The sequence below is a fragment of the Labrenzia sp. OB1 genome, assembly GCF_001624695.1.
Taxonomy (GTDB): Bacteria; Pseudomonadota; Alphaproteobacteria; order Rhizobiales; family Stappiaceae; genus Roseibium.
The window spans coordinates 55854-112583 of sequence record NZ_JSEP01000018.1 but is presented as its reverse complement, the minus strand read 5'-3'; the positions used below and the strand labels follow the sequence as shown (position 1 = coordinate 112583).

Genomic DNA, 56730 nt, shown 5'->3' with positions numbered 1-56730 from the left:
GCATCAGCCCCAGAGTCAAAACATATTAGGTACGTCGTTGATTGTATTTTTTTACTTTAGCTCATACGCAGTTGTCCGTTGCGTTGATCGCACCTTCGCATTCGAGGGACGTAAAATTGACGATGGTGCACAATTAGACTTTCAATGTAATTTTGTCAACGAGTCTATTTGTACAAGTGTCTAATTTTTTGACACAGCGACCGACTTCACAAGGCGAAATTGTTTTCGAAAGCCATCCGGAAACATGTCCGGTCGTATTGCTCTGCGGCCCCGCCACCACCGGAAAACCGCCAATTCCTGCGGTTTTTGCGGACTACTTGCAATGAGCGCCAACAAACAACGTCATTGCCGCGGTCGCTCTCCAGAGCCTGCGATTCGGTTTCGCGTCAAACGTGCCGACGGGCTTTGGTACGCGTGCGATCTCAGGAAACACGCCATGTGCAAATGCGCAAAGGCAGGTCGCGCAACCGCAATCTTTGCGGCAACATCGCAACTCATGCACTCAATAGATGTCCAGAAAATGTCCTGGCGTAAAAATACAGGATCGCCAGGCGCTATTCACCGAAAGAGTCCGCGATTGCCTGAATGCGGATCTTCGCCACGCTGATTCGGGGAAGGCTCCGGGAGGGAATGGACAGGCATAGAACTTTTCCCGGCTAGATTGGGTCATTCTGCTCAACCGCCGATATGGCCTTGCGCGCCTGCTTGTCTTTCCACTCCGCCAGATCGACCTCCACCGGGCGATAGTCGACGCGGGTGAGATACAGCCCGTCGGACGGAGCAACCGGGCCGCAGGCGGTGCGATCGCGGGCCTGCAAGGCATCGGTAATGTCGCCAGGGCCCCATTTACCCTCGCCTACCAGGCGCAGGGATCCCACCATGGAGCGGACCTGATTGTGCAGGAACGAGCGGGAAGAACATTCGGCAAGGACAAATTCGCCGTCCCTTCGAACGGAAAAATGCTCCAGCGTCTTTTCAGGGCTTTTGGCCTGGCAGCGGGTGTGCCGGAAGGTGGTGAAATCGTGATGGCCGACGAATTCCTGCGCCGCTTCGTGCATGGCTTGAGCATCGAGATCCGCTTTCACATGCCAGGCCAGACCCCGTTGATGGGTCAGCGACGCGAGACGATTGTGAATGCGGTAGCGGTATGACCGGCGAATCGCGGAAAAACGGGCGTCAAACCCATCATGCATTTCCTCAGCATCCAGGATGACGACCGGATCGGGCAGGCAATAAAAGTTCACCGCACCCATGACCGTTCTGGCCGGCCAGGATTTCGACAGATCCGCATGGCAGACCTGACCGGTCGCATGAACACCGGTGTCCGTGCGGCCGGCCCCGCCTATCGTCACGTCTTCCCCGGAAAAGGATTTCAGGGCGCGCTCGATCACAGCTTGAACGGACGGTCCGTTGCTCTGGCGCTGCCAGCCGCAGAACGGCCGGCCGTCATATTCCACCGTCAGCTTGTATCGCGGCATTATTCGAATTCTTCAAACGGCGTGGCGAAGGCCACCTCTATCGGCAGGTCGCGGCTCCCCGCTTCCGTCAATGCAAGCGCCATGAAAGCGTCTCCCGCATAGGGCCCCTGAACCTTGCGCGCCAGAACAGGATCGAAACCGAACCGCGGATAATAGCCCGGATAACCGAGTACCAGCACCAGATCCTCGCCCATGCCCTTCAGCTTTTCCAGCGAGGCCGTGATCAGGGCCGAGCCGATGCCGGTGCGCTGCCGGTCCGGCCAGACGGCGACCGGAGCAAGGCATGCGACCTGCAGGCCCTGCGCGCGGCCAATGGCGGCCGGCGTCACACGGCTATAGGCAACGTGGCCCTGCACATTGTCCTTGCCGTCCGCGGCCACCTGCTCAAGTACAAGCGCACCACAATGGCGCAGCTTGTGGACGAGACGGGCCTCCATGTCGGACGGAAACGCCGCTTCCAGAAGGTCCTTCACAACGGATTCGTCCGCGGGTGTGACATCCCTGAATGTCAGATTGGAAGTGCCGGCAGCATTGGTCATCGATCTCTCCTGCATCGATCCTATTCCAGAACCGTGCCGTCAGGAAGGGAAGTCCCGCGCAGGAAATCCTTGCCGCTCACCGGTTTCTTGCCTGCCCTCTGGACCTGATCCAGACGCACGGCACCGGTGGCGCAGGCAATGACCGGGCCATCGGCCGTTTCCAAAACCGTTCCCTGAGCGCCTTGCCCATCGGCCAGGGTGCTGCGCAGGATTTTCACACGCTCCGGCTTTCCCCCGAGCGTCATCTCGCACCAGGCGCCGAGAAACGGTGAAAGGCCGCGGATATGGTTGTGAACCTCCTGCGCCGGTTTGCTCCAGTCGATGCGGGTCTCCTGCTTGGACAGCTTTGCCGCATAGGTCGCTCCTTCCTCGGCCTGCGGCTGCTCGCCGAGGCCGCCGCGGGAAAGAGCCGCCAGGGCGCGGACCATCAGGTCACCACCGAGTGCGGAGAGCCGGTCGTGAAGCTCTCCGGCGGTCATATCCTCACCGATGGCGACGGTTTCCGACATGCAGACCGGCCCGGTATCCAGCCCCTCCTCCATGCGCATGACCTGTACCGCCGTTTCCCTGTCGCCGGCCATGATCGCCCTGTTGATCGGCGCCGCCCCGCGCCAGCGGGGAAGAATGGAGGCATGAAGATTGAGGCAACCTTCGCGGGGAGCGTCCAGAATGGCCTGGGGCAGCAGAAGGCCATAGGCGACCACCACCGCGACATCCGCGTCCAGTTCCGCGAATTCGGACTGTTCCGCCACACCTTTGAGGCTCTTTGGTGTGAATACCGGAATGCCAAAGGATTCAGCGGCCTCGTGGACCGATGACTTCCTGAGATCCATGCCGCGTCCCGCCGGACGCGGCGGCTGACAATAACAGGCGACGACGTCGTGCCCGTGCCCGACGATTTCCATCAGGGTCGGCACCGAGAAATCCGGGGTGCCCATAAAAACGACGCGAAGGGACATGACGCTCCTGAGCGGTTTGTGGAATTTGCCCCCTTATTGCGCCTCGGGCCATGGCTTGCAAGGGTGCTGGCCGGCTTGATCCGGAGATTGCGACCCATTGGCCACCGCAGTACTCAGCATGCTCCCGGGATGAGGGCCGGTCTCACATCAGATCGCCGTTCAGGCCAGTCCCGGCAGCAGCACCTTCAGGCTGCTGACCATCATTTCCATGGCAATGGCCGCCAGGATCATGCCCATCAGACGGCTCATCACGCTGGTCGATGTCTGACCGAGAAACCGCGACAGGAAAGGAGCGGCGAAAAAGGTGGCGACCAGGACGGCGATCGCGGCGGCGACGGCGGCGACATAAGCGATCTCCTGCGGGGTGTCGGTCACCCGCCCCCGGTAGATGATCATGGTGGAGATCGTTCCGGGCCCCAGGAGAATTGGAACCGTCAGCGGGTAGATCGCAGGATTGTCCTGTTGGTCGGCATTCTCGCGTTCTTCGGTACTACCGTGATGGGCCTTGCTCTTTTCCCCGGAAATGAGGTTCAGGGCGATCAGGAGGATCAGAAACCCGCCGGCGAGGCGAAAGGCATCGAGGCTGATGCCGAAGACCTGCAGGATCGCATCCCCCGTCACGCCGATAAAGACCGCGCCGATACTTAAGCTGATCAGCAGGGTGAAGGCGACCTTGCGTTCATATCCCGCCCCCCGGTCCGCCGTCAGAGACAGGAACACCGGCAGGTTGGCGATCGGGTTCATGATCGCAAAGAGCGCAGCGAAGATTTTCAGGAACAAGGCCTGATCCATGAATGCCACCCCTTCAGCAATTCAACAACTTCAAGTCACAGACCCCGGGTCTTCTGACCCGGACTGCGGACCCTAGAGCTTGCCGGCCAGTTTGGCCTGTTTGGTAAATTTCTTGACTACCCTGTCGCGCTTCAGCTTCGACAGGTAGTCAATGAACAGTTTCCCGTTGAGATGGTCAAGCTCATGCTGGATGCAGGTCGCCAGAAGCCCTTCGGCCTTGATTTCCTGTTCCGCGCCCTCCCGGTTCAGAAACTGAACGGTGACCTCGGCCGGGCGCTCCACATCCTCGAAATATTCCGGGATCGACAGACAGCCTTCCTGATAAATGGAGGTGTCTTCGCTCGACCAGACGATCTGCGGGTTGATGAAGACCATCGGCGCCTTCGGCTCTTCGTCCTTGGAAACATCCAGAACGAACATGCGCTTCAGGACACCGATCTGGCTGGCGGCCAGGCCGATGCCGGGCGCTTCATACATGGAATCCAGCATATCGTCCGCCAGCGCGCGTATCCCGTCGTCGATTGTTTCGACTGGGGCACAGACCTCGCGCAGGACCGGATCGGGAATTGTGATGATCGGGCGTGTTGTCATTCGCCTCACATAGGCAATCATTTCGTACGGGTCAACGCGGAAAACGCAGGTATGCCCTACGTTTTCAACGGCCATGAACGGACCGCCGGATGCGCGCACGGACCGAATCGTTCTATGTTTGTTTCATGAATGAGATCCTGTTTGAATTGAGTGGCCGCCCCGTGACGGCCCTGGAAACCGCAATTGTCGGCGGATTGGTGCTGCTTGCCCTGATTTTCTGGCTGGGCCTGAAGACCATTCGCGAGATCCGGCTGCGCGCGGAGGCCGATACGGCCGCGACCGAGCGCATTCACGAGCTGGAGAGCCATCTGTCGCAGCTTCTGAAATCGCAGGGCGAGATGACAGGACGCATGCAGACCATGGCCGAAGTCTTCGGCTCGCGGCATTCCGACATGATGCGTTCCGTCAACGAGCGCCTGGACGGCATGGGCCACAAGCTCGGCCTGTCCATGGCCGATACCAGCAAACGCACACAGGATGGGCTGCGGCACCTGCATGAGCGACTCGCCGTCATCGACCGGGCGCAGCGCACGATCACCGACCTGTCCGGTCAGGTCGGTCAGTTGCAGGCGATCCTGTCCAACAAGCAGACGCGGGGTGCCTTCGGGCAGGGACGGATGGAGGCGATTGTCCAGGACCAGATGGCGCCGAGCACCTATTCCTTCCAGGCGGTGCTGTCCAACAACAGCCGCCCGGACTGCCTCATCCACATGCCGAACGGCGCACCTTCTCTCTCCATCGACGCCAAGTTTCCGCTTGAAGCTTTCAATCTGCTGCGCGAAGCGGAAAGCGACGACCAGCTGAAATACGCCCAGGCCCAGTTCCGCAAGGATTTCACGAAACACATTCAGGACATCAGCGAAAAATACCTGCTTCCCGGAGAAACCCAGGATACCGCCTTCCTCTTTGTGCCGTCGGAAAGCGTCTTCGCGGAACTCAATGAAAGCTTCGAGGATCTGGTGCAGAAATCCCATCGCGCGCGGGTGGTGATCGTCTCCCCTTCTCTGCTGATGCTCTCCATTCAGGTCATCCAGTCCGTTCTGCGCGATGCCAAGATGCGCGAACAGGCGCATTTGATCCGGGCCGAGGTCGGACATCTGATCGTCGATGTCAGCCGCCTGAACGACAGGGTCGGCAAGCTGCAGTCGCATTTTACCCAGGTGAACAAGGATATCGACCAGATCCTGATTTCCACCGACAAGATCAGCAAACGCAGCCGCAGGATCGAGGATCTGGAACTGGGCGATATCCAGGGGGAAAAGGACGACGCCTCCCCTGCGGAGCCATCGCTCGCCATTTCGCCGGAAACGTAGTATTTTTGTGTTCTCACCCATGCATCCGGCGCAGCTACAAGCCTGATGACTTGACGGCATCGGACAGATTTGCCCTTGCACCGGTTTTCAGCACTGACACAGGAGCGTTTCATGTCCAGTCAGACACCGATGGATTTTTCTCCGGCTGAACCACCTGCCAGTTTCTCCCCTCCCCGGCAGGCATTGTGGTGGCTGAAAAAGGGCGGTTTGGAACTCGGTCCCGAATGGGAAAAAGCGCACGAGATTTGCCAGAGCCGCGAAGGCGACACGGAGCATGACTGGATCCACGCCCTGTGCCACCTGATCGAGAACGATCCGGGCAACGCGGCCTACTGGTTCCGGCGCGCCGGAAAACCTGCAGCGACCCGGGACGCCGACGCCCTGTGGCAGGACATCGCCGCGTCGGTCTGAATGTCGGGGCCGTTTGGCTGCAGGAGGTGGCCGTTTCAGGTGTTGCCCCCCAACCAGCTACAGAGCCTGGGTGATCTGGTCCGAGAAGCAAGGTTCTGTCCAGGTCGATGCTTCGCGCAGAGTGGTTGAAAAAACCAATTCGCAGATAGCTAACTTCGTGACAGCTCCCGAACCAGTTGATTGGCTTCGGGTCTTGACGCCTGATGCCGGAATCTGAGGGCGACGACCTCGCGGGAGATTTCGATCCCCTCGACTGGCCGCGACTCAAGCGCGGGATCGGCCGGGATTGCAGTTGCCGGAAGGATCACGACGCCGGACCCCTGGCGTGCGAGCTCCAGCAACCAGTCGACCCGATTCGAGCGATAAGCCGCATAAAGGACGTGCCCGAGGTCCGAGCAAGTGGCATGGAGCGTGTCACGCATTTCGCAGTTCGGGCGGTCCAGCATGTTCGTGTTGGCGAGTGTTTCAAGCGTCACGGCCTGCAGCTCGCAGAATGGATGATCCCTCGCGACCACCACACGATACTCTTCTCGATAGAGTGGATCTATTCGATAGAGCTCGGGGCTGACCTGCCCAGCGGTCAGAACGATGTCGTAGTCACCTTCACGAAGCCCTGCGAGCAAATCGTCCGTCGTAGCGACAATCAGCTCGATTTCAGCTTGCGGAAGGCGTGTTCGAAACCGCTCCACCGCTGCGGAAATCCTGTTATGTCCGATGGTCTCACCGACACCAATGCGGATCGGGACACGCTCCAACCGCGCATGCCGTACGGCTTCGGCCTTTGCCTGCCGTGTTTCCTGCTGAACCCTTTCAAGCCTTGGGCGCAGAAGTTTTCCGAGAGGTGTCAGCCGACACCCCGCGCGATCCCTGATGAACAGGGGGCCACCCATTTCATTTTCCAGTTTCTTGATGGCTGCGGTCAGGGAGGGCTGCGAAACATTCGCCGCGCTTGCCGCATGGGTGAAATTCCGATGTTCGCAGACGGCAAGAAAGTAGCGAACCTGATTCATTTCCATTGACGTTTCCCGCTGACCTGGCGCTTCGGAACCTTCAGATTGTCGGATCTGCTTCCATAGTCAATGCCCATCGTAAAATAGAAATCCGGGATTGGAGTCGGAGTGGCCCGTCGTGGGACAAGAGCGCATCGGAACTCAAACGATGAAACGCGAAGGAGAAGCGACCATGAAAACCCGGATCCTGCAGATACTCGCCGCACTGTCCTTGTTCGCCGGTACCGCAAACGCACAGGAAAACGCCATGAAAGATCACACCGCAAGCTACATCACCATGCCTGCTGCCGATGGCCAGACTGACGCCTTCGCCGAGTTCCTGGCCGGCGCCGCCCCCCTGGTGAAGGAGACCGAACCTGGAACCGCGCTCTGGTTTGCCCTTCAAGCCAATGACACGCTGGCCATTTTCGATATCTTCGTCGACGATGACGCGAGAAACGCGCATTTTTCGGGTGTTGTCGCCGCCGCGCTGAACGAGAACGCAGACACACTGGTCAAGGGTGGCTGGGATGCGGGCGTTGTCGCCAATATCAACAATTCAGACGTGCTGTCGGCAAAGGCACCTGCAGATCTCTATAGCGCAACGACAGCCACTTATATCAAGCTCGAAGCCGCGCCGGGACAGAGTGAGCAACTGGCGGCATTGCTGGGCGCGGCCGGGCCCATCGTCGCCGAAACAGAGCCGAAGACGCTGTTCTGGGCCGCACTGCAGATCGACGAAAACAATTTTGCGATCTTCGACATCTTTGCCGACGACTCCGGTCGCGAAGCCCATTTTGCGGGTAAAGTGGCAGGCCTGCTAAAGGAACAAGCTTCGGCCCTTGTCGCGGGCGGGTGGGACGACGGTGTTGTCGCGAATGTCAGCAATTTCGATATTCTCGCGATCAAGTAAGTCCGGCACCCAAAGAATGCGCCCGGCGTTTTCCACACCGGGCGCGTCTCTGTTTCGCAAGACCTATTGCCTCGCAGCCGCGTGGCGCGGTCCCTCAGGACTTGCCTGGCACCGGCAGGCGGCGGGCCCGCGTGATCTCGCCCCATTCCGTAGCCGCAATCCGTTCGATTGCCTCGCCTAGCGGCTCAAAGGCCACCGTCATGGTGTAGCCGTTGGCATGAAGCAACCTTCCCGAACCTGCGATAATGCCGACATGACCTTTCCAGAATAGCAGGTCGCCGCGTTGCAGTGCCGCCGGATCGCCGTGCGGGATTTCCTCCCCGGCTTCGGCTTCCAGCATGTCGCTGTCGCGCGGCAGGTCATAACCGCCGGTCTGCGCGGCGAGTTGCACCAGCGCGGAGCAATCCAGACCAAGACTTGAACGCCCGCCCCACAGATAGGGCGTGCCGAGCAGTTCCTCCGCAGCACACACCCAATCCTCTTCCCGATCGTCCAGCGGCACGAGATGATTCGCGACCACAGCCGAACCGTCACCGAGCAGCGCATAGGTCAATCCGCGGGTTTCCACCTCCCCGGTCACCGTCACCAACGATCCGAGCGACAGGAGACCAAGAGGCGGGTATTTCAGATCCGGCGCCGGGTAGCGATAGGTGCGCAGTGCCCTGACCCGGTGCGTTGCCGCCGCCACGGTGCCCAGGGCATCGGAGGAAAACCAGCCGACATAGCCGTCCGTGTCGAGCTGGCCCCAGGCCCAGCCTTCCGGCGTCTGCTCATAGACGGTCAGCCATTCGCCGCACAGGGCTTCGGTATCGATCGGGCGGTCCGAGCGCGGTTCCGGCCGGATCGCGAGACGGTCGGCTTTCACCTGAAAGACTTCGCCCTCGACGAAGCGCCCGGCATCCGCCAGTCCCTCATAGTCGCTGGCGGCAAGATCCGGGCGAACCGGATGGCGGCGTCGGTCGAAATTCTGGGCCATGGTCGTCAATCGTTTCCCGATGATGCAATAAACAGAAACGGCCTTGAGTCAGCGCGGCAGCTCCGCAGCTTTTTCAACCACGAGGTCGCCAAGGTGCTCCAGATGGAGAGCCCCTTCAACCGTGCGGGTGATAATCACGTTGCGTTTGTCGGCTTCGTCGCGTTTGCGGGACAGCAACCGCAGGCCGCCGAGCGTATCGAGCGCGCGGGTGATGGCGGGTTTGGTGACGTTCAGCTTTGCGGCAAGACCGCGAACCGTGTGCGGTGGCGGTTCGAGATAGACGGTGAGAAGGATTGTCAGCTGGCGGGCGGACAGATCCTGTTCACTGTCGCGCACCAGCGCCAGGTTCACCTCGTGCAGCAATTTCAACGCCTGGGAGGCGCGTATTTCGACAGCCATCGATTGTCAGGTTCCCATCCAACTTGTGGCTATCGAAACACAAAAACATTTCGGAGCCGTTATTATGCGCCTGCAAAACGCTCCGAAATCAGGTCGAACAGGCAGCGGATCCCCTGCGCCTCGCCACCGGCCGGTTTCCCCGGCTTGTCCATGGGCGTCCAGCCGTAAATGTCGAAGTGGACCCAACTGCCGGTATTTTCGACAAAGCGGGACAGGAACAGCGCCGCCGTCACCGCACCGGCAAATCCCGCTCCGGAGGTGTTGATATGGTTGATATCCGCCACCTTGCTGTCGAGATATTTCATATAGGGCTGCCAGAGGGGCATACGCCACAGCGGATCGTTGGCCGCTTCGGCCATCACGGCGATATCTTCGGCCAGTTCATCGTCATGGGTAAAATACGGCGGCAGATCGGGGCCGAGTGCAACACGAGCCGCACCGGTCAGGGTCGCCATATCGACCAGCAGATCCGGATTTTCGTCATCCGCCAGCGCAAGCGCGTCGGCCAGAACCAGACGGCCCTCCGCGTCCGTGTTGCCGATTTCGACCGTGAGGCCCTTGCGGCTGGGGAGGATGTCCCCCGGCCGGAAGGCATTTCCGGAAATCGAATTTTCGACGCAGGGCACGATCACCCGCAGACGCACGCCAAGGTTGGCCGCCATGATCATCGAGGCAAGGCCCAGAACGTTGGCCGCGCCGCCCATGTCCTTTTTCATGAGGGCCATGGAAGAACCCGGTTTGATGTTCAGGCCGCCGGTATCGAAGATGACGCCCTTGCCGACCAGCGTCACCTTCGGATCCCCTTCCCGGCCCCAGGAGAAATCCGCAAGGCGCGGCGCGCGCGAACTCGCCCGTCCGACCGCGTGAACCATCGGGAAATTTTCGTCCAGCAGGTCGTCGCCGGCAATGATCCTGCCGCTGCCGCCATGGCTTTCGAACAGGGTTTCGATGGCTGCCGCCAGTTCCTCCGGGCCCAGATCGTTCGCAGGCGTGTTGATCAGGTCCCGGGCGAGCTGAACGCCATCCAGAATGATGTGCAGCCGGCCGAGATCCACGTCGTCATCGACAGCGAGGCGGCGCTTCTTGCCGGGCGACGCTAGGTAACGACCGAACGCATAGGCGGAGAGCGCAAAGCCGAGCGCGGCCTGCTCCTGATCCGGAAAGCCCTCGGCGAGATGGTAATCGCCCTCGGGAAGGGCATTCGCGAGCCCGCCAAGCGCGAAAGGATGCGGCAAACCGGTTTCCGCGACAGAAAACAGGACCGCCGCTCCGGCACCGCTCAAGCCCGGCACAAGCTGAAAGGTCGAGGCTTTGGCGGTGAAGTCGTTCACCCCGCACCAGTTTTTCGCCGCGTCTCCGAGTTCGTCCAGAACCTGCGGGAGACCGGCTTCGGTCACGGCAATGATGGGGGTCGACCGGGAAACGTCGCTTTTACGCACAAGGCAGTCACGCACGGGAGATACTCCGAAATTTCAAGAATCGCTGTCACCCAGATTAGAGCATGTCGCGCCAAATTGAATTCAGGAAATCGCCCGAACGCATCTGCAATGCAAACGCTGCCTCGAGCATTTTCCTGAACCCATGTTTCCGCCTGAACGCGGCACGTTCTTGCCGCACGACAGCAGGACGCAACCTGCCCGCAGACGGCAGGAGGGCGCCGAAATTGGCTGCCGCGTTGCAATTCGCGAAGCCGTTTAACCAAGCATTAGGGTTAATTATCTATTTCTATTGGGAACCCAGTATTGCTGCAGACCCCAGGATGTTGAAGATGCATGCGCCAGTGACCCGTCCGTTTCCAAGCCGCGCCCGTCTCGCCTCGACGCTGATGGCAATGACCGCGCTTGTCCTGGTGGCCGGCTGCGCTTCGAACAAATCCAACACCGGAACGCACTCTCCGGGCTACGGTGCCCACTATACGACACCCGGCTCGCGCGAAGCCATTTCGTCGGTGTCCAAATGGTCGAAGGCCTACCAGAAGGACCGGAAGAACCGCGCGGCCATTCTGGGCTATTCCAACGCACTGAGTCAGAACGGTCAGACGCCGCAAGCCATGGCGGTTCTGCGATCGGGCGTGATCAACTATCCGAAGGACCGGGAAGTCGCGTCGGCCTACGGCAAGGTCCTGGCGATGAACGGCCGTTTCGAGGAAGCTCTCAACGTCCTGAAACGCGCCCAGCAGGCAGACATGCCGGACTGGAAGCTGATGTCCGCCGAGGCTGCCATCTATGACCAGATGGGTGAACACTCGACGGCCAGGGGCCTTTACAAGCAGGCCCTGAAAATCGCTCCGGACGATCCGAGCCTGCTCAACAATCTCGGCCTGTCCTATCTCCTGTCCAACGAGCTTCCCGATGCGGAATACACGCTGCGGCGCGCGGCTACCCTGCCCGGCGCGGACAGCCGCGTGCGCCAGAACCTTGCCCTGGTTCTCGGCATTCAGGGCAAATATGACGAAGCCATCCAGGTCGCTCAGGCTGAACTCGATCCCCAGCAGGCGAAGGCCAATATCGCCTATCTGCGATCCATGATGCAGAACCGCCAAGGCTGATACGACAACGTCAGGGATTTATCGAACCGGCTGAAATCGAAATCCGCTTGAGCGGACACGCTGCGGGCGCGTGCGGAATTTCCTTCAGGGTCTTCCACCAGAAACATTGCATCTTTCTGAAACGAACCTGCTGTTGAGTTCGCAATCGATTCCGTTCGATGCGCCGTCTGTCCGGCGCAAATGGAAACCCCAAATCCTCACAGGCCCTAGAAAGCATCCATATCCATGACCTGCATCACTGCGGGAGACATGATGATGAAGAACAGCACAGGCAGGAAGAACAGGATCATCGGAACGGTCAGTTTCGGCGGCAGCGATGCGGCCTTCTGCTCGGCCATGAGCATGCGCTGGTCGCGGGTGTCATCCGCCATCGTGCGAATGGCCGAGCCCACCGGCGTCCCGTAACGTTCGGCCTGAATGAGCGCCATCATGACGTTCTTGACACCGTCCACACCGGTGCGCCTGGAAAGGTTCTCATAGGCCTGCCGCCGTTCGCTCAGATAGGAGAGTTCTGCGGTGGTCAGAGACATTTCCTCCGCCAGGTCGATGGACTGAATGCCCACCTCTTCCGCGACCCGCTGGAACGCACCCTCGATAGACATTCCCGATTCAACGCAGATCAGCATGAGATCGAGGGCATCCGGCCAGGCTCTTTGAATCGAGCGCTTGCGTTTGTCGATCTTGTTTTTCAGGTAGACGTTCGGCACGAAGGCGCCGAGCCCGGCAATCGCGATGCAGAAACAGACTTTCGTGACAGCCGGAAGCGTTGCCGGCAACACCAGAAACGCATAGGTGATCGCAAAGACGAAAAGGACCCCGGGCAATGCGATGCGCGCGGTCAGGAAATAGTAAAGCGGCGCGGAACCGCGAAACCCGGCCATACGCAACCGTTCAACCGTGCTTTCGTCCGACAGCATTTCCCTCAGGTTCAGCCGGTCGACAAAATTCTTCATTTTCTCCTTCGGCTGGTTGCGCAGCGACGCCCTTGCATTGGTCTGGCTTTCCAGAAGGCGGGCTCTTTCCTTGGCGCGCAGCTGGTCGCGCTCAAGGGCAACCGACTTCATGCGCGTTTTCAGCGCATCGCGTGAAATCATCGGCCAGACCAGGGAGAAGATCGTCCCCGTAACGGCGACCATCGCAAGCATTGCCGCCAGGAACTGGGTTGAGGCGATCGTATCGAGATTCATGCCGTCCCTCGTCAGAAGTCGAAATTGATCATGGCGCGCATGACCATGATGCCGATGAACATCCAGAACAGGCAGCCCGCGATAATGATGTTGCCGGTGGTCGTTGTGAACAGCAGCATGATGTAGGAAGGGGAGATCAGGAAAATGATCCCGCCAACGAAAAACGGCAACGAGCCGATGATCGCCGCGGACGATTTGGCTTCCGAACTCAGGGCCTTGATCTTGCCCTTCATGGCCTTGCGGCCACGCAGCACCCTGGAGAGGTTGTTGAGCGCTTCCGCAAGACCGCCGCCCGCTTTTTGCTGAATGGCGACGACGATCGCGAAAAAATTCGCCTCGGCGACAGGAACCCGTTCCGGCAGCTTCGAAACCGCTTCGGCCAGCGAGATGCCCATTACCTGAGTTTCCGAGATCTTGCGGAATTCGCCGGCAACCGGTTCCCGGGCTTCCCGCCCGACCACCTTGATACAATCACCGATAGGCAGGCCGGCTTTCACGCCTCGCACGATGATGTCCACACCGTTGGGCAGCTCGTTCAAAAAGGCTTCGAACCTGCGTTTGCGCTTGCGGGACACATACCAGCGCGGAAACCCCAGACCGCCTGCAAATGTCAGCGCAGCAATGATCAGCAGGTTACCGCTGATAAAAAAGCCGATCACCATAAAGACGAGCGCGCAAACCACGCTGAAGATGATGAAGTGCTTGAGTTCCCAGCTCAGTCCCGCCTGTTCCATACGGACCTTCAGGGAAATTTTCTGCTGCTTGTGCTGCTTGGCTTTCTGCCGGTCGTCAAATTCCTTCAATTGATCCTGAATGGAACGCCGACGGCGGTCATTGTCACGCAAATGCTTGCGCTGCTTTTCACTCTGGGGGCGTTCCGCCACCGCCTGCAGTCTCTGGTCGCGCCGTTTGCTGCCTGAGAGCTGCGGCTGGAACAGGCTGAAAATGACGCCCCCGACCGCAAGCATCACCAGAAGCGCGATGGCAAGGCCGGTGACCTGTGGAGTAAGCAGTTCTTCAAGTCCGGACATTTGTGCCTCAATCCGCTACATATTCGGGCATCTCTGACGCATCCAGAGCCTGAGCCAGACGGGCTTCCTCGCCGAAGTAACGAGCGCGTTCCCAGAATCTCGGCCGGCCGATGCCGGTGGAGCGGTGCCGTCCGATGATCCGGCCGTTCGCGTCTTCGCCGACCATGTCGTAAAGAAAGACGTCCTGTGTGGTGATGATGTCGCCTTCCATGCCCATGACCTCGGTCACATGGGTGATCCGCCGGGAGCCGTCGCGCAGGCGGGCGGCCTGCACCACCACGTCGATCGATGAGACGATCATTTCCCGGAGGGTTCTGGAGGGCAAAGAGAAGCCGCCCATGGTGATCATCGATTCAAGCCTGGACAGAGCCTCGCGGGGCGAGTTGGCGTGCAGCGTGCCCATGGAACCGTCATGGCCCGTGTTCATCGCCTGCAGCAGATCGAAGGCCTCCGGTCCGCGCACCTCGCCGACGATAATCCGCTCGGGGCGCATACGCAGGCAGTTCTTCACCAGGTCACGCATGGTGATCTCGCCCTCGCCTTCAAGGTTCGGCGGGCGTGTCTCGAGCCGGACCACATGCGGCTGCTGGAGCTGAAGCTCCGCGGAATCCTCGCAGGTGATGACGCGCTCGGTATGGTCGATATAGGCTGTCAGGCAATTCAGCAGCGTCGTCTTGCCCGAGCCGGTACCACCGGAAATCAGAACGTTGCAGCGCGAGCGCCCGATGATCTGCAGGATCGTCGAACCTTCCGGCGTGATAGATCCGAATCTCACCAACTGGTCGAGGGTCAGCTTATCGCGTTTGAATTTCCGGATGGTGAGTGCCGGCCCGTCGATCGACAGGGGCGGCGCGATGACGTTGACGCGCGAGCCGTCGGGCAGACGCGCATCACAGATCGGGCTGGATTCATCGACCCGCCGGCCAACCTGGCTCACGATGCGCTGGCAGATGTTCATCAGCTGGGCGTTGTCGCGGAAGGACACGGCGGTCTGTTCGACCTTGCCCTCGGTCTCGATATAGACCGTGTGAGCGCCATTCACCATGATGTCGGCGATGTCGTCGCGGGCCAGCAGTGGCTCCAGAGGACCATAGCCGAGCACGTCGTTGCAGATGTCCTCAAGCAGATCTTCCTGCTCGGAAATCGACATGACGACATTTTTGAGGGCGATGATGTCATTGACGACATCGCGGATTTCGTCGCGGGCATCTTCCGCGTCGAGACGGGCGAGCTGCGACAGGTCGATCGCTTCCACCAGCGCGTTGAAGATCTGCGCCTTGGTCTCGTAATATTCGTTGTTCTTCTTGCGGGGCGAAGGAGCCGGTTGCACGACATCCTGCGCCTGTCCCGGTGCCGGCGACGCTGCGGACGGCGACGGAGCGGAAGCCGGTGGTTTTTCAGGCTCGGTCTGCACGGACGGCGGCGATACGGGAGCTTCCGCATGGCTGTTGTCTTCGTCCGGCGCAAGCGCCTCCTGCAGCCCCGGCACGTCTGCCGGTCTGACTGTCCCCACTCCGGACGATGAACTGCCACGTCTTCCAAACATAACGAACTATCTGCTCCGTTAAAGAACCGGTCAGCCGGCCTTACGTTTCAGCTTCAACAACAAACCGCCAAGGCTCGACCTGGAGGGCCTGCTCGGCTGCGCCTTGCCGGAAACGGACTGTGCCAGGTCATCGAACATTTGTGTGATGGCATGCTTGCCATCCAGTTCGGCGATCATCTGGCCGTTGTTGGCCGCGGTGCCGAAGAGTTGCGGCTCGAAAGGGATCGACGCCTGAACGGTCAGTCCGAGCGCTCCGGCGAATTCATCCGGCTTGATTTCCGGCCGCTTGGGCATGTTGACCTTGTTCATGATCAGGTGCGGTGGCCGGTCGTTCGGCCGCATCTGCTTCAACATATCGGCGGCGTTCTTGGCGTTGCGAAGATTGGCCAGATCAGGCTCCGCGACCATCACGATTTCATCGACATTCAGCAACGTGTTCCTGATCCACGCGTTCCAGGCATGCGGCAGGTCCAGCACCACATGAGGCACCGTTGCCCGCATGGTCTCCAGGAGCAGCTCGAATGACTTTTCGTTCTGATCGTAGGTCCGCTCCAGGGTTGCCGGCGCGGCGAGCAGGCTGAGGTGTTCGCTGCATTTCGTCAGGATACGGTCGAGATAGGTCTCATCCAGCCGTTCGGGCGAGGACACGGCTTCGAACACGCCCTGCAGCGGATCCTGATTGTAATCCAGACCCGCCGTGCCGAAGGGCAGATCCAGGTCGGAGACAATGACTTCGCTCTCGAAGCAGCGCGCAAGCGACCAGGCACCGTTGTGTGCGATTGTCGAGGCGCCGCAGCCGCCTTTCACACCGTAGAACGCAATCGTGCGACCGAGAGGTTCCGCCTCGGGGCTGGCGTAAAGGGTTCCGACCGAGGAAATCAATTGCAGGACGCTGATCGGGGTGATCAGATATTCGCTGACCCCCCGGGCAATCAGATCCCTGTAGAGCGTGACATCGTTGACGTCACCGACGACAATGACCTTCGTGCCGGCGTCGCAAAATTCGGCCAGATTATCGAGACTGGCAATGAGATCTTCCTTGTCGCCCGCCGTCTCCACGATGATCAGGTTCGGTGTCGGCGCTTGCGAAAAGATCTCTATGGCAGCCGGAATTCCGCCCATATCGAGTTTCAGATGAGCCTTGGCCAGCCGGCGGTCTTCCATCGCCGCTTCCGCGATACGCATGGACGCGTCGTTCAGAAAAAATCCGTGAATCGTGATGCGCGGGATCGGGCCGATCTGCATGGCCTCGTCATTGATGGCGAACTGCTGTTCATCAGGCAACGACATGGTATCCAAATGGCCGGCCGTTTCACTCAAGTCTGAATTTATACTCATATCATCACCTATTCAGAGACCTCGGCGCCGACGCCTTCTTCATATTCCCCGGAAGTCACGTCGCCTTTTCTGTAGTTCTCGATGACGACCGCTCTCCGTCTCTGATCGGCCGGCGTCATTGCTCTTGGCGTCAGCAGGTCGGACGGGTTCTCAACCATTGCAGCGAGGTTGGACTGCGTGGCGCAGCCGAAATTCTCGTATTCGATGTTTGCGCCAAATCCACCGCCGATGTTCTTTGGCCAGTTGCCGCAAGGACCCGCAGTCGCCTGCATCCTTGCGTAGGAGAGCCGGATCGGGGCATCGGCGGTCGGGTCGTTGACCGCATAGGTGCGCGTACTGATCTGCGAGCGGCCCAGACCGCCGCGCTGCAGCGCCGTGCGTATGTTGCCGGTGACCGCATGGACGGCGGATTCATTCGCTCCGCCGGAGGGAACGAGGATCTCTACCGCGCCATTGCCCTTGCGCCGGCTTTCCATTGCAAACTGCGTGACCGTACCTTCGACAGGACCATAAAGCCGGCGCGTGTTACGGCCGATCGGCAGGTCAAGGGTTTCCGGTTCCTCGGTGATGACAATCGGGTGCCGCAGCCGGTAGTCGTTGGACGCCAGAATCTGGCTTTGCGATTGCGAGCCCTGGCAGCCGCCCATGATCAGGCATCCCAAGAGTACAAGGGCGGATCTGGAAACTGTGGCAGCCCGGACCGTAGTATTGGTATTCATCCGTCCGTCCTCACTTGTAGATAAAGCCGACCTGGCCGTGATAGGTGCCTTCGACCGCATCGCCGGCCGGACTGAAGATCTTGTTCAGACGATTCAGGAAAACCGTTTCCGCATCAGATGGCGGCATGAAGTTCTTGTCGGGCCGCACAAGTTTCTGAGCTGCCACGGGCTGCACCACATAGGGCGTCACGAAGACCGTGAGTTCCGTTTGCTTGCGCAGGAAATCCCGGCTTTTGAACAGGGCGCCCAGGATCGGGATCTGCATCAGGCCCGGAACACCGTCGATCGCCTGCTGATAGGATTCCTTCAGGAGCCCCGCCATGACCAGCGTTCCGCCTGAAGGCAGTTCCATGGTCGATTCGGCGCGGCGGACCTTCAGCGCGGAGATCGTGATTCCGCCTGCGGAAACGGCGCCGTCATTGCTGAGCTCGCTCACTTCCGTCTTGACCCTCAGGCTGATGCGTCCGCCGGACAGCACCACGGGTGTGAAATCGAGGCCCACACCGAATTTCTTGAACTCGACGGTTACCTCGCCGTCGTCCTGCGCGATCGGGATCGGGAATTCACCGCCTGCAAGGAAACTTGCATTCTCGCCGGTTATGGCCGTCAGGGTCGGTTCCGCAAGTGTTCTGATGACGCCGTCCCGCTGCAAGGCTTCCACCTGGGCGGCCAGGCTGGTGGCGCCGCTCGTAAAGCCGAAACCGGCGACCGCCTGGTTGACGATGGTCGGATTCACCGGAAAGTCCGGCAGGTTCTCCCCGAAGGGAGTGAAATTCCCCACGCCGATAGATCCGGAAAACTGGACCCCGAGCTGCTTGATGACCGAACGCTCGACTTCCGCCACGGTTACCTTCAGATGCACCTGATCCTTGCCCTCGACGGATATCAGATTGACGACGTCCTCGGCATTTCCGGTGCCCTGGAACTTTGCAGCGATATCCGCAGCCTGCTGGGCTTCAATGGTGCTTTTCGCTGTTCCGCTCAAAATGACGCTGCCATTGACGGATTCGGCGAATATGTTTGACCCCGGGATCAACTTGCGGATGATCCTGGTCATGTCGGAGGTGTCTCTTTCGACCCGGAGATCAAAGCTCGCCAGTTCACGGCCGCTGCGGCTGAAAAACACGACCCGGGACTGGCCGGCCGTGTTCCCAATGATGAAAATCCGGCGTGGCGTTCGCAGAACCGCATCCGCGATCTCCGGATTGGACACGAGCACATCGGCCGCGTCTTCCGCCAGATTGACAACGACCGACCGGCCGACGCCGACATTCAGGATCCGCCCGCTCGCCCGTTCTCCGGCGGCGATATGAACCTGGCTCGGAAAATTGTCCCCGGCCACGGCGGAAGGTGCCGTCATGGTTATCGCCGCAGCGACAAACGCCACGGCTGCCACGCACTTGAAAAGCTGGTTCATCATCGCGCCCCTTGCGCTGAACTTTCTTGTTGTTACCCGTGTCATTACAAACCCGACTTGCTGGTCACGCCATATTTCACGTAGCTCATGCCACGGCGCTGATCATTTTCCGGTGCTGCGTCGTCGGCAGAATCCTGGGCACTGCGCAAGGCCAGGGATATCGTTCCTATCTGCTGCGCCTGCGCCACGATTTCCGACTGCGGCAGTGTCAGCTCCAGGGTCGCGGTCTTCTTGGGCGAGAGGCTTTTCTTGTCCTGCTCACCCGCGGTCGTCGTGTCGATCGCCAGCACACGGATGTTTTCCAGAATTGTCTGGCTGCTGGCTCCCTCGTCGGATCTGCGCGTGAGGATGAGATCGACCTTGTCACCGGGAAGAATGAAGCCTCCTGCCGTGGTTTCAGCTTCGACGCTTACCGCGCTGGCGCGTTTTCCCTTTGGCAGAATGGAGGACATGAAGCCCTTGTCTGTGCTGATCAGACGTTCCGGGCGAATCGGTTCGCCTGCGAAAATCGGAGCCCGGGCGATCTGGCCCACATGCTCCTTGTCCGCTACGGGAGAGGCGCTTTTCGTAACGGCTCCCTTGGGAATCACATCCTCCGGCCACGGGGACCAGGACATATCCGCCGCCGACAACTTTCCGCCAAGCGGAATATCCTTCGCCGCGACAAGCACCTGGGCCTGTTTCCGCTCGGCGGCCGGGGCCTGCGCGGTTTTCGGTTCAGCGTCGTTTCCACCGGACATCATGACCATTCGGAAAGCCAGGAAACCTGCAGCCACGGCTACTGCCAGTACTAAAATTCGAGCAAATTTCATGACCTATACCCAATATTCCTGCGCGCAGATGCGCCATTCGAAGCTAGAATGGGGGGTAATTAGTCAAAACATGGTTAACCAGATCTAGATGATTTTGGTTAATATTCATTAACTTTACTGAATGATTTCTTAAATCTATCGCAATTTGCGAATAATTAATTTCACAGCCGCGGAAACCAGCCGTTCAGACGTTTTCCAGTGTCTGCCGGGAATCAGGGTCCCTATGTGCGCTGGAGTGTATCGCGTTCAAGCGGAGTCATGGGTTCAGGAATCCCCCGAGGCAGCGTTTGCCTGGTAAATGCGTTCGGGCGGTTTCCTGAATTCAATTTAATGCGACATGCGCTAAATGCCCTGAACCGCCAACTGAAACCACTCGGTCGACGGATAGACCGTCAGGCCGGCGGCTGCGATCGCGATGCCGTAGGGTATTCCACCTTTGCTGTCGTGCAGCCGCGCGAACCAGTCCTGCGTCGCAAGGGCCGTGGGCACCACTTCAAATTTGCGAACGAAAAGAAGCGCAAAGGTCAGCAGCATTCCAAAAAAAGCGACGAATAAAACGAAAACACCGAGTTCAGGCGTCAGTCCGATCCACAATGCAATCGCGCTGATGAATTTCACGTCGCCTCCGCCCATCCAGCCGGCCGCGAAAAATCCAAAGCAGACGGGAAAGACCACAAGCAGACCCAATGCATGCATTCCCCAGCCGCTCAGGGGAAGACCCGTCACAAGCGCAAGACCGGCGAATCCGGCGATCAGGAGAACAGACACCCTGTTGCGAATCGTCATCGTCAACAGGTCAGACGCGCCGCCAAAGGCGACGAGCATCGGGAAAATCACTAGAATGGCTGCTTCGATCATCGGGCTTCCGCTCAATCTTCAGCGCGTGTCGCATTCAATTGATTGCAGGACACCATGAATCCGCCCAAACGCGATACGCTCTAATCATTGCGCGGAATTTTAGAGGTCGATTGTTAATTTTTTACCGATGCCCGGCAGGAGTGGCCTGGTCACCGAGAGCATGCGCTGCCAAAAAGAGCGCGCGGAAAACGCGTCGGCGCACAAAAAAACGGGCAGCAGGCTGCCCGTTTTCTTTACGGTGGACTGGCCAGGGTTTCTCCCCGGCAGTCAGACTGTATTATTCGGTAGCTTCTGCCACACCGGCGGCGTCGAGCTGACCGGAAATACGGCCGAACAAATCGGTAAGCGATCCACCGGTGGCCGCAACGGCGCCGATGATCACGATGGACAGAAGGCCTGCGATCAGACCGTATTCGATTGCAGTTGCGCCGGATTCGTCGTTGACGAAGCGTTTCAGAAGATTTTTCATATGTTTGCTCCAAGTACCAAAAAACTGACAGCTTCAAGTCCGCTGGATCTTATTCGGGTCCAATTGGACATGGGGCGAACCTAGAGTAAATAGATTTCCAACCAGTTAAATTTACCAATTACTACCAATGAATTGCGCTGAACGGCTGCTATAGTTAACGAATGGTATAGATAAAATTGGGTTAATGCCCTAAATTAATTTAATATAAAAATAAATATTAATTCTATACTCTGCATAATTTCATACCCTTATATAATCAAACGCTTTTTTGCTATCGTATTCATTAAATATACTTTCATTGAAGATTTTTCATCGCCATGTATTCAGATGAAACATCGTTTCCCACTCTTTCAATGTGGGCACAATATTCGGTTTGTCCGGTGAATACACCCTTGCCCTGCCCCACACCGCGGATACTGCAACGGCGGCAGTTTACTCTTCTTGCCGCCGGGCGTTAGCAGATCGTTCACTACGTCTACGGCATGATCTCGCAGGAAAAGTGGCACATGGAGTACTCATAAGCATGTTTTCGAACCTGATCAGATGGACTGGCGTGCTTGTGTTCGCGTTTCAGGCAGGCGCGGCGATGGCGCAGGACGGGCCGGTCATGGTAACCGTCGATCGCGCCAAGGTGTTCCGCATCGAAGATGGCGCTTCCGCAGTCATCGTCGGAAATCCGTTCATTGCCGACGTGGCCATGTTCGACAAGAACACGGTCGTCATTACCGGCAAAAGCTACGGCACCACCAACCTCGTTATCCTGGATGTCGACAACAAGCCGATCGTGGACGAGGAGATTACCGTGCGCGCTTCGGAAACCGATATCGTCTCGGTTTATCGGAAAGTGGAACGCGAAACGCTTTCCTGCCATCCGACGTGTGAGCCGACGCTTCGCCTCGGCGATAACGCGGATTCGTTCAACGAAACCGCCGAACAGGCAACGGCCCGGAACGTCCTCGCGCTGGAAGCGGCCGGCGGCGGTAAATAGGCGTGAATTTTAACATCGATCGACTTTTGGAGCTCCAACGATTCCGGTTGGCGTTCTGTTGATCCCAAAGGTTTTGCGGAGCGAGCTCTCAATGCGCGGCAGGAAACGGTCTTTCTGGCCATTCAGACGCAGAAACCGTCGGTCGTTGCTCAAAGACGACCGCGGCGTGACCGCGATTGAGTTCGCCATGATCGGCATTCCGTTCTTTGTCCTGTCGATAGGCATCATGGAAGTAGGTCTTGTTCTGGTGGTCAACCGTATGGTCGATGACGCGGTCGTCAGCGCCGCGAGGATGATCAGGACAGGACAGGCTCAGGAAGGCACGTTTACCGCAGACGAGTTCAGGGATCAGATCTGCGGTTTCCTGCCAACTTTTGTCTGCGACGCCAGCAGAATGTCCGTCGAAGTCGTGTCCGTGGACAGTTTCGCGGAAGCAAATGCCGCTCCAAGCCTCTACGACGACGAAGGCAATATTCGGGAGGATCTGCAATTCGTGACCGGAGACGCCAGCGATATCGTGGTCATGAACGTCATTTACAAATGGCCCATGATGATGTCCAACCTCGAGCTTTACCCTGAAGATCGCGGCGGCGTGCGTCATCTGACATCAACCCTGGTCTTTCGTAATGAACCCTGGGAATAGTTTCATGATCCGGCCGGCTCGCAGGATTTCCAGGCAGTTGCACGAGCTCTGGCGCGACAGGCACGGTGTGTCTGCGACGGAATTCGCGCTTATCCTGCCTTTCATGCTGATCCTCCTGATCGGAATCACGGAACTTTCAGGTGCGATCAACGCGGACCGGAAGGTCAGCCGCATCGCAAACTCGACAACCGACCTGGTCTCACAGGCCCAGACCCTGAGCACCGATGAACTGGATGACATCCTGGCCCTGGGTGAAAAGATACTCGACCCTTATCCGGACGACTCTCTCAAGACCATCATTTCAAGTGTCACTTTCGATGAAGACGGCGAACCAATCGTCGACTGGAGCTACAGCAACAAGGAAAATCCCTGGGACGTGGGAGCTGCCCCGCCGGTCCTCTTGCCAGAGGCGATCTCAAACCCGCTCACCTCGATCGTGATCGCCGAAAGTACGTATGTATATACGCCACCATTTTCCGGGCTTTTCACAGAGGCTTTCCCCCGCCTTGCCAAGTATACCCTGCAAGACATTTTCTATTTTCGGCCGCGCCTGACGGACACGGTGAGTTGCAGCGACTGCTGACGCGTTCCGAAACGTGATAATAACTCTCCCGTATTTGATCCGTCGTGGAATGCGGCTACGCTCCATCACGATTGCTGCGTTGCAATATGGATTTTCAGTCAGGGGTTCCCGAGCCGATGGCGACGAACAAGACTTATGAGCAGATTACCGTAGGCGACACGGCGGAGATCGTCAGGGAGTGTTCCTCCAACGATCTTCTGGTTTATGCGCATGCTTCCGGAAACCACAATCCCATCCACCTGCCGGATACGGACTGGACCGGAGACGGTCATATCGACAAGCCCGTCGCGCCCGCCATGTGGATGGGCAGCCTCGCCTCCGCCATCCTCGGCAACATACTTCCCGGTCCCGGCACGATCTACAAGTCGCAGTCGCTCCGCTTCCTGGAAGGGGCGGCCGTCGGCGACAAGTTGCATGTGAAGGTTACGGCGAAGGAAAAACGTCCGGGCAACATCGTCGTCTTCGATCTCTCGGTGGCGCGCGCCGACGGAACCCGTCTGGTCGAAGGCGTCGCGGAAGTCGCCGCCCCGACTCAAACAATCGAATTCGATTCCAGCAATCTGCCCGCCATCCTCGTGCAGCGGCACCGGCACTTCAACAGGATGATCGAGCTGGCGAGAGCCTTGCCGCCTCTGTCAACCGCGGTCGTCGCCCCAGACGATGCCAACTCGCTCGAGGGGGCTATCATGGCAGCGCGGGAAGGGCTGATCAAACCGATCCTGATCGGTGCACAGGCGCGTATCGCCAAAGCCGCCGAGGACCTGGGCGAGAACCTCGAAGCCTTCGAACTGATCGATATCGAAGATGAAACAGAGGCCGCCGGACGCGCCGTCGCCATGGTCCATGAAGGCCGGGTCGACGCCATCATGAAGGGCCATCTTCATACGGACCATCTGCTTCAGCATGTGGTCAAACGGGACGGCGGGCTGAGAACCCGGCGGCGCATCAGCCATGTCTTCGTCATGGATATACCAGGCCGCAAGACACCCGTCCTGATCTCCGATGCAGCGATAAACATTTCGCCCGACCTCAACACCAAGGTGGACATCACGCAGAACGCCATCGATCTGGCCCTGGCGCTCGGCCTTGAGGCACCCCGGGTCGGCGTCCTGTCCGCTATCGAGACCGTGAACCCCGCGATCCCCTCCAGTCTGGACGCTGCTGTCCTGTCCAAAATGGCCGAACGCGGTCAGATAACGGGGGGTATCGTCGATGGCCCGCTGGCAATGGACAATGCGGTCGATGTTCAGGCGGCCCGTTCCAAAGGAATCACGTCGCTGGTCGCCGGCCACGCGGAAGTGCTGATCGTTCCCAATCTGGAGTCGGGCAACATGCTGGCCAAGGAACTGACGTTCATCGCCCATGCGGAATCCTCCGGACTGGTGATCGGCGCCAAGGTTCCGGTGATGCTCACCAGCCGCGCCGACGACAGTCGCGCCCGGCTCGCGTCCTGCGCGCTCGCGCTTCTCTTCAAGCATTGGCAGACCCATGGCACTCCAGCCGGCGTGTTCGATCGCGAAGGGGCTTGATCATGGCCCCGGTCATTCTGGTCCTGAATTCCGGTTCGTCCTCCATCAAGTTCACGTTGTTCTCGGGGGACGCCGTCCAGCTCAAGGGACAGATTTCCGGTCTCGGTGCACAGCCGCATCTGTCGCTGAAGTCCCACGTCTCGGATACACGGATCGACAGGGCACTGAGTGAGGAGGAAGGCAGATCCCACGCCGCCGCGCTTGACGCGCTGCTGCCGAGCCTGGAACAGGAACTGGGCGGACAGGACGTGGATGCGGTCGGGCACCGGGTGGTGCATGGCGGCATTTCCCTGACGGCTCCCGTGCGCATTACCGGTGAGATCATGAGGGAACTCGGGAGGCTGGAGCCGCTTGCCCCGCTGCACCAGCCGCATAATCTGGCGGGCATCGAAGCAGCCCGCGCCGCCTTCCCTAAAGCCTTGCAAAGCGCCTGTTTCGACACCGCGTTTCACCGCAATCATCCCTGGGTGAACGATACGTTCGCCCTGCCCCGTTCACTTTACGAGGAAGGTGTGCGCCGCTACGGATTTCACGGTCTGTCCTATGAATACATCTGCGCCCATCTGCAACAGACCCGGCCGGACCTCCATACGGGCCGGCTGGTGGTTGCGCATCTGGGCAACGGTGCTTCCATGTGCGCCATACGCGACGGGCAAAGCATCGGCTCGACGATGGGCTTCACCGCCCTGGACGGTCTGCCGATGGGCACACGCTGCGGTCAACTCGATCCGGGCGTGGTGCTTTATCTTCTGACCACAAAGGGCATGACCCCTGAAGAGGTCTCCGATCTCCTCTACAAGGCGTCGGGTCTGAAGGGCCTTTCCGGCATCAGCCAGGACATGCGCACCCTCACGCAGAGCGACGCGCCTGAAGCGGCGGAAGCTATCGACTATTTCGTCTTCCGCATCCGCCGGGAACTCGGTGCGATGGCTGCGGTGCTCGGCGGGCTGGATACACTGGTCTTCACAGGCGGCATCGGCGAGAATTCCGTCCTTGTCCGCCGCAAGGTCTGTGCGGATCTCGAATGGCTCGGACTGACGGCCGACGAGGCGAAGAATCAGGCCGGGGCCGAAGAAATTTCGGCGGTTTCATCGCGGGCAAGCGTGCTGGTCGTACCGACCAACGAAGAGGAAATGATCCGGCGGCATACCGAAAAGCTGCTGGGTTCAGGAACGGTCTCCGCCTGAACTCTATCCGCCGGAAGGGTCGAGGAGCGCTGTGAAACTCTCGTCATAAGTCCTCAGGACCGGCCGGTAATCCGCATGCACCACGGGTTCGAAACCGCCCGGCAGATCCGGCTCGATTGCCAGATAGGCATCCGGAGCCTCCCGGCGCAGGTCCATCAGTCCGGCGCGCACGCGCCGTTTCAGGGTATCGGGCAAATCCGTGCGCAGGCTATGCGCGGAATAGGGGATCGGCGGGGACCGCCAGACGATTTCGAGATCCTTGAACCCCGGCCCGCCGGCCACGTAATAGTCGTTGAGCGTGCCGGCGGTATATCCCGTCTTGGCTTCTCCGGCGAGAGTGGACCAGGCAAGGGAAGACTGCAGCCGGCCGTCGAGCACCGCCTTCAGGCCCTCCACCGGATTCTGGACTTCAACAAGTGCGCTGAAATGCGTGCGCGGGTTTATTCCGTCGGCGGCAAGATTGGCGAGAGGCACGCGGTATCCGGTCACAGCCTGTCTGGCACCCACCGCCAGCCGGGTGCCCGCGAGATCCGCGAGCGACATTTTTTCCGGGCCGCGTCTGGTGATCAGGACGGCATAGAAGCGGGCCGGGAAATCATCCGGGCCGGCAGTTACAAGCGGTTCCACGCACCCACACAACGCATGCGCTGCCGCGTAGGCGGAAGGCGACAGCCGGACATAGTCAATCCGGCCCGAGGCAATCGCTTCCACAGCCTCACCCATTGTCTGCAGCAGAAACAGATCCACCGGCAGGTCGGCGATTTCCTCCAGCGCCAGCCGGAACGACTCCACCCGCTCGCGCGCGCCTTCATCGGCGGCAACGATGACGCCGAGGCGCAGCCTGTCGGGCATGTCGACGTTGTCCTGCGCGTGCGCTGTGATGGGCAGCGAGAGAAGACAAAAGGCCAAAAGAATCATCCGGACGCAGTTTTTGAGCAGCGTCACAAATTCAACATAAGCTTCTGAGAAAACTTGCAAATTCTTTTCCCGTCTGTCCGCATTCATCCGCCAGCAACATCGGACAAATTCATGAGCAATCTTATCACGACCGTGGTTTTCGATATAGGAAATGTCCTGATCGAATGGAACCCCGAATACCTTTATCGTCAGCTCATTCCCGATCCGCTTGAACGGAAAACATTCCTGGAGACGATCTGTACGACAAAGTGGAACGAGCAGCAGGATCTCGGCCGCTCCTGGCGCGAAGCCGTGGAGATGCTGTCGCGCAGGCATCCGGACAAGGCGGACCTGATCGCCGCCTACGACCGCCGCTGGCACGAGATGGTCCCGGGCGAAATTCCGGGCACCAGCAGCATTCTAGCCCAGCTCAGGGAGCGTGGTGTGCCGCTCTATGCCATCACGAATTTTTCAACCGAGAAGTTCGGCGAGGCCCGGACACGGTTTCCCTTCCTGAAAACCAGTTTTCTGGATGTCGTCGTCTCCGGGGAGGAAAAGCTGATCAAGCCCGATCCCAGGATTTACGAGGTCCTCTTGCAGCGGAACGGGCTCGATGCGCAAGGGTGCTTCTTCATTGACGATTCCCGGTCCAATGTGGATGCTGCCCGCGATGCCGGAATGCAAGCATATCACTTCAGGAGCGCTGCCGAGCTGCGCAGTGAGCTGACCAGGTTGGGTCTGCTTGCTGCCTGAAGACCCACCGCATCAGTCGATATTCGTCAGCCGGAGAAACCTTCAAGCACATTGACGCAATTGGTGCCGAGCGCGTCGACCGCATAACCGCCTTCCAACACGAACATCGTCGGCACGCCGACTTTCGCAAGCCGCTCTCCGAGGCGGATATAATCCTCGCTCTTGAATTTGAACCCGGAAATGGGATCCCCTTCGAAGCAGTCCAGCCCCAGGGAGACAACCATCGCCTCTGGCTTGTAGACCAGAAGCCAGCGGCAGGCTTCTTCCAGGGCCGGGGCATAAGAGTCCCAGTCGGTGCCAAGCGGCAAGGGCCAGTTGCGAGTAAATCCGGTCCCTGCATGTTCACCGGTCTCATCCGCGTAGCCAAGGTAATAGGGATATTCGTCCTTGGGATCGGCATGTATGGACAGGAACAGAATGTCCGGCCGGTCATAGAAGAGCGCCTGGGTGCCGTTGCCGTGATGATAGTCCACATCCAGGATGGCAATCCTGTTCAGCCCGTTGTCGCGCAGATGTTGAGCCGCCACGCCGGCGTTGTTGAAGAAGCAATATCCGCCGAGGAAGTCGAAGCCTGCGTGGTGGCCGGGAGGACGGCACAATGCGAAGGCGGATTGCTCGCCATTCAACAGCAGTTGTGCAGCGGTCAGCGCGGTATCGGCCGAGGCGCGTGCCGCCTCGTAGGTATGCGCGCCCAGCGGTGTACCTGCATCCATGGAATAGCGCCCGAGCAGACCGTCAATGTGATTGATCTTCGTGTCCACCCTGAGAGAGCGAACAGGCCACACGAAAGGAAAGGCCTCGCCGGACCGGCCGGCAGCGGTCCACATCGGCCAGAAATTTTCCAGGAAGGCAACGTAGTCAGGCGAATGAACCCTCTGGATACTTCGCAGGGGGAATTCCTCCGGAGCAACGATGTCTCCGACCTGCCGGTCCTTAAGGGTTTTCAGCACCATTTCAGCCCGGGCCGGTATCTCCACGGCAGGCTTCAGCTCTCCATCGGAAATTTCCTGCGCCGGTGCGTGCGCAAGCTGGGTCTCTGAAAAAACCGTCTTCACAAGCCTGCCCCCAGTCCCCTTGCTACCTCAAGCCACCCGGCCAATGTAGACCATTTCAGGAAAAACGGTATTCCGTAACGTGACTATAGGTTTCCGAAGGCCTTAACAACACACTTGTAAAGCCCTCGCGGTTGACGCTGTCGGGCCAGCGCTGAGCTTCCAGGCAGAGACCGGCATGGTGCGTGTAGGGTTTTCCGCCCAGCCCCGGCGCCTGAACGTTCAACATGCCAGCGTCATAGAATTGCACGCCGGGCTCCGTCGTCCAAACCTCCATGCGCCGCTCTCCGGCGCTGTCTTCAAGAGCGGCAGCGAATTGCACGGTCTCGCGGGCCTTCGTGGAGAGACAGAAATTATGATCGAAGATCACATCCTCCTCGCCTGCCTTGCGGCGGATCTTGCGGCCGCTCCGGAAATCATACGGCGTCCATTCGACCTTGCGGATCTCGCCTGTCGGGATCAGTTGATCGTCGACCGGAAGATAGGTTTCCGCTGCGATCTCAAGCGTGTGATCGAGAATCGTGCTGCTGCCATCGAGATTGAAATAGCTGTGCTGGGTCAGGTTGACCGGGGTTGTCCTGTCCGTGACCGCCGTGATTTTCACACGCAGCGCGCCGGTTCCCGTCAATGTGTAGCGCAGCAGAGCCTCGACGCGGCCGGGATAGCCCATGTCGCCATCCTCGGAGACCAGCTTCAGCAGGATGCTTGCCTTGTCGTGCTGCTCCAGTTGCCAGACCCGGTTGAAGAACCCGTCCGATCCCCCATGGAGATGGTTTATCCCGCCGTCGTTGCGGTCAAGCTGGTAACTTGTACCGTCGATCGTCAGGCGGCCGCCGGCTGTCCTGTTGGCGCAGCGCCCGACAATCGCACCGAAGTACCTGGGATGATCCAGGTAGCTTTGCAGATCCCCGAAACCGAGAACGACGCTCTGCCCGTCCACCTTCAGGTCGCGGATGATCGCGCCGAAGGTCAGGACGGAGGCTTCGAGCCCGCCTTTCTTCAGTGTCACCTCCTGCACTTTCGTGCCATCAGGCAGCACAGCGAAATCCCTGATCATGAAAGTCTCCGATGAGAAGCTGTGTGGACCCGCGAGCGAAGAGCGGCGGGGGAGCCGCGCCCTTCGCTGAAACCCCTGACGTCAAAGCGTCTGATTGTAGTCGCCGACTTCGGAGTTCTCGCGCAGCACGCCATCCACCGCCTTGAACATTTCGTGCAACCGCGCCTCGGAGACCGGGCTTTCGACTACCACAACCAGTTCCGGCTTGTTGGAAGAGGCGCGCACCAACCCCCAGGTACCGTCCTCGGCAACCACCCGGACGCCGTTGACCGTAATCAGGTCGGAAATCGACTGGCCGCCGACTTTCTCGCCCTTCGCCTTCATGTCCTGGAACCGGGCAACCACCCTGTCGACCACATCGTATTTGACCTCGTCGGCGCATTTCGGTGCCATGGTCGGCGAGCCCCAGGTCTTGGGAAGATCCCGGCGGAGGTCGGCCATCGTCTTGTCCGAGTTGCGGTCGAGCATGTCGAGGATCGCAATGGCGGAGACGAGGCCGTCGTCGTAGCCACGGCCGATCGGTTTGTTGAAGAAGTAGTGGCCCGACTTCTCGAACCCCACAATCGCGTCCAGCTGGTTGACCCGGCGCTTGATGTAGGAATGGCCGGTCTTGAAGTAGTCCGTCTTTGCACCGTTCGCCTGAAGCACCGGATCGGTGTTGAAGAGACCGGTCGATTTCACGTCGACGACAAACTGGCTGCCGGGATAAAGAGCGGAGATGTCCCGGGCGAGCATGACCCCGACCTTGTCGGCGAAAATCTCCTCGCCCTCGTTGTCGACAACGCCGCAGCGGTCGCCGTCACCGTCGAAGCCGAGGCCGACTTCCGCGTCGACTTCCAGCACCTTGTCCCGGAGCGCATGCAGCATTTTCATGTCTTCCGGGTTCGGATTGTAATTCGGGAAGCTGTGATCGAGTTCCGCATCGAGCGGGATGACCTCGGCCCCGAGCGCCTCCAGGATTTTCGGAGCGAACGCACCTGCCGTGCCATTGCCGCAGGCCACGACGATCTTGATCGGCCGCTTCAGTTTCGCGCGGTCGGTCAGATCCTTGAAATAGATCTCCGGAAACCCGTCCACGAAGCGGTAGCTACCGCCCCCCTTCAGATCGAATGCCGCCTCGAGAACAATTTCTTTCAGGCGTCCCATTTCGTCGGGTCCAAAGGTCATCGGGCGGTCAACGCCCATCTTGACCCCGGTCCAACCGTTGTCGTTGTGGGAGGCTGTGATCATCGCGACTGCGGGAACATCCAGGGCGAACTGGGCGAAATAGGCCATGGGCGACAGCGCCAGACCGATATCATGGACATTGATGCCGGCTGCCAGAAGGCCGTTGACGACCGCCATCTTGATCGAGGCCGAATAGCTGCGGAAATCGTGACCGACCACAATATCCGGGCGCACACCGCGTTCATGAATGAGAGTGCCGATGCCCATGCCGAGCGCCTGCATTCCCATCAGGTTGATTTCCTTCTCGAACAGCCAGCGGGCGTCGTATTCCCGGAAACCGGTCGCTTTCACCATGGGAAACGATTCATATTCGAGTGTGTTCGGACTCAAACTCGGCACTGGTTTGGGAAACATGCAAGCCTCTCAATTTGAAAAAAGGATCCGGAAAAATATCGAAGGTATCTGCTACTGAACCAGTACAAGGGTGCCCTCGGACATGTCAAACTTTCTCAGTTGGTTGAGAACGGACATACCCAGCAGCGGCTTCCCAAGGCTTTCGTCTTTCATCACCAGCGCATTCACGTTCGTGAAGCGTATGTCACCGATGCTCAAACGGTCGATTGTCGCCTTGGCGCCCAAAGCGGTACCGTTGGCCGTCCGGACTTGATGCCTGAAGTCGGTTTCCTGCAGAAAAATGCCGATATCTTCGGCAAGCGACCGCGGAAGCACGGTCAGGGTCGCCCCGGTATCCACAAGCAGATCGACAAATCGACCATTCAGACGCCCCTCGGCGATAAAATGCCCCTGAGCGTTTGCTGAAATGCGATGCGTCCGGCCGCCGCCAGACCCTGTTTCGCTTGCGCTTTCGCTGACGGCTGAAGGTGCTTCACGGTCGGCCAGTGTCTTCAGGCCGCTTTCGATCAGCCCAGGTGCAAACGGTGCGAGAGCAACGCAGACCAACAAAATCACCATAAACCGCCACATGCCCGGCCGACCCTTCAAAGCGAGATGCCGCTGGCTTAGCAGAGTTTCCTTAGCGGCCTGTAAAACCGGGTCTGGAATAGACCATCAGACGATTTGATCGGCCAGACGGACAATATCCGCCTTCATCGGCGCGCTGGACTGGGCGCCGGTCACGGTGCAGGCCAGAGCGCCTGCGGCGACCCCTTCCCTGAGCGCCCGTCCAAACGGCAAGTCATGGTCGAGCGCAGCCGCCAGAGCGCCGCAAAAGGCGTCTCCCGCGCCGGTGGTATCCACCGCATCGACAGAGGGCGAAGCAAAACGGAACCGGTCGTCGCCTTTGGCGGCGGCAACACCTTCGGAGCCGAGGGTCACCACCACAGCCCGCCCGGGCCTGACCACATTGTCCAGAAAGGTATCCACTCCGTCCGCGATTCCGAGGCTACCGGCAAGGAGTGCTGCTTCGCTTTCGTTCACCACCAGCGTATTGACCGCCTCAAGCCCGGCACCCGGATCGCCCGCCGGAACGGGAGCCGGGTTCCAGAAAACGGATGCCCCTGCCCCGCGCGCCAGTCCCATCGCCCGAATGGTTTCCTCATAGGGGGATTCTCCCTGAAGTATCAGAACATGAGCGTCCGTAAGGCTGTCTTCCAGCCAGTCGGCCCGGACACGCGCGTTGGTGCCGCTGGCGACAATGATCTGGTTTTCACCGGAGGGATCTATACCGATCAGGGCAAGACCGGTTGCGCCGTCCAGTTCCCTGACATCCGACAGGTCGATGCCCGCTTCCCGCAGATTGGCGAGGGCCGGAACCGCAAAGGCGTCCCGCCCGACCGCACCTACCATTTTCACCTCGGCGCCTGCGCGGCCCGCGGCCAGCGCCTGGTTCGCGCCCTTGCCGCCTGCGAAGGACTGATGGTCCGGCCCGCTGACCGTCTCCCCCGCTTTAGGCAGCCTGGGGACGGAAACGACGAGGTCGAGGTTGATGGAGCCGAAAACGGTGATCATGCCGTGATCCTTGTTCAAAATATGCCCGGAAGCAGATGACCCCGCTGCCCGGAACCGCCACATGGAACCGCCACATGGAACCGGCGTGAAGGCCCTTGCCAGAAGACGCAGAAACCGTGTCACACCGGCGCAGGGCCGGATATCTCCGGCCCTGCGCCAAGCGGGCTATTTCGTGCCGTACATCCTGTCGCCCGCATCGCCGAGACCTGGAACGATATACCCCTTTTCGTTGAGTTTCTCGTCGATCGAGGCCGTGAAGATGGGCACATCCGGGTGCATCTGGTTGAATTTAGCAACCCCTTCCGGAGCCGCCAGCAAGCACAGGAAACGAATGTTGTTGGCGCCGCGCTCCTTCAGTTTCTGGATGGCGGCAATGGCGGAATTGGCGGTGGCCAGCATCGGGTCCACGACGATCACAAGACGCTCGTGCAGATCTTCCGGGGCCTTGAAATAATATTCGACCGGCTGGAGGGTTTCCGGATCCCGGTAAAGGCCGATGTGGGCGACGCGTGCCGACGGGACCAGGTCCAGCATGCCTTCCAGAAGACCGTTGCCCGCCCTGAGGACTGAGGCGAAGACAAGCTTCTTGCCCGCAAGCGTCGGCGCCTGCATTTCGGCAACCGGCGTCTCGATGGTCTGGCGAACCAGCGGCAGATCCCGGGTCACCTCGTAGCACAGCAGCGTGGAGATCTCGCGCAGAAGCCGCCTGAAGCCCTGGGTGGACGTGGCCTTGTCACGCATGATGCTCAGTTTGTGCTGGACCAGCGGGTGGCTGATGACGTTGGCTCCGGACATATCTGCCTCTCTTTTGTTCAAGTCTGGGTCCGTGCAATCCGGACCGGCCTCAATGAATTTCCATGTTCGGGAGCTATGCCCCGAACGGCAACCAAAAAACAGACCCCGGGTTCATAAATCTTTCGAGATTGCCCCACTCGTCCGTGCCGCGTTCCAGAATCCCCCGTCCGGCACGATGTGTGCCGCCCTCCAGAATGCAGGTGAGCGGCAACTGCTCCTCCGGAACCTCAAGCTCACCGCGCAGCAGTTCCGCCAGCCTGTCGGTGAGGGCGGAACTGACGGCGCGCAGTTCGGTCATGCGATCCTGTTCCCCCTGAAAAGTCAGAGCATCAGCGGCGGTTTTTATCTTCATCACCCCGCTGTCGACGAACAGCCCGGCATGGATTTCGTCTGCCGGTGGCGTCAGATCCGCAAGACCGTCAACTTCCAGCCCGGCCCAGGCAAAGGGTTCGACAAGGGCGTAGACCATTTCCTGGGCGGCCAGATGGAAGGGCACGGCACTTGCCGCATCATCATCGGGCAGAGCGGAATGGGCAAAGCTGTCGCCAAGGGAAATCTCGCCTTCCTGAGCTCCGCCGTCCCAGACCGGAGCGAGCGATTCCAGCAGGTGATCGAGAAGCTTGCCGGCACTGACAGTGCCGTCGCTGTCTTTCGCCAGACGCGTGGCCAGCAGGCCTGGCCGGGTGGCGTCGCCTTCGGAAAACAGGTCGGGACGCAGCGCCAGCGCTTCTCCCAGACGCTTGAGGTGACGCTGCATGTGTTCCAGCAATCCGGCGTCGCGCTCCGGATCCCATTGCAGGCCAAAGGCCAGCTCCTGCGTGTCGAACCGGATCAGGGTTTCGGCATCGACACGATACGGATCCGTCATCTCTGCGGAAAATGAACCTGCTGCGAACATGTGAAAAGCGGCAAGGGCCGATGCCTGCCTGCCCGTCGCGACGGTCCCGGTCATCCGGTCTTCGAAAGTCCAGCCTTGCGGATGCCGGGTCTTCATGAAAGTGCCGAGCACCGCAAGATCCGTTGCCGCCGCCAGCATGTCTTCGGCAGTCTCAAAGTTGCGGGCGCTTGCCATCGCGCCCCACCGGTCGATGCCACCGGCTTCGAAGTCCCGCCATATGCCATAGGGCGGGATCTGGAAATCGGGATAGGTCTCCCGGGTTGTTTCCAGAACCGTCACCAGGGCGTCGCCCAGTTTGGCAAGATCCACCCCTACATGGGCAAGCGTGCCTGCTTGCGCCAGATCGAGAAGCCGGTGCGCCTGGCGCCGCACTTCGCTCGGCTGGAAAAAGGTCAGGGGTGAGACGGAAGAACTCATCAAAACAATCCGGAATTGGGAGACGGGAGGCATCGCCAAGGGCGGCCTCCCGAAGAGACATGTCTGGTGTGGCTTGCCACCATAACCTTGTCAAACGGGTTCGTCATTACAGCTCCGCCACCCTTGTCCGCACAGACAGGGGGCATCTCGGGTCCTACCCCTCGGCCGGTTTCTGCACCGCGCTGTCCAGCCGGACCAGCAGGCGTTTTCGCGTCGGCTCGTCGCAAAACGCAGCCTCTATGGCCGTGCGGGTGATCTCCATCTGGTCGTCGAACGTCCAGTCGAAAGTTTCGGAGACGGAGGAATATTCCTTGCCGAGTGTCGTTCCGAAGAACGGCGGATCGTCGGAGTTGAGGGTGACCTTCACGCCTTGCCTGCGCAGCATGTTCACCGGATGGAAGCGCAGATGGGTATAGACGCCCAGTGACACATTCGAGCCCGGGCAGACTTCCAGGACGACCTCCTCGTCGATCAATCGCTTTATCAGGTCCTTGTCCTCAATGGCTCTCACACCGTGCCCGATCCGCTTGACGCGAAGGAATTCCAGCGCTGCGGTTATGCTGTCGGGACCGCCGAATTCGCCGGCATGGGCCGTCGTACCGAGCCCCGCTTCCGCGGCCATTCGGAAGGCCTTGGAAAAGTTCGCGGGATGGCCCGAGCGCTCATCGCCGGCAAGACCGAAACCGGCTACCAGAGGATCGGGATTGGCAATCACCTCCTTGGCGACACGTTCCACCGCCGCAGCCCCGAAATGGCGCACCCCGACGGCGATCATCCGGCCCTCGATGGCGGTATCGTTCTTGGCGCGCTCGATCCCGGCGGACAATCCTTCAACATAGGAGCGGTAGGAAAGGCCCGTCGCCTGGGCATGATCGGGCGAAATGAAGATCTCGCCATAAATAGCGCCCTCGGCGGCCAGCATGCGGAAATAGGTTTCCGCCAGGATGGCGTAGTCGGCGGGGGTCTTGAAAACGGCACTTGCCGTGTCATAGGCCTTCAGGAATGTGGTGAAGTCCGACCAGACATATTTGCCGTTGCCATCCAGCACCTTCGACACGTCCATGCCGTGCTTGTCCGCCAGCCGCTTGACCAGGCTCGGCGGGGCCGCGCCTTCAATGTGGCAGTGCAGTTCAGCTTTCGGAACCGTGATGGGATCGCTCATGTGCGGCGGGTCCTCGATCGTGAATGAATGGCAGGTCTGCCGTATCCGGTGTTCTGAGCCACACCCTTGGCAGGTGCCGGCTCAGTTCATCATTGTGCCTGAGTCCCCGACCTAAAGAAAACTCTCACCGTGGAGGCCCCGGGCTATGCCCAGATGATCTGCGATGCTCTCGCCGATATCGGCAAATGTTTTCCGTCCACCTACGGATCTGCCTGGAATACAGGGACCCGTCGCGATGACCGGGACATGCTCACGCGTGTGGTCGGTGCCCTTCCATGTCGGATCGCAGCCATGATCCGCGGTCAGGATCAGCAGGTCCCCTTCGCGCAAAGCGGCGAGCAGTTCCGGCAGCCGGCGGTCGAAATGTTCCAGCGCGGCGGCATAGCCCGGAACATCCCGCCGGTGACCGTAAAGCGAGTCGAAATCGATGAAATTGGCGAAGACCAGATCTCCGTCCACGGCCTGCTGCATGGCTTCGAGAGTTTTTTCGAAAAGCGCGTCGTTGCCGGCGCCCTTCAGAACCTTCGAGACACCCTGATGGGCGAAGATGTCGGAGATCTTGCCGACACCGTAGACGGTGCGGCCGGCCTGTGTCAGCCGGTCGAGCAATGTCGGCTCCGGCGGCAGCACCGAATAGTCCCGCCGGTTGGGCGTGCGGGCGAAAGTCGCGGCCGTTTCACCGGCGAATGGCCGGGCGATGACACGGCCGATGTTGTAGGGATCGGCGAATTCGCGTGTGATCTCACACAGCTCATACAGCCGCTCCAGGCCGAAATGCGCTTCGTGGGCTGCGATCTGTATGACCGAATCCGCCGACGTATAGAAGATCGGTTTGCCCGATCTCAGATGCTCCCCGCCAAGCTCGGCGATGATCTCCGTACCGGACGCATGCTTGTCACCGAGGATGCCGTCCAGTCCTGCCTTGTCCATGATCTTGTCGATCAGTTCACGCGGAAAGGCCGGGATCGTCTTTGGGAAATAGCCCCAGTCGAAGCGGACGGGCACACCGGCGATTTCCCAGTGGCCGGAGGGCGTGTCCTTGCCGTTGGACACTTCCGCCGCATAGCCCCAAAGCCCTTGCGGGCCGCCTGCGAAATCCAGGCCTGGCACGCTCTTGCCGGTCGACAGCTTGCCGGCCGCGCCAAGGCCGAGCCGGTCCATGTTGGGAACCGACAGAGGGCCGCTGCGCAACCCGTCCCGATCCGCCAGGCCGGCGGCGCAATTTTCGGCGATGTGGCCCAGAGTATCGGACCCGGCATCGCCAAAGGCGCCCGCGTCCTGCGCGCCGCCAATGCCGAAACTGTCCAGCACGCACAGAATTGCACGAGGCATGGGCATCTCCTCAAGTTTTTTTCTAATGCCGGCCTGATGCCGGATGGGCACCGGGATCTGTGGTCCCGGCACAAGTTCGTGTCTTACGGCGCGATGCGGCCAGCAATGATGGGCCGGTCGACGACGTCCGCGGCCGAACCGAGGGTATAGGCCCGGCGCAAGGCGACGGCTGCCGCTTCCGCGTCTTCCCCGGATCTTGCGTGCACGATCGCCAGCGGCGCGTCCGCATCTACCGTATTGCCGACACCCGCCAGGCTGGTCAGTCCGACAGCAGGATCGATCACATCCGAAGCCGCCTTGCGGCCACCGCCCAGCGCCACCACAGCCACGCCGACCGCCCGGGCGTCAACACCTGTGACGACACCGTCGTGATCGGCATAGACAGGAGCTTCGACGGGCGCCTTTGCGAGGTAGAGTTCGGCTTTTTCCATGAAGTCGGCCGGACCGCCCAGTGCCTCGACCATCTGCGCGAATTTTTCCGCCGCCTTGCCGCTTTGAAAGGCCTGGCGCATCATCTCTTCGCCCGCTTCGGCTGTCGCGGCGATGCCACCGGTGGCAAGCAGTTCTCCGCCTTGGGCAACCGTCACGTCCCACAGGCGGTTGTCGATGGCCGTCCCTTTCAGGAAATCCACCGCGTTCTGCATCTCGATCGCGTTGCCCGCAGCGGAGGCCAGCGGTTCGTTCATGTCAGTCAACAGGGCTGTGGTTTTAAGTCCGGCGCCATTGGCCACCTGAACGAGGCTTTCGGCCAGTGCGCGGGCTTCCTCCAGCGTCGCCATGAAGGCGCCGGTGCCCCATTTGACGTCCAGCACCAGGCCCTGCAGGCCTGCCGACAGCTTTTTCGACAGGATGGAAGCGGTGATGAGATCAATGCTCTCCACGGTGCCGGTCACGTCGCGGATGCCGTAGAAGCGCTTGTCTGCCGGGGCCAGATTGCCCGTCTGGCCGATGACGGCGCAACCGATCTCCTTGACCACCTTCTTGAACAGCGCATTGTCCGGCTGGGTCTGGTAACCGGGAATACTGTCGAACTTGTCCAGCGTGCCGCCGGTATGGCCAAGGCCGCGGCCGGAGATCATCGGCACGGCGGCGCCGCAGGCGGCAAGCGCAGGGGCGAGCATCAGGGAGACGTTATCCCCGACGCCGCCTGTTGAATGCTTGTCGAGGACCGGCGCGTCGATACCGGACCAGTTCATGACATCGCCGCTGTCGCGCATGGCAAGCGTCAGGGCCACGCGTTCGTCCACGCTCAATCCCCTGAAAAAAACGGCCATGGCGAGGGCCGCAACCTGTCCCTCGGTGACCGATCCGTCGGCCAGTCCCTTGACGAAAAAAGCGATCTCCGCGGCGTCGAGTGTTCCCCCGTCACGCTTCTTGCGGATCAGTTCCTGCGGCAGCATGTTTGGTATCCTTGCGGCATCATTTTTCAGACACCCTGTTTCAGTTTCAATAGGCTTGGCCGGCCGCGGCTTCCTTGCCCTCGATCGTCGCGATCAAGGCATCCAGAAGACCGCTCGCGCCGAAGCGGAAGGTGGACGCCGACGCCCAGTTGTGACCCATTATCCGATCCGCAAGCGCCAGATAGGACGCAGCGTCCTCACTCGTCCTGATGCCGCCAGCGGGCTTGAACCCGATGACGCGCTCAGCATTGTCGCGGCGCGCCTCCTCAATGGCGGTCAGCATGATTTCGGCGGCCTCGAGCGTGGCATTGACGGCGACCTTGCCCGTGGAAGTCTTGATGAAGTCGGCTCCGGCGGAAATCGCCACATTCGATGCGGCATGGATCAGCAACGGATCGCCGATCTCTCCGGTTTCCAGGATCACCTTCAGGACCGCAGGCTCCGGGATCACCGTCTTGACGCGGATGATCTGCTCTTCGGCATATCCTTTCCGGCCCGCCGTGAAAGCCTTGAAATTCATCACCAGGTCAATCTCGTCGGCGCCAACGGCCAGCGCCTGCTCCGCTTGGGCAACCACGGTATCGGTGTCGTCTTCCCCCGCCGGGAAATTCACGACGGTGGCAACCTTGACGCCGGTTCCCTTCAACTCCTGTGCTGCCTGCGCGACAAAACGCGGCCACACGCAGACAGCGGCGACCGAACCATGGTCCGTTACGGTGCGCGCACTCAGTGCGGTGATATCGGCGGCGGTGCAGTCCTCGTTGAGGTTGGTCAGATCAATCAACCCGAGGGCGCGTTTTGCGTTTTCGACCATGTCACTCATTCACCGACCTCCTTCACAAATGCCCTTACCAGCTCTTTCATGCGTTCCATGCCCTGCAGGGCGACGGATTTGGTCTCGTCGTGGGAAAGCGCATGGGTCTGCATGCCCGCCCCGTAGTTGGTGACAATCGACATGGCCGCAACCCTGAGCCCCATGAACCGGGCCATGATCACTTCCGGTACGGTGGACATGCCGACCGCATCCGCGCCCAGCAGCTTCGCCATGCGAATTTCCGCAGGCGTTTCGAAGGAGGGGCCCGAGAACCACATGTAGACACCTTCGGCAATCGGATCGCCGGTTTCCGCGGCAGCCTTCTTCATGGCTTCCCGCAGTTCGGGATCATAGGCAGCGCTCATGTCCAGGAAGCGTTTCTCGTCCTCCTCGCCGATCAGCGGGTTCTTGCCCGACCAGTTGATGTGATCGCGGATCAGCATCGGCGAGCCCGGCGCAACCTCTTCGCGCAGGGAGCCGGCCGCGTTGGTCGCCAGAAGGATCTCGCAACCGAGTTCCTTCAGGGTCTCCACAGGCGTGCGCATGACCGACGGGTCGCCAGTTTCATAATAGTGGGCACGGCCCGACAGGATCACCACGGGAACCCCAGCCAGCGTGCCGGCCACAAGTTCACTGGAATGGGAAGTCACGGTGGAGACCGGAAACTCGGTCAGATGCGTGTAGGGAATGCGGACCGCGTCCTCGACTTCCTCGGCCAGCGCGCCGAGGCCCGAGCCGAGTATCATGCCTATCTTGTAGGAGCCTTCGCGGGCGGCGCGGACGATTTCCGCGCATTCATGGCCATAACCGCTCATCGAGGGTCAGTCCTTCCTGTTATTTGACGTGTAATCCAGTTCGAATGCTGCCGGCAGCAGCTCGTCCATGGTGAAGCTGCGGCGAACACCGTTCAAGTCCGCGACATGGACGATCAGATCGTCCGTGCCGAATTCCTTCAGCCGCTGGCGGCACATGCCGCAAGGCGTGCACAGGGCCGCATCGCCGATGACAACGGCTTCGGCAATTTCGCGATAACCCGCCGCGATCATGGCCCCGACCGCTCCGCCTTCGGCGCAGACGCTCACCGGGTAAGACGCGTTTTCGACATTGCAGCCGGTAAACACGCTACCGTCCGGAGTGCGCAGTGCAGCGCCGACCAGGAAGTTGGAATAAGGCGCATAAGCGTTTTCGCGCACCGCCCTGGCCGCTTCGAAGAGCTTGTCCAGTTCGCTCATGACCGTTCCTTCAGATATGGAATACCGGCGGCTTTCGGCGGCACCGCCTTGCCTATGAAGCCGGCAAGCAGGATCACCGTCAGGATATAGGGCAGCGCCTGGAAGAACTGAACCGGGATCTCACCGATACCGGGGACCTCCTGGCCCTGCATGCGGATGGCCACCGCGTCGAGGAAGCCGAAGAGCAGGCAGGCGAACATGGCGCTGGCCGGCCGCCACTTGGCGAAGATCAGCGCCGCCAGCGCGATAAAGCCCTTGCCCGCCGTCATGTTGACGCCGAAACCCGCCCCTTGCGCGATCGACAGATAGGCGCCCGCGAAGCCGCAGAGAATGCCGCAAGCGATCACCGCGCGATACCGCAGCCAGGCGACCGAGATGCCCGCCGTGTCGACGGCGGCCGGATTTTCGCCAACGGCACGCAGCCGCAGGCCGAAGCGCGTGCGGAACAGCACCCACCACGTCAGCGGAACGGCGATGAACCCGGCATAGACGAGGATATTGTGCCCGGACAAAAGCTCGCTGTAGAGCGGCCCGATCACCGGTACGTCGCGCAATTGTTCGGCATACGGCCAGACGATATCCCTGAACCGACCACCCTCGGGCAGCGCCGGAGTTCGCCCCCCCTGGCGGAACCAGGTCTGGCCGAGCAGCGCCGTGAGGCCGGCCGCCAGGAAGTTGATGGCCACACCGGAAACGATCTGGTTGCCGCGATTGCTGATCGAGGCGAAGCCATGCAGCAGCCCCAGCGCAACGGAGACACCGATGCCGGCCAGCAGGCCAAGCCAGGCGTTCGCGGTGATATAGGCGACGGCACCGGCACCGAAGGCGGCGCCGAGCATCTTGCCTTCCAGGCCAATATCGACAACGCCCGAGCGCTCGGAATAAAGCCCTGCCAGACAGGCCAGCAACAGGGGCGTCGACAGGCGGACGGTGGAATCGAGGATGAGGATGAGGGTCTCGAACATGATTACGCCTCCTCCGCAGCATGGGCCCGTGAAGGCGTGAACAACCGGGTGATGGCCGGCCGGAACATGTGTTCGAGCGCGCCTGCAAACAGAATGACCAGTCCCTGGATGACGATGATCATGTCGCGGGTGATGTTCGGCATTTCGAAGGACAGCTCAGCGCCGCCCTGGTAGAGCATGCCGAACAGGATCGCCGCCAGAACGATTCCGACCGGATGCGCGCGTCCCATAAGGGCCACCGCGATGCCGACAAAGCCGTAGCCGGCGACAAAATCGATCAACAGGCGGTGCTGCGATCCCATGATCTCGTTGATCGCCATCATGCCCGCAAGCCCGCCGGAGATCAGCATGGTGATGACGATGGTGCGGACCGGCGAAATACCGGCGTAGACCGCGGCCGTCGCGTTGGCGCCGAAGGAGCGGATTTCGAAGCCGAGTTTCGTCCGCCAGATCAGCAGCCAGATCAGAACGCAGGCGGCCAGTGCGACGAACAGGGACAGGTTCACCGGAGCGTAGCCAAAACCGAAGGAAGGAAAGACCTCGTTCAGGAACGGCAGCCGGCCGCCCGCCTCGAACGTTCGCGTTTCCGGCTGCATGGAGCCCGGTTTCTTCAACGCGCTGTTGAGCAGATAGACCATCAGCGACGAAGCGATGAAGTTGAACATGATGGTCGTGATGACGACGTGGCTGCCGCGTGTCGCCTGCAGCCAGGCGGGAATGAACGCCCAGGCGGCCCCCATCAGCGCCGAGCCGATGATCGCGAAGGGCAGTGTCACGTACCAGGGCACAATGTGATCGAGAGCAAGACAGGCGAAGGTGACGCCGAGCCCGCCGATATAGGCCTGCCCCTCACCACCGATGTTGAACAGCCCGGCATGGAAGGCGACCGCGACGGCAAGCCCGGTGAAGATGAAGTTGGTGGCGTAAAACAGCGTGAAGCCGATGCCTTCGCCATAACCAAGCGAGCCCCAGATCAGGATCCGAACCGCTTCCAGCGGGTTCTCCCCGATCAGAACGACCACAAGGCCGGACACCAGAAAGGCCGCCGCAAGGTTCACAAACGGGATCAGGCCGTAGTCGACCCAGCGCGGGAGCTGACCGGTACTCATCGGGCGTCTCCTTCTACAGACATTTTCGCGTTGTCCTCCACACCCGCCATGAGCAGGCCGAGTTCGCCTTCGTCCGCGTTGGCGCCGCGCTCTCCGACAATCCTGCCGTCGAACATCACCAGTATCCGGTCCGCAAGCGCCCGGATTTCATCGAGTTCCACCGAGACCAGCAGGATACCCTTGCCGGCATCGCGCAGTTCCACCAGGCGGCTGTGAATGAACTCGATCGCACCGATATCGACACCGCGTGTCGGTTGACCGACCAGCAGCACGTCCGGATCCCGCTCGATCTCCCGCGCCAGAACGATCTTCTGCTGATTGCCGCCGGAAAAACTGGCGGTCTTGAGCATCGGGTTGGGAGGGCGAATGTCGTATTTTTCGATCTCGGCGACCGCGTTTTCCTTGATGGCTGAGATATTCATCAGCAGACCGCTGGAATAGGCCGGATCTCGGTGATAGCCGAGAATGGAATTCTCGTACTCGGAGAAACTGTTGATCAGACCCATGCGGTGACGGTCTTCCGGGACGTGCCCCATGCTTTTTGCGCGCATGTCCGCCGCGTCCAGCGTGCTGGTGCCCAGATCGATGGTCTGACCGTTGATCCGGAGCGTGCCGCCGGTCGCACGGCGGATTCCGGAAAGCGTTTCCAGCAGCTCCGACTGACCGTTGCCCGAGACCCCGGCTATGCCGACGATCTCGCCGGCGCGGACGGAAAAACTCACATCCTTGACCACTTGAACACCGCGTTGGTCGGTCACGGACAGGTTCTCCACCTGCATGACCGGCTCCGCAGGCACGGCCGGTTTCTTGTCGACCCGCAAAAGCACGCTGCGGCCGACCATCAGCTCGGCCAGTTCTTCCATGGAGGTGTTCCGGGTCTCACGGGTCGCCACCATCTCGCCGCGGCGCATGACGGAGACGCTGTCGGTCGCAGCCATGATTTCGCGCAGCTTGTGCGTGATCAGCAAGATGGTCTTGCCTTCGTTCTTCAGGACCTCGAGAATCTTGAACAGGTGATCGGCTTCCGGCGGGGTCAGAACGCCGGTCGGCTCGTCGAGAATCAGGACCTCGGCACTGCGATACAGCGCTTTCAGGATTTCCACCCGCTGCTGAAGACCGACCGGCAGGTCCTGTATGAGCGCGTCCGGATCGACGCGCAGTTCATATTCCTCCTCCAGGCGCTTCAGCTCGATGCGCGCCCTGTCGAGGCCACCGGCCAGCATGGCGCTGTCTTCCGCGCCCAGAACGACATTTTCCAGAACGGTGAAATTATCGACCAGCATGAAGTGCTGATGCACCATGCCGATGCCCATGCCGATAGCCGCCTTGGAATCGGCAATCGTGACCTTCTCGCCGTTGACGAGAATGTCGCCGTCATCGGCGTGGTAAAACCCGTAGAGGATCGACATGAGCGTGGACTTGCCCGCGCCGTTCTCTCCGATGATCCCGTGAATGGATCCCTTCTTCACCACAAGGTCGATATCCCTGTTGGCGTGGACCGGACCAAAGCTCTTGCTGATCCCGCGCAGTTCAATTGCCGGCGTTTCGCTCATGCCTTCCCCCAGGCCTGACGGATTTTATTTGTCATTGTGTCGCCCCTTCGGATCCTAACGGTCTGCAGCGTGACGCGCATTGCCTAAAAAGGACATGCCCCTTCAGAGACGACGTCATGCACCTTGACGGATCCGTCGGAAATTCCCTTGACCGCCGCCTCCACAGCCGCTTTCATGTCCGACGTGATGAGATCCCTGTTATTGTCGTCCAGCACCCAGTCCATGCCGCCATCCGCCACGCCCAGCACCTGGATGCCCGGCTTGAAGGTTCCATTTCGGGCAGCAAGGAAACTGTCGTGGACCGCATTGTCGACCCGCTTGCGGATGGAGGTCAGCACTTTGCCCGGATGCAGGCCGTTCTGGTTGCTGTCGGTCCCGATGCCGAGAATCCCGGCGTCGGCGGCCTTTTGCAGAACACCGATACCCGTGCCGCCCGCGGCCTGGATGATCACGTCGGCTCCCCGCCGGATCTGCACCGTCGCCAGTTCGCCACCGCGTATCGGATCGGCGAAGGCGGCCGGTGTGTCTCCGGTCATGTTGAAGAGCACCCTGATGTCAGGATTGACGGCGAGCGCGCCCTGCTTGTAGCCGCACAGAAAGCGCCGGATGATCGGGATATCCATACCGCCGACAAAACCGATGGTACCGCTTTTCGAGGCCTTGGCCGCGAGCAGACCGGCGAGATAGGCGCCTTCCTGCTCCTTGAAAACGTAGGAGCGGACATTCGGCTTGTCGACGACCATGTCGACGATGGCAAAATTCGTCTCCGGAAAATTCGAAGCCGTCTGGGTGAGGGCGTTGGCCTGATTGAAACCGATGACGACGACCGGTTCAAAACCGCGGCTGGCGAAACTGCGCAAGGCCTGCAGGCTCTGGGCATCGCGTTCCAGCTCGAACTCGCGGACCGGGCTGCCGGTCTCGTCCTGAAACCGCTTCACACCGGAATAGGCGCTTTCGTTGAAGGATCCGTCGAACTTGCCGCCGACGGAATAGATGATTGCCGGTTCGGCGAAGGCTGTGGCCGCGGCGAGCACGGCGGCAATCGCCGTACCGAAGACAACAGATGTGAATCGGATCATTCGGTCCCCCTCAATCCGCCCATGCGGCAGACGGTCCCTGTGCCTTCCGCGTCCGGGTGAACACGGACAGGATATTCTGAAACTCTGAAATCGACCGGCCTGCCTTCATGCGTTTGCGCGTGAAGGCAGGCCGGCACTTATGTGCGGATTTGAGCTTCCTCAGTCCGGGCAGGCCTGATCGGCCATGTAGTCATGCACTTCGATTTCGCCGGTGATGATCTTCTGGGTCGCTTCTTCGACCACTGCCTTCATCTCGTCGGAAACGAGCGGAGCATTGTTGTCGTCCAGAGCCCAGTCGACACCGCCCTCTTTCAATCCGAGAACCTCGAAACCGGACGTCCATGCATCGTTCTGCGCGTCTTCAAAAGCCTGATAAACGGCGATATCGACGCGTTTCAGCATGGAGGTTAGAACAGAACCGGGATGCAGGCCGTTCTGGTTGCTGTCGACACCGATGCCGAGCTTGCCGCCGTCCGCAGCAGCCTGCAGCACGCCGATGCCGGTGCCACCGGCCGCGTGATAGACAACGTCCGCGCCGCGGTCGAACTGGGACTTGGCCAGTTCGCCACCCTTTACCGGGTCGTTCCAAGCCGCGCCTGTAGTCCCGGTCATGTTCTCGAAGACTTCAGCGTCGGGGTTCACGGCCCGGACACCCTGCTTGTAGCCGCAGGAGAATTTGCTGATCAGCGGAATGTCCATGCCGCCGACGAAACCGACCTTGCCGGTCTTGGAGGACATCGCTGCCATCATGCCGACAATATAGGAGCCTTCATGCTCCTTGAAGAGAATGGACCGCACGTTCGGCAGATCGACAACCATGTCGACGATGGCGAACTGGGTGTCCGGAAACTCCTTGGCGACTTTTTCCACCGCGTTGGCCTGGGAGAAACCGATGGCAACGATCGGGTTCATGCCACGCTTGGCGAAATTGCGCAGCGCCTGTTCACGCTGGCTGTCGTTCTGGATTTCGAAATCCCGGTATTCGACGCCGTTGTCTTCCTTGAACTTTTCAGCGCCGTTGTAGGCACCTTCGTTGAACGACTTGTCGAAACGGCCGCCCAGATCGTACAGAACGGCCGGCTTGATATCCGCCGCTGCCGCGCTCATCGCCGACAAGGCCAGTCCGGCAAGCGCCGTGCCGATGGTTAGAAACTTTTTCACGTGTATGTCCTCCGACATGCGGGGGCCCACCTTCGGCCGGCCCGTTTCCCCTCGTGACCCAGCCGCGTCATGCGGACTGTGCCAGTTGCAATCCGGCCCGTGTGCTCAGAGCCCTCGCAAGGGTCTCGTCGGTCACCAGGTCGGTAATGACACCGGTGCGCAGGGCTGCAAGTGTGGCGTCCACCTTGCTTTCCCCGCCCACCAGCGCAATCACGCGGCTGCCGCGCACTTCGTCGAAGTGCAGCCCGACGGCACAATCGCCGAGCGTATCGGGCGCCAGTTGTCCGTCAAGCGTCAAGAAGCGGCCCATCAAATCACAGACGGCGCCGACTGACAGCAATTCTTCCTGTTCCTGTTTCGAAATCATGCCACGCCGCACGAGGTGGCCTTCGTTCTCCACCGAACCGATGCCAACCAGGAAGGCGTCGGACCCGCCGGCTCGCGCCATGAGATCCTGCACGCTGCGCTGGGTCAGGAACATCGCCTTCTCGTCGCGGTTTTCGGCAAAATAAGGCACGGGCAGGTAATAGCCGACCCCGCCTGTGCGTTCCTGCATTTTCTGGATGATATCGTAGGGGTTGGCGGCAAGCGTTCGCGTCAAAGACCCGCAAATCGACATGATTTCCAGATCCGGGCGGGTAATTTTAGGCAGCGCCTCGACCGTGGCCGTGAGCGTGCGTCCCATGCCCACACCAAGCCGCGTGAGGTTGGATCCACCCAGAAGAGCCGCCAGGAACTGCGCTCCGGAGGCGGCGACCGCCCGCACGGCGCTGTCATCGTCGCAGCCACCAAGATCCGGAGCGACGATGCAATTCGTCAGATGGAAGTGATCGGCGAGCTCATTTTCCAGCTTCAGGCATTCCATCGGCCGCCCATCGACCTGGAATTTCACATACCCCGCCTTCTGGGCGTGAGCGATCAGGCGATGAACCTTCGCGGGTGACACCCCGAGCTGAGAAGCAATTTCTCCTTGCGTCCGGCCGCCCACGAAGGAAAGCCAGGCCGCCCGGATGGCCATATGTGATGTCCAGTCGTCGTCACGCACCTGCATTCCGCCTCGACACCTTCCCCTGAAGGCGGCCCGCACCTGCCGGAAACACATTCCGGAGCCGGTTACGACCACCCGCGCCTTGCTTCGTTTTGAAGCTTCTTGTTGTTGCCAGGCAATTCTCGAAATGAGGCGCCTGAAAATTTCTTCACCAAGTGAGGATTTCTTCAGATCATGACCAGCCACAACGCTGACGTCAACCGAAAAAACTGCCGATTTTCCGGACAAATGATGCTTTTCTAGGCAAATTTACAACCTGCGCACGACATAAGCGAAACCGGCAATTTTTGCCGGATATTTGCCCCGGAATGGCGGAATGCGGCAATTCTTGCCTGGTAATCCGGCATTTTATCCCTATCTGTGTATAACATGCACTCCGTGCGCATTTGATTTTGCCAGCCAAATTCCTTTCCGGTACGTTTGGCATGTAGCTTGCAAAGTAAATTTATATTCTCAGTACAGGCATTCGATGTTCCTACGTAGGAATCACAAGGAACGAAAAGTAAAGAAATACAAAAATAAAATAATCCGGGGAGACGTAACCACCCAGCCGCGAGGCTGACGTAAGGAGAAAAACAATGCGTCTCGGCATTATAAAACTGTGTGCACCAGCGTTTGCGAAATTACTGTTTCTTTTCTGTGCGGTCTTCATGCTCACCGCGCCTTCAGTCGCGCGGGACTATCGCCCGGCCCTGATTGCCTCATCGCAATATACGTATGATCCGGCGAGCGAAGTGGACGTGGAACTCGTCCTGGCCGTCGATATTTCCCAGTCCATGGACACCGAAGAACAGGAAGTCCAGCGTGCCGGCTATGTGGCCGCCCTCACGTCGCGGGAATTCCTCGACGCCATCCAGGTCGGGCCGATCGGCCGGGTCGCCGTTACCTATATGGAATGGGGCGGCGTCGATGAGCATTTCATCATCGCCGACTGGACCGTCATCCGGGATGCGGGCTCGGCCTCTCATTTCGCCTCCAAGATTGCAGAAGCGCCCTTGCGCCAGGTTCAACGCACCTCGATTGCTTCCGCACTGGAGAAATCCGTTCAGTTGGTTCAGAACAACCAATATATGGGTCTTCGCCAGGTGATCGACATTTCCGGAGACGGCCCGAACAACCAGGGCGGTTCGGTGACCGAAATGCGCGACCGGATGGTGGCCGCGGGCGTGACCATCAACGGGTTGCCGCTGATGATGAAGTCCAACAAGAACACCTGGCAGGCCATGCTCAACCTCGACCACTACTACGAGGACTGCGTGATCGGCGGTCCGGGGTCCTTCGCCATTCCGGTGCGCTCTCAAGAGGGGTTTGCCGACGCGATCCGCATGAAACTGGTGATGGAAATCGCCGGACTGACGCTGCCGCAACACGAAGCCCAAGTGCACAAGGTTGCGGGCCGCGAACCGATCCGCTGCAACCTGTTCGACTGAGAGCTGCACCTTCTCCTTCAGCTACCCGCCGCGTTCCCGCTCGGAGCGCGGCGTTTTTGCATGCCGGCCCGGGAAACTCCCACCGTCCTTTTCGACGGCCCGGGTCTTTTCCCTCGGCAATATACGTGTAACGTCCCATCTTCCTTTGCCTAAAGCGCTTTGAGCGGCTAAATACATCCGGCCGCTGTTGTTTTTGCAGATTGAGGATCCTCGATGCCCTCCAAGCCCACGCTCGCGCTCATCGCGCATGACGCCAAAAAGGATGCCATGGTTGAATTCGCCCGGCGGCACCGCGACAAGCTGGAGGACTTCAACCTCGTCGGAACCGGGACAACCGGTGGACGCATACAGGACGCCTGCCCCGGTCTGGAAATCACCCGGCTGAAAAGCGGTCCTTTGGGCGGCGACCAGCAGATCGGGGCCATGATCGCCGAAGGCAAGCTGCAGGGGCTGCTGTTTTTTGTCGATCCGCTGTCGCCGATGCCGCATGATGTCGATGTGAAAGCCCTGATGCGACTGGCGCTTGTCTATGATCTGCCGATGGCACTCAACCCCTCAACGGCGGACATTCTGCTGCGCTCGGCCCGTCTGACAGGCCTCAAGACAAGCTCCCAGACCCCGGAAGTGAGTGCCTTCGCATCATGAGTCTTGAGACACCCCAAAATTCCTTCGCCTATCCTGTTCTGGTTGCCGATATCGGCGGCACAAACGCACGCTTTGCTCTGGTGGACGGGCCCAATACCCCGGCTCGCATGTGCGGAAAGACGGCGACCGCCGGTCATTCGGACATTTCATCGGCCATCCGCAACGCGGTGCTGCCGGGAACGAATTTCACTCCCAGAACAGCGATCATCGCCGTGGCCGGACCGGTGACCGGCGATGTCATTCCGCTGACCAACGCCGCGTGGGTGATCGAACCCCTGAAGATGATTGCCGATCTCGGCCTGCAGCAAGTCGTTGTTCTGAATGACTTCGAAGCCCAGGCACTGGCGCTGCCCGCATACAGCGGCGGCGATGTCGAGCAGATCGGTCCGGGCGAGATCCGCGACGCCACCGCGAAATTCGTGCTCGGCCCGGGAACGGGCCTCGGCGCGGCCGCGATGATCCACGCTGCCGACACCTGGATTCCCGTTCCCGGAGAAGGCGGGCATGTGGAGCTCGGCCCGGTCACGCCGGAGGATTTCGAGATCTGGCCGCATATCGAAAGGGTCGGAGGCCGTCTCGGGGCCGAGCAGATCCTGAGCGGGACGGGTCTGCCGCGCCTGGCACGGGCGGTTGCCCGGCATATGCGCAGCGAGCGCGCTTTCGAAACGCCGTCCAGTATCACCGCCGCCGCGAAGGACAACGACCCGGTCGCGGTCAAGACCCTGGAAGTGTTTGTGCGCTGCCTCGGCCGGGTCGCCGGGGATCTGGCGCTCACCGTGCTTGCCCGGGGCGGTGTCTATCTGACCGGCGGCATCACACCCCGGATCACCCGGTTCCTGACCGACGGCGGGTTTCGGGCCGCCTTCGAGGCGAAAGCCCCGCACGAGGCGCTGATGGCCAAGATACCGACCTTCATCGTCCGCCACCCGAACCCGGCGCTGGAAGGTCTGGTGGCTTTCGCCAAGACCCCGGACGCCTTTGCCGTCGACATGCAGGGCCGGCATTGGAAGAGTGCTGCCTCGCAGACCTGATGCAATGGTGAGCGTTCCCGCCTTCGCCGCCCCCCTGCCGATTGACGGTGTCCTTGAGGCCCTTCTCGACACGCTGGACAGGAGCCCCAACGCGGTTCTGGTGGCAGAGCCCGGCGCCGGCAAGACCACCCGCGTTCCGCTCGCGCTTCTGGGTGCGCCCTGGCGGCAGGACGGCAAGATCCTTGTGCTGGAACCAAGGCGTCTCGCCGCGCGGGCCGCCGCCCGGCGCATGGCCGAGGAACTGGGCGAGCGTGTCGGCGAAACCGTCGGCTACCGGGTGCGTATGGAAAACAAAGTCAGCGCCCGGACCCGGATAGAGGTGATCACCGAAGGTGTGTTCACCCGGCTCATCCTGAACGATCCGGAGCTGACCGGCGTTGCCGCCGTCCTGTTCGACGAATTCCACGAGCGCTCGCTCGACGGCGATCTCGGTCTGGCGCTTGCACTCGATGTGCAGTCGGCTTTGCGCGAAGATCTTCGCCTCCTGCCGATGTCGGCAACTCTGGACGCGGCGGGAATATCGACCTTCCTGGGCGATGCCCCTGTAATAGAGAGCAAGGGGCGGAGCTTTCCCGTCGAAACCCGCTATCTCGGCCGCACGCCGAATACGCGTATCGAACCGCAGGTGGTCCGCGCCATTCAACACTCCATCGCCGCTGACAGCGGCTCACTTCTGGTTTTCCTGCCCGGCCAGGGCGAGATCCGGCGCACAGCGGAGTTGCTCACCGGGAAGCTTCCCGGCAATTGCGTTATCGCTCCCCTGTACGGCGGTCTCGATGCCAGGGCGCAGGACGAGGCGATCCGGTCCGCGCAACCCGGCACACGCAAGATCGTTCTAGCAAGCGCCATCGCGCAGACCTCGCTGACCATCGAAGGCGTCCGCGTGGTCATCGACAGTGGTCTGGCGCGTGTGCCGAGATACGAGCCGCAAACCGGTCTGACCCGGCTGGAAACCGTGCGCGTGTCGCGCGCCACCGCCGCCCAGCGGCGCGGCCGGGCCGGCCGGACGGAAGCCGGTGTCTGCTACCGGCTGTGGGACGAAGCCCAGACCGTCGCCCTGCCGCAATCGGAAACGCCGGAAATCCTGGAGGCCGATCTCACCGGCCTCGTTCTGGACCTGGCCGCCTGGGGCACCAGCGATCCGGACAGTCTTTCCTTCGTCGATCCCCCGCCACGCGCCGCCTGGGCGGAAGCCAAAGCGCTGCTGCAGGACCTGCATGCGCTCGATGCCACCGAACGATTGACCCGGCAAGGCAAAGCACTCGCGGATCTGCCGCTCCACCCGAGGCTCGCGCACATGGTTCTGGAAGGCGTGAAGCAGAACCTCGGTCACACCGCCGCGCTGACCGCACTGCTGCTCTCCGAACCCGGGCTCGGCGGGCGCGACCCGGACATCCGCGCCCGCCTGCAAGCACTGCGTCACGACAAGAGCCAAAGGGCGATGGATGGCCGCAGCCTTGCCGAACGCTGGTTGAAACAGGCCCATGGTTCCGGCCGCGAAGTCGATATCGAAAGTGCCGGCAGGCTGTTGGCTTTGGCCTACCCGGATCGTATCGCGCAAGCCCGCGGCCAGACCGGCCGCTTCCGCCTCGCCAAGGGCCGGGGGGCCGAGCTTGAGCCTTCGCACGGACTTGCGGCAGAACCCTTCCTGACCGTGGCCGACATTCAGGGAAAGGCGGCCAGCGGCCGCATCCAGCTTTGCGCCCCGATCACAAAGACCGAGATCGAAGAGCTTTTCGCCCCGGACATCGTCGAGGAGGAAGAAGTTCAGATTACCGGTGACGGAGCGCTCAAGGCGAGGCGCGTGCGGCGCTACAAGGCCGTCGAGCTTCAGGCCGTTCCGGTCAAGGCTGCCGACCCTGAAGCCATCGCAAGAGCGCTCACCGCGGAGATCCGCCGCCGTGGCGTCGGAAGGCTTCCGTGGAACAAGGACCAGGAGCGGCTGCGCAGGCGCGCTGCCTACACCCGCGACAACGGCGCGGCCGATCTGCCGGATCTTTCGGAGAAGGCGCTTACTGAAAGCCTGGAAACCTGGCTAGAGCCCTTTCTGGCAGGCTGCACCAGCGTCTCCGCGATTGACGCCGGTCTGCTTGGGACTGCCCTGTCGGCCCTCCTGCCCTATGACGCCAGCGCGCAGCTCGACGCGCTCGCCCCGTCGCATTTTACCGCCCCCACGGGAAGCCGGGTGCCGATAGACTATGGCGCGGCGGCCGGTCCGACACTGTCGATCCGCGTGCAGGAACTCTTCGGTCTCAGGGATCACCCCAGCGTCTGTGGAGGACGGCTGCCGCTTATCCTGGAACTGCTCTCCCCCGCCCAGCGCCCGATCCAGATCACCAGGGATCTGCCCGGTTTCTGGGCCGGTTCCTGGTCGGACGTGAAGGCGGACATGAAGGGACGCTATCCAAGACACCCCTGGCCAGACGATCCGACCGTTGCCGAGGCGACACGGCGGGTGAAACCCCGGGGTAGTTAAATTTGGGGGCTTGCGTGTGATACGGCTGCGCCGTTTACCCCCATCCCGAGCCCTTCCCCACAAGCAGGAAGGGGATCAGGCAGAGAACCGCGCCTTCCGCGTTGCTTCACCTCATACCAGCCGCAACAAATAAGAACCTATTGGATGGTTTGTTGCGGCTGGTATCAATCGTCGGACGCGGCCACCAGGCTGGCGTTGCCGCCGGCGGCGGCCGTGTTGATCGAGACGACCTGTTCCAGGGCGAACCGGGTAAGGTAGGCCGGGCCGCCGGCCTTCGGGCCGGTGCCGGAGAGGCCGGAGCCACCGAATGGCTGGGTGCCCACTACCGCGCCGATGGTGTTGCGGTTGACATAGACATTGCCGACGGAAAGCCGGTCGACGACCTTCTTGACCGTCGCGTCGATGCGGCTGTGGACGCCGAGCGTCAGGCCGTAACCGGTGGCGGCGATCTGATCGAGCACCTTGTCGATGTCCTTTGCCTTATAGCGCACAACATGCAGGACGGGACCGAAGACCTCGCGGGTCAGGGCCCCGGACGTGTCCAGCTCGATGATATGGGGAGCCACCCAGGACCCATTGGCGAGTGGTCCCGAAGGCGTCTCGCCCGAATAGCGCAGGGTCTGGCTTTCCCGCATGTCATCGATATGGGCAACGATGGCATCGCGGGCCTCCTCATCGATGACCGGACCGATATCGGTGGACGACAGGCGCGGGTCATCCAGTTTCAACTCTTTCGCGGCGCCTTCCAGCATCCGCAGCAGAGGGTCGGCGACGTCTTCCTGAACATAGAGAAGCCGCAGGGCCGAGCAGCGCTGCCCGGCGGAACGGAAAGCGGACATCATGACATCGTCGCAGACCTGTTCCGGCAGGGCGGTCGCATCGACGAGCATGGCATTGATGCCGCCGGTTTCGGCGATCAATGGAACGATCGGGCCATTCTTGGCAGCAAGCGTCCGGTTGATCGCCCAGGCGGTTTCAGTCGATCCGGTAAAGGCGACGCCGGCCACGGCGGGATGAGAGGTCAGCGCGGCGCCAATGTCGCCTTCACCGGGGACCAGCAGGAAGGCATCCTCGGGGATGCCGGCCATATGCATCAGTCTTGCGGTCTCGAAGGCAATCAGCGGCGTTTGCTCGGCGGGTTTGGCCACGACGGCATTGCCGGCGACAAGCGCAGCGCTGACCTGGCCCAGAAAGATCGCCAGCGGGAAATTCCACGGCGAGATGCAGACGAAGACGCCGCGCCCGCGATGGCGGTAGCGGTTTTCCTCGCCGGTTGGCCCGGGCATCAGATACCCTTCCCCGAAAAACTTGCGGGCTTCGCCGGCGTAGTAGCGGCAGAAATCGACCGCTTCACGGATCTCCGCGATGCCGTCGGTCAGGCATTTACCGCCCTCCATCGCCAGAATTGCCATCAACCGGTCGCGGTTTTCCTCCAGAAGGTCGCCGAGCCTTTCCAGCGCGGCGGCGCGCTCGTTGACCGGCCGGCGCGACCAGGTCTCGAACCCTTTCAGCGCGACGTCCACGGCCTTGCGCGCGGTCTCCACATCCGCGAAGCGAACCGTGCCGACTTTCGTGCTTCCATCCATGGGCGCAAAGACCGGATGAGCGTCGCCCGATCCGGTCAGACCCGCGCCGAGCGGACCGGCCTCGGTGAATGGCGCGGCGAAGGCAGCCATACCCGTCACCAGCGCGTTGCGTTCCGCCGCACAGCCGAATTCCAGGCCCTTCGAGTTGCCGCGACTCTCGCCGTAAAGATCTCCGGGCAGCGGTATGGACCGGTTGATCGCATGTTCGCCGTTCTCGAGAATTCTCGCGGGCCGTTTCAACAGCTCGCGGACAGGAACCGACGCGTCACCCACGATGGTGACGAAGGAGGAGTTCGCGCCGTTTTCCAGCAGCCGGCGGACGAGATAGGCAAGCAAGTCCTTGTGCCCGCCCACCGGAGCATAGATCCGGCACGGGAAACCGTCGCGCTCACAGACCGACTTGTAGAGGCTTTCGCCCATGCCATGCAGACGCTGGAATTCGTAGCCTTCCGCGGAACTTCCCGAAAGCTCGATTATCTGCGCCACGGTCAGCGCGTTATGCGTTGCGAATTGCGGATAGAGCACGTCACGGGCTGCCAGCATGCGCTTCGCACAGCACAGATAAGCGAGATCGGTCGCCGCCTTGCGCGAGAAGACCGGGTATCCGTCGGCGCCGTTTTCCTGGGCGTGCTTGATTTCCGTATCCCAGTAGGCGCCCTTTACCAGACGCACCATCATTCTGCGGCCTGTCTTGCGGGCGGCATCCACCAGCCAGTCAATGACCTCTGGACTGCGTTTCTGGTAGGCCTGTACCGCCAGACCGAAGCCCTCCCAGTCTTTCGTGACCGGATCGGCAAGCAGTGCGGCGATCACATCAAGCGATATTTCCAGACGGTCGGCTTCCTCGGCATCGATCGTGAAGTTGAGATCGCGGTCCCGGGCCATCTGCACCAGCTCGCGCAGCTTCGGCAGCAATTCGTCACGCACCCGTTCCCCCTGGACCGCCTGGTAACGCGGGTGGAGAGCCGACAGCTTGACCGAAATCCCCGGCCGGTCCGGTAGCGGCTTGTCGCCCGCGGCCTTGCCTATTGCCTCGATAGCCTTCGCATAGGACTGGAAATAGCGCTCGGCGTCCGCAGCCGTGCGCGCGCCCTCCCCGAGCATGTCATAGGAATACCGATACCCTTTGGCTTCCTGGGTCTTGGCACGATCCAGCGCCTTCTGGATGGTTTCGCCAAGCACGAACTGGTGTCCGAGCAGGTGCATCGCCTTGCGGGTCGCCAGGCGCACCGTCGGCATTCCCATGCGTTTGACCAGGCTGGAGAGAACGCTCTGCGGCGTGTCGCCCGGGTGCAGAAGCCGGGAGGTGATCCCAAGGGCCCATGAGGAGGCCGATACCAGCCAGGTATCGGATTTGTGGCCGGAAGGATCGTCGAACCGGGCCGCCGCCAGCTTGTCCTCGATCAGCTTGTCCGCGGTCACGGCGTCCGGCACACGCAACAGCGCTTCAGCCAGAACCATCATCGCCAGACCTTCGCGCGTCGTCAG

At 60.7% G+C, this 56730-nt stretch carries 53 protein-coding genes (1 of these 53 cut by a window edge); 14 read left to right on the top strand and 39 right to left on the bottom strand.

Going from position 1 to position 56730, the window contains the following annotated elements; all coding sequences use genetic code 11:
* Positions 1–656: 656 nt before the first annotated feature.
* From truA to def, 5 genes are all read right to left on the bottom strand, one after another.
* Entirely contained in the window at positions 657–1478 is an 822-nt protein-coding gene (gene truA / locus OA90_RS20955; protein ID WP_068416909.1) for a tRNA pseudouridine(38-40) synthase TruA, read from the bottom strand.
* On the bottom strand, positions 1478–2017 hold the full coding sequence (locus tag OA90_RS20950; RefSeq protein ID WP_068416907.1) for an N-acetyltransferase: 540 nt from the start codon (positions 2015–2017) through the stop codon (positions 1478–1480). Before OA90_RS20950 ends, truA begins: the two co-directional genes overlap by 1 nt.
* A gap of 20 nt (positions 2018–2037) precedes the next feature.
* Positions 2038–2976 (bottom strand): methionyl-tRNA formyltransferase, encoded by a 939-nt coding sequence (fmt, locus tag OA90_RS20945; RefSeq protein ID WP_068416904.1) that lies wholly within the window; start codon positions 2974–2976, stop codon positions 2038–2040.
* A 159-nt stretch (positions 2977–3135) separates the two neighbouring features.
* Positions 3136–3768 (bottom strand): MarC family protein, encoded by a 633-nt coding sequence (locus OA90_RS20940; protein WP_068416902.1) that lies wholly within the window; start codon positions 3766–3768, stop codon positions 3136–3138.
* Positions 3769–3840: 72 nt separating this feature from the next.
* A complete protein-coding gene (gene def, locus OA90_RS20935; protein WP_068416899.1) occupies positions 3841–4359 on the bottom strand; it encodes a peptide deformylase in 519 nt (172 codons plus the stop codon).
* A gap of 89 nt (positions 4360–4448) precedes the next feature.
* Between def and rmuC the strand changes: the two genes are divergently transcribed.
* Both rmuC and OA90_RS20925 read left to right on the top strand, forming a co-directional pair.
* Positions 4449–5672, top strand: coding sequence for a DNA recombination protein RmuC (gene rmuC, locus OA90_RS20930; protein WP_244274687.1), 1224 nt, complete (start codon positions 4449–4451; stop codon positions 5670–5672).
* A gap of 111 nt (positions 5673–5783) precedes the next feature.
* On the top strand, positions 5784–6083 hold the full coding sequence (locus tag OA90_RS20925; RefSeq protein ID WP_156510580.1) for a hypothetical protein: 300 nt from the start codon (positions 5784–5786) through the stop codon (positions 6081–6083).
* A gap of 149 nt (positions 6084–6232) precedes the next feature.
* On the opposite strand, the gene OA90_RS20920 is transcribed toward OA90_RS20925, so the two are convergent.
* Positions 6233–7099, bottom strand: coding sequence for a LysR family transcriptional regulator (locus tag OA90_RS20920; protein ID WP_068416895.1), 867 nt, complete (start codon positions 7097–7099; stop codon positions 6233–6235).
* A 166-nt stretch (positions 7100–7265) separates the two neighbouring features.
* On the opposite strand from OA90_RS20920, the gene OA90_RS20915 reads away from it, so the two are divergent.
* Positions 7266–7985 (top strand): hypothetical protein, encoded by a 720-nt coding sequence (locus OA90_RS20915; protein WP_068416999.1) that lies wholly within the window; start codon positions 7266–7268, stop codon positions 7983–7985.
* Between the two features lie 94 nt (positions 7986–8079).
* Here OA90_RS20915 and OA90_RS20910 read toward each other — a convergent pair whose 3' ends face one another.
* The 3 genes from OA90_RS20910 to OA90_RS20900 all read right to left on the bottom strand — a co-directional run bounded on the left by OA90_RS20910 (position 8080) and on the right by OA90_RS20900 (position 10814).
* Positions 8080–8961 (bottom strand): NlpC/P60 family protein, encoded by an 882-nt coding sequence (locus OA90_RS20910; protein WP_068416891.1) that lies wholly within the window; start codon positions 8959–8961, stop codon positions 8080–8082.
* A 48-nt stretch (positions 8962–9009) separates the two neighbouring features.
* On the bottom strand, positions 9010–9360 hold the full coding sequence (locus tag OA90_RS20905) for a MarR family transcriptional regulator (RefSeq protein ID WP_068416888.1): 351 nt from the start codon (positions 9358–9360) through the stop codon (positions 9010–9012).
* A gap of 62 nt (positions 9361–9422) precedes the next feature.
* Positions 9423–10814 carry a leucyl aminopeptidase family protein gene (locus OA90_RS20900; protein WP_068416885.1) on the bottom strand — a complete coding sequence of 464 codons (1392 nt, stop codon included), beginning with the start codon at positions 10812–10814 and terminating at the stop codon, positions 9423–9425.
* Positions 10815–11128: 314 nt separating this feature from the next.
* On the opposite strand from OA90_RS20900, the gene OA90_RS20895 reads away from it, so the two are divergent.
* Positions 11129–11908 (top strand): tetratricopeptide repeat protein, encoded by a 780-nt coding sequence (locus tag OA90_RS20895; RefSeq protein WP_068416996.1) that lies wholly within the window; start codon positions 11129–11131, stop codon positions 11906–11908.
* Positions 11909–12114: 206 nt separating this feature from the next.
* Here OA90_RS20895 and OA90_RS20890 read toward each other — a convergent pair whose 3' ends face one another.
* From OA90_RS20890 to OA90_RS20850, 9 genes are all read right to left on the bottom strand, one after another.
* The gene (locus OA90_RS20890; protein WP_068416882.1) at positions 12115–13095 is read right to left on the bottom strand and encodes a type II secretion system F family protein; all 981 of its coding nucleotides are present in this window, start codon (positions 13093–13095) and stop codon (positions 12115–12117) included.
* Positions 13096–13106: 11 nt separating this feature from the next.
* On the bottom strand, positions 13107–14126 hold the full coding sequence (locus OA90_RS20885) for a type II secretion system F family protein (protein ID WP_068416879.1): 1020 nt from the start codon (positions 14124–14126) through the stop codon (positions 13107–13109).
* A 7-nt stretch (positions 14127–14133) separates the two neighbouring features.
* A complete protein-coding gene (locus tag OA90_RS20880; RefSeq protein ID WP_068416876.1) occupies positions 14134–15672 on the bottom strand; it encodes a CpaF family protein in 1539 nt (512 codons plus the stop codon).
* Between the two features lie 30 nt (positions 15673–15702).
* Positions 15703–16962, bottom strand: coding sequence for an AAA family ATPase (locus tag OA90_RS20875; protein ID WP_208986234.1), 1260 nt, complete (start codon positions 16960–16962; stop codon positions 15703–15705).
* A gap of 56 nt (positions 16963–17018) precedes the next feature.
* Positions 17019–17729 carry a CpaD family pilus assembly protein gene (locus OA90_RS20870; RefSeq protein WP_068416870.1) on the bottom strand — a complete coding sequence of 237 codons (711 nt, stop codon included), beginning with the start codon at positions 17727–17729 and terminating at the stop codon, positions 17019–17021.
* 10 nt (positions 17730–17739) lie between these two features.
* Positions 17740–19146, bottom strand: a complete 1407-nt coding sequence (locus OA90_RS20865; protein WP_208986233.1) for a type II and III secretion system protein family protein — start codon at positions 19144–19146, stop codon at positions 17740–17742.
* 44 nt (positions 19147–19190) lie between these two features.
* Entirely contained in the window at positions 19191–19958 is a 768-nt protein-coding gene (gene cpaB / locus OA90_RS20860) for a Flp pilus assembly protein CpaB (RefSeq protein ID WP_068416864.1), read from the bottom strand.
* Between the two features lie 342 nt (positions 19959–20300).
* A complete protein-coding gene (locus OA90_RS20855; RefSeq protein WP_068416860.1) occupies positions 20301–20816 on the bottom strand; it encodes a prepilin peptidase in 516 nt (171 codons plus the stop codon).
* 277 nt (positions 20817–21093) lie between these two features.
* On the bottom strand, positions 21094–21285 hold the full coding sequence (locus tag OA90_RS20850; protein WP_068416857.1) for a Flp family type IVb pilin: 192 nt from the start codon (positions 21283–21285) through the stop codon (positions 21094–21096).
* A 523-nt stretch (positions 21286–21808) separates the two neighbouring features.
* Between OA90_RS20850 and OA90_RS20845 the strand changes: the two genes are divergently transcribed.
* The 5 genes from OA90_RS20845 to OA90_RS20825 all read left to right on the top strand — a co-directional run bounded on the left by OA90_RS20845 (position 21809) and on the right by OA90_RS20825 (position 26215).
* On the top strand, positions 21809–22273 hold the full coding sequence (locus tag OA90_RS20845) for a pilus assembly protein N-terminal domain-containing protein (RefSeq protein WP_068416854.1): 465 nt from the start codon (positions 21809–21811) through the stop codon (positions 22271–22273).
* Between the two features lie 145 nt (positions 22274–22418).
* The gene (locus tag OA90_RS20840; protein WP_208986231.1) at positions 22419–22916 is read left to right on the top strand and encodes a TadE/TadG family type IV pilus assembly protein; all 498 of its coding nucleotides are present in this window, start codon (positions 22419–22421) and stop codon (positions 22914–22916) included.
* A 4-nt stretch (positions 22917–22920) separates the two neighbouring features.
* A complete protein-coding gene (locus OA90_RS20835; RefSeq protein WP_082837180.1) occupies positions 22921–23499 on the top strand; it encodes a TadE/TadG family type IV pilus assembly protein in 579 nt (192 codons plus the stop codon).
* A gap of 116 nt (positions 23500–23615) precedes the next feature.
* Positions 23616–25028 carry a bifunctional enoyl-CoA hydratase/phosphate acetyltransferase gene (locus OA90_RS20830; protein WP_068416986.1) on the top strand — a complete coding sequence of 471 codons (1413 nt, stop codon included), beginning with the start codon at positions 23616–23618 and terminating at the stop codon, positions 25026–25028.
* 2 nt (positions 25029–25030) lie between these two features.
* Complete coding sequence (locus tag OA90_RS20825; RefSeq protein WP_068416849.1) at positions 25031–26215, top strand: acetate/propionate family kinase; 1185 nt, start codon at positions 25031–25033, stop codon at positions 26213–26215.
* Between the two features lie 3 nt (positions 26216–26218).
* Here the strand turns inward: OA90_RS20825 and OA90_RS20820 are convergent, their stop codons facing one another.
* Positions 26219–27067 carry a PhnD/SsuA/transferrin family substrate-binding protein gene (locus OA90_RS20820; protein ID WP_208986230.1) on the bottom strand — a complete coding sequence of 283 codons (849 nt, stop codon included), beginning with the start codon at positions 27065–27067 and terminating at the stop codon, positions 26219–26221.
* Positions 27068–27244: 177 nt separating this feature from the next.
* On the opposite strand from OA90_RS20820, the gene OA90_RS20815 reads away from it, so the two are divergent.
* Positions 27245–27865 carry an HAD family phosphatase gene (locus OA90_RS20815; protein ID WP_068416842.1) on the top strand — a complete coding sequence of 207 codons (621 nt, stop codon included), beginning with the start codon at positions 27245–27247 and terminating at the stop codon, positions 27863–27865.
* Between the two features lie 26 nt (positions 27866–27891).
* Here the strand turns inward: OA90_RS20815 and OA90_RS20810 are convergent, their stop codons facing one another.
* From OA90_RS20810 to OA90_RS20720, 19 genes are all read right to left on the bottom strand, one after another.
* On the bottom strand, positions 27892–28920 hold the full coding sequence (locus OA90_RS20810; RefSeq protein ID WP_068416839.1) for a histone deacetylase family protein: 1029 nt from the start codon (positions 28918–28920) through the stop codon (positions 27892–27894).
* 55 nt (positions 28921–28975) lie between these two features.
* Positions 28976–29974 (bottom strand): aldose epimerase family protein, encoded by a 999-nt coding sequence (locus tag OA90_RS20805; protein ID WP_068416836.1) that lies wholly within the window; start codon positions 29972–29974, stop codon positions 28976–28978.
* 81 nt (positions 29975–30055) lie between these two features.
* Complete coding sequence (locus OA90_RS20800; protein ID WP_068416832.1) at positions 30056–31555, bottom strand: phosphomannomutase/phosphoglucomutase; 1500 nt, start codon at positions 31553–31555, stop codon at positions 30056–30058.
* A gap of 51 nt (positions 31556–31606) precedes the next feature.
* Complete coding sequence (locus tag OA90_RS20795; protein ID WP_199823789.1) at positions 31607–32113, bottom strand: TIGR02281 family clan AA aspartic protease; 507 nt, start codon at positions 32111–32113, stop codon at positions 31607–31609.
* A 96-nt stretch (positions 32114–32209) separates the two neighbouring features.
* Positions 32210–33109, bottom strand: coding sequence for a ribokinase (locus tag OA90_RS20790; protein WP_068416983.1), 900 nt, complete (start codon positions 33107–33109; stop codon positions 32210–32212).
* A gap of 165 nt (positions 33110–33274) precedes the next feature.
* Complete coding sequence (upp, locus tag OA90_RS20785) at positions 33275–33904, bottom strand: uracil phosphoribosyltransferase (RefSeq protein WP_068416828.1); 630 nt, start codon at positions 33902–33904, stop codon at positions 33275–33277.
* A 73-nt stretch (positions 33905–33977) separates the two neighbouring features.
* Positions 33978–35219, bottom strand: a complete 1242-nt coding sequence (locus tag OA90_RS20780) for a DUF1688 family protein (RefSeq protein WP_068416980.1) — start codon at positions 35217–35219, stop codon at positions 33978–33980.
* 154 nt (positions 35220–35373) lie between these two features.
* Positions 35374–36381: an adenosine deaminase gene (locus tag OA90_RS20775; protein WP_068416824.1), complete on the bottom strand. Its 1008-nt coding sequence runs from the start codon at positions 36379–36381 to the stop codon at positions 35374–35376.
* A 111-nt stretch (positions 36382–36492) separates the two neighbouring features.
* The gene (locus tag OA90_RS20770; RefSeq protein WP_068416820.1) at positions 36493–37713 is read right to left on the bottom strand and encodes a phosphopentomutase; all 1221 of its coding nucleotides are present in this window, start codon (positions 37711–37713) and stop codon (positions 36493–36495) included.
* Between the two features lie 83 nt (positions 37714–37796).
* Complete coding sequence (gene deoA, locus OA90_RS20765) at positions 37797–39113, bottom strand: thymidine phosphorylase (protein WP_068416816.1); 1317 nt, start codon at positions 39111–39113, stop codon at positions 37797–37799.
* A gap of 46 nt (positions 39114–39159) precedes the next feature.
* Positions 39160–39936 carry a deoxyribose-phosphate aldolase gene (gene deoC, locus OA90_RS20760; RefSeq protein ID WP_068416812.1) on the bottom strand — a complete coding sequence of 259 codons (777 nt, stop codon included), beginning with the start codon at positions 39934–39936 and terminating at the stop codon, positions 39160–39162.
* Positions 39933–40742, bottom strand: coding sequence for a purine-nucleoside phosphorylase (locus OA90_RS20755; protein WP_068416809.1), 810 nt, complete (start codon positions 40740–40742; stop codon positions 39933–39935). The genes deoC and OA90_RS20755 overlap by 4 nt, the downstream gene beginning before the upstream one ends.
* Positions 40743–40748: 6 nt before the next feature.
* A complete protein-coding gene (gene cdd, locus OA90_RS20750; RefSeq protein ID WP_068416806.1) occupies positions 40749–41159 on the bottom strand; it encodes a cytidine deaminase in 411 nt (136 codons plus the stop codon).
* Positions 41156–42124 carry an ABC transporter permease gene (locus OA90_RS20745; protein WP_068416803.1) on the bottom strand — a complete coding sequence of 323 codons (969 nt, stop codon included), beginning with the start codon at positions 42122–42124 and terminating at the stop codon, positions 41156–41158. Before OA90_RS20745 ends, cdd begins: the two co-directional genes overlap by 4 nt.
* 2 nt (positions 42125–42126) lie before the next feature.
* Positions 42127–43233, bottom strand: a complete 1107-nt coding sequence (locus OA90_RS20740) for an ABC transporter permease (RefSeq protein ID WP_068416800.1) — start codon at positions 43231–43233, stop codon at positions 42127–42129.
* Positions 43230–44786 (bottom strand): ABC transporter ATP-binding protein, encoded by a 1557-nt coding sequence (locus tag OA90_RS20735; RefSeq protein ID WP_068416797.1) that lies wholly within the window; start codon positions 44784–44786, stop codon positions 43230–43232. Before OA90_RS20735 ends, OA90_RS20740 begins: the two co-directional genes overlap by 4 nt.
* 83 nt (positions 44787–44869) lie before the next feature.
* Entirely contained in the window at positions 44870–45865 is a 996-nt protein-coding gene (locus OA90_RS20730) for a BMP family ABC transporter substrate-binding protein (RefSeq protein ID WP_068416794.1), read from the bottom strand.
* Positions 45866–46024: 159 nt separating this feature from the next.
* Positions 46025–47026, bottom strand: a complete 1002-nt coding sequence (locus OA90_RS20725) for a BMP family ABC transporter substrate-binding protein (protein WP_068416977.1) — start codon at positions 47024–47026, stop codon at positions 46025–46027.
* Positions 47027–47093: 67 nt separating this feature from the next.
* Positions 47094–48077, bottom strand: a complete 984-nt coding sequence (locus tag OA90_RS20720) for a sugar-binding transcriptional regulator (protein ID WP_208986228.1) — start codon at positions 48075–48077, stop codon at positions 47094–47096.
* Between the two features lie 575 nt (positions 48078–48652).
* Between OA90_RS20720 and OA90_RS20715 the strand changes: the two genes are divergently transcribed.
* From OA90_RS20715 to hrpB, 4 genes are all read left to right on the top strand, one after another.
* A complete protein-coding gene (locus OA90_RS20715) occupies positions 48653–49504 on the top strand; it encodes a DUF1194 domain-containing protein (RefSeq protein ID WP_208986227.1) in 852 nt (283 codons plus the stop codon).
* Between the two features lie 213 nt (positions 49505–49717).
* Entirely contained in the window at positions 49718–50149 is a 432-nt protein-coding gene (locus OA90_RS20710; RefSeq protein WP_068416791.1) for a methylglyoxal synthase, read from the top strand.
* Positions 50146–51180 carry a glucokinase gene (glk, locus tag OA90_RS20705; RefSeq protein ID WP_068416788.1) on the top strand — a complete coding sequence of 345 codons (1035 nt, stop codon included), beginning with the start codon at positions 50146–50148 and terminating at the stop codon, positions 51178–51180. The genes OA90_RS20710 and glk overlap by 4 nt, the downstream gene beginning before the upstream one ends.
* A 4-nt stretch (positions 51181–51184) precedes the next feature.
* On the top strand, positions 51185–53656 hold the full coding sequence (gene hrpB, locus OA90_RS20700) for an ATP-dependent helicase HrpB (protein WP_068416785.1): 2472 nt from the start codon (positions 51185–51187) through the stop codon (positions 53654–53656).
* Between the two features lie 164 nt (positions 53657–53820).
* Here the strand turns inward: hrpB and putA are convergent, their stop codons facing one another.
* On the bottom strand, positions 53821–56730 hold the 3' portion of the coding sequence (gene putA / locus OA90_RS20695) for a bifunctional proline dehydrogenase/L-glutamate gamma-semialdehyde dehydrogenase PutA (protein WP_068416782.1). It continues 243 nt past the right edge of the window; 2910 of the gene's 3153 nt are visible here — the last part of the coding sequence; the start codon falls outside the window, past its right edge; its stop codon occupies positions 53821–53823.

What these genes read in the sequence shown, in the direction of transcription:
- OA90_RS20740 (WP_068416800.1), bottom strand. Translation starts at nt 43,233, where the DNA reads ATGAGTACCGGTCAGCTCCCGCGCTGGGTCGACTACGGCCTGATCCCG.
- OA90_RS20920 (WP_068416895.1), bottom strand. Translation starts at nt 7,099, where the DNA reads ATGGAAATGAATCAGGTTCGCTACTTTCTTGCCGTCTGCGAACATCGG.
- upp (WP_068416828.1), bottom strand. Translation starts at nt 33,904, where the DNA reads ATGTCCGGAGCCAACGTCATCAGCCACCCGCTGGTCCAGCACAAACTG.
- OA90_RS20870 (WP_068416870.1), bottom strand. Translation starts at nt 17,729, where the DNA reads ATGAATACCAATACTACGGTCCGGGCTGCCACAGTTTCCAGATCCGCC.
- OA90_RS20790 (WP_068416983.1), bottom strand. Translation starts at nt 33,109, where the DNA reads ATGATCACCGTTTTCGGCTCCATCAACCTCGACCTCGTCGTTTCCGTC.
- OA90_RS20780 (WP_068416980.1), bottom strand. Translation starts at nt 35,219, where the DNA reads ATGAGTTCTTCCGTCTCACCCCTGACCTTTTTCCAGCCGAGCGAAGTG.
- OA90_RS20915 (WP_068416999.1), top strand. Translation starts at nt 7,266, where the DNA reads ATGAAAACCCGGATCCTGCAGATACTCGCCGCACTGTCCTTGTTCGCC.
- OA90_RS20715 (WP_208986227.1), top strand. Translation starts at nt 48,653, where the DNA reads ATGCGTCTCGGCATTATAAAACTGTGTGCACCAGCGTTTGCGAAATTA.
- truA (WP_068416909.1), bottom strand. Translation starts at nt 1,478, where the DNA reads ATGCCGCGATACAAGCTGACGGTGGAATATGACGGCCGGCCGTTCTGC.
- OA90_RS20905 (WP_068416888.1), bottom strand. Translation starts at nt 9,360, where the DNA reads ATGGCTGTCGAAATACGCGCCTCCCAGGCGTTGAAATTGCTGCACGAG.
- OA90_RS20925 (WP_156510580.1), top strand. Translation starts at nt 5,784, where the DNA reads ATGTCCAGTCAGACACCGATGGATTTTTCTCCGGCTGAACCACCTGCC.
- OA90_RS20800 (WP_068416832.1), bottom strand. Translation starts at nt 31,555, where the DNA reads ATGTTTCCCAAACCAGTGCCGAGTTTGAGTCCGAACACACTCGAATAT.
- OA90_RS20735 (WP_068416797.1), bottom strand. Translation starts at nt 44,786, where the DNA reads ATGAGCGAAACGCCGGCAATTGAACTGCGCGGGATCAGCAAGAGCTTT.
- cpaB (WP_068416864.1), bottom strand. Translation starts at nt 19,958, where the DNA reads ATGAAATTTGCTCGAATTTTAGTACTGGCAGTAGCCGTGGCTGCAGGT.
- OA90_RS20830 (WP_068416986.1), top strand. Translation starts at nt 23,616, where the DNA reads ATGGCGACGAACAAGACTTATGAGCAGATTACCGTAGGCGACACGGCG.
- rmuC (WP_244274687.1), top strand. Translation starts at nt 4,449, where the DNA reads ATGCGCGCACGGACCGAATCGTTCTATGTTTGTTTCATGAATGAGATC.
- OA90_RS20820 (WP_208986230.1), bottom strand. Translation starts at nt 27,067, where the DNA reads ATGCCCGACAGGCTGCGCCTCGGCGTCATCGTTGCCGCCGATGAAGGC.
- OA90_RS20850 (WP_068416857.1), bottom strand. Translation starts at nt 21,285, where the DNA reads ATGAAAAATCTTCTGAAACGCTTCGTCAACGACGAATCCGGCGCAACT.
- OA90_RS20875 (WP_208986234.1), bottom strand. Translation starts at nt 16,962, where the DNA reads ATGTCGTTGCCTGATGAACAGCAGTTCGCCATCAATGACGAGGCCATG.
- OA90_RS20720 (WP_208986228.1), bottom strand. Translation starts at nt 48,077, where the DNA reads ATGCAGGTGCGTGACGACGACTGGACATCACATATGGCCATCCGGGCG.
- OA90_RS20710 (WP_068416791.1), top strand. Translation starts at nt 49,718, where the DNA reads ATGCCCTCCAAGCCCACGCTCGCGCTCATCGCGCATGACGCCAAAAAG.
- OA90_RS20730 (WP_068416794.1), bottom strand. Translation starts at nt 45,865, where the DNA reads ATGATCCGATTCACATCTGTTGTCTTCGGTACGGCGATTGCCGCCGTG.
- OA90_RS20745 (WP_068416803.1), bottom strand. Translation starts at nt 42,124, where the DNA reads ATGTTCGAGACCCTCATCCTCATCCTCGATTCCACCGTCCGCCTGTCG.
- OA90_RS20815 (WP_068416842.1), top strand. Translation starts at nt 27,245, where the DNA reads ATGAGCAATCTTATCACGACCGTGGTTTTCGATATAGGAAATGTCCTG.
- def (WP_068416899.1), bottom strand. Translation starts at nt 4,359, where the DNA reads ATGACAACACGCCCGATCATCACAATTCCCGATCCGGTCCTGCGCGAG.
- OA90_RS20910 (WP_068416891.1), bottom strand. Translation starts at nt 8,961, where the DNA reads ATGGCCCAGAATTTCGACCGACGCCGCCATCCGGTTCGCCCGGATCTT.
- cdd (WP_068416806.1), bottom strand. Translation starts at nt 41,159, where the DNA reads ATGAGCGAACTGGACAAGCTCTTCGAAGCGGCCAGGGCGGTGCGCGAA.
- OA90_RS20855 (WP_068416860.1), bottom strand. Translation starts at nt 20,816, where the DNA reads ATGATCGAAGCAGCCATTCTAGTGATTTTCCCGATGCTCGTCGCCTTT.
- OA90_RS20895 (WP_068416996.1), top strand. Translation starts at nt 11,129, where the DNA reads ATGCATGCGCCAGTGACCCGTCCGTTTCCAAGCCGCGCCCGTCTCGCC.
- hrpB (WP_068416785.1), top strand. Translation starts at nt 51,185, where the DNA reads ATGGTGAGCGTTCCCGCCTTCGCCGCCCCCCTGCCGATTGACGGTGTC.
- OA90_RS20845 (WP_068416854.1), top strand. Translation starts at nt 21,809, where the DNA reads ATGTTTTCGAACCTGATCAGATGGACTGGCGTGCTTGTGTTCGCGTTT.
- OA90_RS20755 (WP_068416809.1), bottom strand. Translation starts at nt 40,742, where the DNA reads ATGAGCGGTTATGGCCATGAATGCGCGGAAATCGTCCGCGCCGCCCGC.
- OA90_RS20890 (WP_068416882.1), bottom strand. Translation starts at nt 13,095, where the DNA reads ATGAATCTCGATACGATCGCCTCAACCCAGTTCCTGGCGGCAATGCTT.
- OA90_RS20825 (WP_068416849.1), top strand. Translation starts at nt 25,031, where the DNA reads ATGGCCCCGGTCATTCTGGTCCTGAATTCCGGTTCGTCCTCCATCAAG.
- OA90_RS20795 (WP_199823789.1), bottom strand. Translation starts at nt 32,113, where the DNA reads ATGGTGATTTTGTTGGTCTGCGTTGCTCTCGCACCGTTTGCACCTGGG.
- glk (WP_068416788.1), top strand. Translation starts at nt 50,146, where the DNA reads ATGAGTCTTGAGACACCCCAAAATTCCTTCGCCTATCCTGTTCTGGTT.
- OA90_RS20775 (WP_068416824.1), bottom strand. Translation starts at nt 36,381, where the DNA reads ATGAGCGATCCCATCACGGTTCCGAAAGCTGAACTGCACTGCCACATT.
- OA90_RS20885 (WP_068416879.1), bottom strand. Translation starts at nt 14,126, where the DNA reads ATGTCCGGACTTGAAGAACTGCTTACTCCACAGGTCACCGGCCTTGCC.
- OA90_RS20880 (WP_068416876.1), bottom strand. Translation starts at nt 15,672, where the DNA reads ATGTTTGGAAGACGTGGCAGTTCATCGTCCGGAGTGGGGACAGTCAGA.
- OA90_RS20805 (WP_068416836.1), bottom strand. Translation starts at nt 29,974, where the DNA reads ATGATCAGGGATTTCGCTGTGCTGCCTGATGGCACGAAAGTGCAGGAG.
- deoA (WP_068416816.1), bottom strand. Translation starts at nt 39,113, where the DNA reads ATGCTGCCGCAGGAACTGATCCGCAAGAAGCGTGACGGGGGAACACTC.
- fmt (WP_068416904.1), bottom strand. Translation starts at nt 2,976, where the DNA reads ATGTCCCTTCGCGTCGTTTTTATGGGCACCCCGGATTTCTCGGTGCCG.
- OA90_RS20770 (WP_068416820.1), bottom strand. Translation starts at nt 37,713, where the DNA reads ATGCCTCGTGCAATTCTGTGCGTGCTGGACAGTTTCGGCATTGGCGGC.
- deoC (WP_068416812.1), bottom strand. Translation starts at nt 39,936, where the DNA reads ATGAGTGACATGGTCGAAAACGCAAAACGCGCCCTCGGGTTGATTGAT.
- OA90_RS20950 (WP_068416907.1), bottom strand. Translation starts at nt 2,017, where the DNA reads ATGACCAATGCTGCCGGCACTTCCAATCTGACATTCAGGGATGTCACA.
- OA90_RS20865 (WP_208986233.1), bottom strand. Translation starts at nt 19,146, where the DNA reads ATGAACCAGCTTTTCAAGTGCGTGGCAGCCGTGGCGTTTGTCGCTGCG.
- OA90_RS20940 (WP_068416902.1), bottom strand. Translation starts at nt 3,768, where the DNA reads ATGGATCAGGCCTTGTTCCTGAAAATCTTCGCTGCGCTCTTTGCGATC.
- OA90_RS20835 (WP_082837180.1), top strand. Translation starts at nt 22,921, where the DNA reads ATGATCCGGCCGGCTCGCAGGATTTCCAGGCAGTTGCACGAGCTCTGG.